This window comes from Microbacterium sp., from assembly GCF_031180975.1.
GTDB lineage: Bacteria > Actinomycetota > Actinomycetes > Actinomycetales > Microbacteriaceae > Microbacterium.
This window is the reverse complement of sequence record NZ_JAPSLI010000004.1, coordinates 277541-326149: the sequence shown is the minus strand read 5'-3', so window position 1 is coordinate 326149 and position 48609 is coordinate 277541. Positions and strand designations below refer to the sequence as shown.

The following is a 48609-nucleotide window of genomic DNA, read 5'->3' as shown; positions in this document are numbered from 1 at the left end:
CCAAACAACGTGCCGAGTTCGTCGGAGGCTTCACGACTATGGATCGTGAACCATACCGATCCCCGTTCTACCGCGAAATCACGCGGCTAATACGAGAACCCGTCCACACTTTCTTGCCGATAACCCGCACCCCGCATGTCCGAGCCGGGATGATGTCAGGAGGAGAGCGTGGCAGCAGGCCCGGCCCCGTCGCCACCCATCAACGGCGTGAGTGAGGAGATTGCGGCCTGGCTGCGGCCACGCCAAACTCGATCCTCGAAGCATGGCAGAGCTTCTACAGAGCCGGCCGCGAGAAGGTTCACACGCCGTTGTCCCATCTGTACGGGCACAGCTGGAAAGGCGCCGCCGGCGCCCGCGACGTGCTCGCGGAAGTCCTGCCGCTGACGCCCGGAGGCGAGTACGTCCTGCTGCTCGACCTGGAGAGCTGGACCCACCTGGAAGGCTGGTTCGGCGATGCCGGCCACCTCGAGGTGTGGATCCGCCGGTCCGACCTGGCGGCGCGTGACTTCGGCAGAGCCTGGTGCCTGATGCGCCTGGGATGAAACTGCTCCGTGCGGAAGGCGGATGCCGATCGACCGACAGCGTGGTCGTATGCGGCGCCGATGTCGCTACCGTGGAGAGCGACCGACCCACCCCTGACGAAAGCCGGTAGACATGTCCGCAGATCGCGCAGGCGCTCTCCTTGCGCTGCACTCCGGCCCCGGGTTCGTGATCCCGAACGCGTGGGACGCCGGTTCCGCATGCATCCTCGAGGGGATCGGCTTCCCCGCCATCGCCACCACCAGCGCCGGCATCGCGTGGTCGTACGGCGTTCCGGACGGCGGCGCTGTCGACCCCGAGAGGATGATCGAGCGCGTCGCGGAGATCGTCACGGCCGTCGGCGTGCCGGTGAGCGCCGACCTGGAAACCGGCTACGGCGACACCCCGGACGCCGTGGCGCGCACCGTCGCGCGCGTCGCCGAGCGCGGCGCAGCCGGCGCGAACCTCGAGGACGCCGAGGACGGCGAGCTCTTCGACGTCGAGAAGGCCGTCGAGAGGCTGCAGGCGGCACGGGAGGCCGCGCCGCGCGGTTCGTTCGTGCTGAACGCGCGCACGGACGCCTTCTTCATCGGCGGCGCCGCGGATCCGTTCGCCGAGACCGTCGCCCGAGCCCACCGCTACATCGACGCGGGCGCCGATTGCATCTTTGTCCCCGGCGTGAACGACGAGGACGACATCCGCCGGCTCGCGGCGGAGATCCCCGCGCCGCTCAACGTCGTGGCCGGCCTGGCGGCCAAGGTCATCCCCGCGCCGACCCTGTTCTCCCTCGGCGTGCGCCGGGTCAGCGTCGGCGGCGGGCTCGCCCGCGCCGCGTTGTCGTTCGTCGAGCGCGCGGGGCGGGAGCTGCGGGGTGCCGGCACGCTCGGCTTCCTCGACGGCGCGATGACCTACGCCGAGACCCAGCGGCGTTTCACGCACTGACCGGACGGCGCCTGCGCCGGCGGACCGGACAGCGCCGGCGCACCGGAGAAGAAGAAAGCGGCGGCCGCACACCCGGGAAGGGTGCGGCCGCCGCCGTCTGCTGGCGAGGGGTCAGCGCTCGCCGAGCTCCGCGGTCGGGATGCGGGATGTCTCCCGAAGACCGAACGCGCACAGCGCGAGCAGCAGGCAGGCGCCGGTCGAGTACAGCGCGACTCCGAGCGAGTCCTTGCCGAACGCGATGAACAGCGCGGTCGCGAACGGGGCCGCGGTGCCGCCACCGAGCGCCGCGCCGATCTGGTAGGTGGTCGAGATCGACGAGTAGCGGCTCTCCTTGGAGAACTGCTCGCCGAGGAACGACGGGATCACGCCCTGCGGCATCGCCATGAAGACGCTCATCAGGATGTTCGCGAAGATCGCGAGCACCAGAATCCCGGTGTCCACGATGCCCAGGAAGGCGAAGAAGAACAGGGCGTAGATCACGGCGCCGCCGATGACGACCTTCTTGCGGCCGATCCGGTCGGACAGCAGCGCCATGAGCGGTGCGGCTGCCACGAAGGCGACTGATCCCGCGAACTGGAAGATCAGGGTGTCCGTGTCGGTGAAGCCGCGCTGCAGCGAGTACGTGATCGTGAAGATCGTGCCGATGTAGGCCAGGGTGTTGTAACTGAAGGCGACACCGATCGCGAGCAGCACCTGCTTCGGGTGGCGGCGGATCGCGTTCGCGAGCGGCACACGAGGCGCGCGCTCCTTATCGATCTTCTCGTCCGGCATCCGGGTGCGAGCGACCAGGCCGACGATGACCAGCAGACCGCCGAGCCAGAAGGCCACGCGCCACGCGCCGTCGACGAGCTCCACGCCAGGGATCGCGTCAAGGCCGAGGAAAACGGCGCTGCCGAACACGCTGCCCAGACCGATGCCCATGCTGGTGAAGCTGCCCCACAGGCCGCGCCGGCCGTTGGGGGCGTTCTCGATACCGAACAGCGACGCGCCGCCCCACTCACCGCCGGCGGCGAAGCCCTGGGTGAGTCGCAGCACGACGAGCAGGACCGGAGCGAGCAGACCCACGGTCTCGTACGTCGGCAGGCATCCGATCAGGAAGGTGCTGACACCCATGATCAGCAGCGTGAGCACGAGCATCGACTTGCGGCCGATCCGGTCGCCGAAGTGCCCGACGACGATGCCGCCGAGCGGGCGGGCGACGAAGCCGGCACCGAAGGCCGCGAACGCCACCAGCGTGCCGGTCAGCGGGTCCACGTTGGGAAAGAACAGCTGCGGGAACACCAGCGAGGCGGCGAAACCGTAGATGATGAAGTCGTAGAACTCGAGCGCGGTGCCGAGCCCGGAGATGAAGAAGGTGCGCTGGCTGGTGACCGGGGGAGCGGTCCGGCCCGCTTCGGGCGTGGTCTGGGTTTGCGACATGGCATTCGTCCTTGAACGTCGTCCTCGGAAGAGGAGAGTGAGGGGGGCGGGTCGGCAGCGGGCGGAGGGGGCCGTCTGCTGCTGCGAAGTCACGCTAGTGACGCAAAACGTTTTATGCAACACTCGATCCTGAGGAGGATCCGATGAGAAGGAACGGCGTCACGATCCGCGACGTTGCGGCCAGGGCCGGCGTGTCGATCACGGCGGTCTCGCACGCGCTCAACGGCAAGGGCACGGTCAGCGCCAGCACCAGGGCGAAGGTGCGTCGCGTGGCCGACGAGCTCGGCTACCAGGCGGATGCCTTCGCGCGCGGCATGCGGCAGGCACGGATCGACGCCATCGGCCTGACGATGCGGTCGCTCGACATCCTCGGCGACTACACACCCGAGGGCGTGAACGTGTTCGACCGCTTCGCCGGCATCTTCGCGGCGAAAGCCCTCGCCCGCGGCCTGAGTCTCACACTGGTCCCCGACATCAGCGGGCCGTCCGTGCCGCCGCTCGCGTTCGCCCTCGACGGCTACGCGGTGATGAGCCCGCAGGCCGACGACCCCGTCACCGCCATGCTCGAGCGGCGCGGCATCCCGTACGTCACCTACGGGCGCGAGCCGGGCCGGCCAGACCATCACCGCTGGGCGTCCGAGGACGACCGCGAGGCCGCACGCCGCGCCCTGCACCACCTGGAGCACGCCGGTGCCACCGAGATCGTGCTGCTGAACGGCACCGACCGCAATGCGTGGAACGAGGACTACCGCATCGAGTACCTGCAGTGGTGCGAGCGCACCGGCTGCACCCCGCGGGTCTACCAGCAGCCCGAGCGCACCGGCGTTGCCGGAGGCGCGGACGCCGCCCGACGGATCGCCGACGACGGGCTGCCCGACGCGGTGCTGTGCATGACCGGGCGGCACGCGGCCGGGCTCCAGGCCGAACTGCAGAGCCGGGGCGTGGTCGTCCCGCGGGACGTGCTCGTGTTCGCGGCATCCGATTCGGAGCAGGCGAGATCGGCCAAGCCGGCGATCTCGGCGTTCTCCTTCGGGCTCGCCGACACCGCCGACGCGCTGCTCGACATGCTGGTGCAGCTGCTCGACACCGGGGAATGCGAAGGTCCGCGCCTCACAGGTGTGCAGTTGAAGCAACGGGCGTCGACGCGGACCTCGCCGGAGGGCGTGCAGCGCTCAGAGGCGTGACATGCCCTGCTCCGCCGCCTCGGCGGGCGTGCCGGGGAAGTAGTCCAGGGCGAACCCGGCGACGTCCACGCCGATGGTGAGCAGAGTCTTCCACTGGTCCAGACGCGACAGCGCCTCATCAGGCCGGATGCAGATCACCGCGTCCTCACCCGCGCCGCCACAGGCGGCCGCGGCGCGCGCCGACGGGGTGAGCCCGCCCAGCGACTCGCGCACCGCGTCGAGGTGGTCGTAGCGCTCCCGGGTCTCCGACGCCTCGGGCATGGTGTCGCCGGCCGCGAGTCGCGGGTCGAGGAAGTGGTTGGTGTGGAACAGCCAGCCGTCCTCGCCGGGCTCGACCAGCGCCATGCCGGCGGGGGAGAGCTCGATGCTCGCCGCGCGCGATCCCTGCTCGGTGGATTCGAAGACGGTGAGCACGGTCGACGCGCTCACCGTGGCGGACTCGGCGATGCGGATCGCGTCGTCCAGGCTGCGCGCCTCGTCGAGGATGCGCCGCGCGACCGCGTGCACCGGCACGCCACCGGCATCCGAGTCGGATTCGTGCATGAGGATGTTGAAGTGCAGGCCGACGCCGGCGTCGTTCACGCCGATCTTCGCGGCGGTGCCGAACTCGGTGAACAGCTTCACCTGCAGTCCGGCGTCGGAGGTGAAGGTGCGCATCAGGCCGTCGGGCACGAGGAAATCGTGCCAATCCCAGGTCTGGATGCTCTCCGGCGACATGCCGGGTCCCGTGCGCACCGCGGTCGAGCACTCCGCGGCGTTCCGCTTCGGGGCGACGCCGAGCACCTCGGTGCGCGCGCCGACCGCGGCGAGCTGCCACAGCTCGATGCCGGACGCGGACGCGATCGCCTCGGTCTCGGCGGCGATACCCGGCGCCCACGCGGCCAGTGCGGCGTGCGAACGCTCGGTGATGGCGCGGACCGTCTCTGCCGGGATGCCGAGCTCGCCGAAGTGCTCGAGGTAAAGGTCGACGCTCTCGCGGAACTGCGGGGCGAACCGCTCGCCCAGCTCCCGACCGCGGGCATCGGCGTCGGCGGCGGAGGAGTCGATGAAATGAAGCTGCATGGCGCCATGCTAGGCAGCTAAAACGTTTTGTACAAGCGGTGCGGATGCCGTCGCACGCGCCAGGATGCGCGTCGGCCGGGCCAGGTGCGCGATCGCCTCTCGACGCCCCCGCCGCCCGGGCGTACTCTGACCGCAGGCGGGTGTTCCTGCCCGCTCCCAGACGGTGACGACCGAGAGGAAGGCGGTGCGCGATGGACTCGATGATGATGGACGCCATGTCGAAGGACATGGCCTCGATGCCCGGCATGGAGATGATGGACATGTCGGCCTTGCAGGCGTGTATGGACGCGTGTGCGGCATGCGAGCAGGCGTGTGTGGTGTGCTCCACCCAGATGATGGACTGCAGCCCGGCGTGCATGAACTGTGCCGACATGTGCAACACGATGATGCGGGCCATGATGCGGATGCAGGGGATGACGCCCTCCGCGATGACGGCGATGCTCGGCGCGTGCGTCGCGATGTGCCGGATGTGCATGGACGAGTGCGCCAAGCACGCCGAGCACAGCGACGTGTGCCGGATGTGCGCTCAGGCGTGCAAGGACTGCATGGACGCCTGCATGGCGATGCGGGAGTCGATGTCGAAGATGGCTTCCTGAGGCGTCAGCGCACCGCGACGTTGTACTGCACTCGGCCGACCGACAGCACGCCGTAGCCCCGGTGCAGCGACACCGGCGTTCCCGACGGCGCCTCCAGCGCGGCACCGCCGGCATTCCACAGCGCGTACTCGACGCCGTCGAGCGTGCGCACCGACAGGATGCCGGATGCGGCGTCCGCCGTCTCAACGATGGCATCCGTCCAGGCGAGCGGGGTGGCGGATGCCATCCGCGCCTGGATCAGGTGCAGCGCGTGCCCCGGGGCGAAGGACGAGCAGGAGTACCCGTGGCCGCACATGCACGCCGCACGCTCACGCACCTCGAAGGGCGGACGGCGGGTCAGTGGCGTGGTCACGGTGCACTCCTCACGATGGGGTGCTCCGAGATTACGTCGGCCTCCGCGACGGCCAAAGCGGCGGTGAAACGTGAGGCAACATTGGGCCCCGTCAGGCGAATCCGCCGAGCAGCACGATGCACGGCCCGATGATCAGCAACCACATCGATGCCGAGATGATCAGCACGCCGGTGGCGTACGCCCGCGTCGCGGGGAAGAACATCAGCACCCCCGCCGCGGCCGCGACGATGATGTACGGCAGCAGCAGGCCGAGCACCGCGAAGTCGCGCAGCAGGTTCGAGGTGAAGAACATCAGCACGAATGCCACGACGTGCGCAGCGAAGCCGATGGCCAGACCGATGCCGACCTTGGCCCCGAAGCTCAGCCCCGTGCGCGGCGGCTGCGGGCCGTAGGGGCCGGGCCCGCCATAGGTCCCCGGTTGGCCGTAGGCTCCCGGTGCCTGTCCGTAGGGTGCCTGTCCGAACGGTGCCGGTGGCTGCGCGTACGGCGGTTGCCCGAACGGCCGGGCCGGTTGCCCGAACGGCGGGGCCGGTTGCCCGTACGGCGGGGCCGGCGGTTGCACGAACGGTGGCTGCGGCGACGGCGGCGGGGGCGACGGTAGCGCCGGCGACTGCGGTTGCCCCGGCGTCTCCCACTGCTCGGGCGGTGCGGGCGGAACGGGCGGCTCCCACGGCGGCTGATCGCCCGACGGCGGCTCACCATTCGACGTCTCGTCGGAGGGGCGGTCTGGCTCGTCAGGCGTGCTGCTCATGGGGCACGTTCCTCTCCGGTCGGGCTGGCGCCGCGGCGACGAGGCGGCCGGTGCGCAGCATCCATACGATTCTGGCGGCTAACAGGGGAATCGTCACCAGCAGAAAGAGCTGCGGACGGGTCAGCCCCAGCCATGCCACCTCGTTGCCGCGTACGAACTCGACGGCGAACCGGAACACCGCGTACGCCGCCACGTACAGGGTGAGCGTCTCGCCCGGCGCGATCGGGCGGTGACGCAGCCAGAACCAGAGCGCGGCGAACGCGATCAGGTGGAAGGCGATCTCGTACAGGAAGCTGGGGTGCAGCGGCACGCCGGCATCCGCTCCGACCCGCGCGGCCGCCGACCGGTCGAGCACGATCCCCCAGTCGGAGCCGGTCGGCGTGCCGGGTTCCTCGGTGAGCAGGCATCCGATCCGGCCGATCCCCATCGCCAGCGCAACCGCCGGCGCGAACAGGTCTCCCGACCTGCCCGGGTATCCGCACAGCCGCTTCGCGAGGTGCACACCGAGCCACGCGCCCACCAACGCCGACAGCATCGACGCGTTGCCGTAGGCGAGCTGGTCGGCGAGGCTGAGGTTCTTCGCCGGGTCGAGATGCTGCGCCCACGTGCCGAGCCGCGCGAGGACGGCGGCGCCGGCGAGCGCTCCCAGCACCAGGTAGGCGATGCGATGATCGGTCACGCCGCGGCGGCGCTTCTCGATCAGGAAGACGATCCCGGCCACGATCAGCCCGAACCCGACGAACACCGAATGGGTGTCCAGCGCGGGCAGCCAGGGCATGAGGTCGGTCAGGGTCGGGAACACGTCACACCGCCAGCATCCGCACCCACAGCATCACCCAGAACGGGATGGCGACCGCGGATGCCACAGCGATCGCGCCCAGATAGGCGAGGACCAGCCGGGTGTCGCCCAGTTTGCAGCGCGAGCGCATCAGCCCGGCCCGGCGTGCGCGCGCGTATCCCGCGATCGCGACCAGCGCGAAGACGAGCACCGCGAGCGGCCCGAGGATGCACGAGATCGCCGCGATCGTAGTGAACACGCACAGGCGCAGCGGGTCGAACGCGCCGGGCGGGTCGCCGACGGAGGCGTCGTACTGGTTCAGGGGTGGCGTGGTCACGGGGTCACCATCGGAAGCGAAGCGCGGCTCCCCGTCGCCGTCGACAGGCGCGTGCGCGAGAGGGGTGCCCACGCCTGCAGGGCGCAGAACGGCGCGCACTGGTGGGCGTTCGTGGTCTCGTTCACCGTCGCGACGTGCACGCAGCATTGCGTGAGCCGCTCCTCGATCATCGTGTTGATGTCCATGAACGGCTTCACCGTCACCCGCAGCACCCGGTCGGCGAGCATCGCCCGCATCCGGCCGTGCTGACCAGGCAGCCGCGACGCCGCCAGCGTGGCGAGCGTGCCGATGCCGAGGTCGCAGTTCACGCAGATGTCGCGCCAGATGTCGCTCATCGACGGGTGCGACAGCGACGACTGCTCGCTGAGCAGATCGAGCAGCGAGTTCTTCACCACGTCGCGGATCGCCTTGTTGATGTTCGAGTCCGCGATGCGGTTCGCGATCAGGTCGGGGTTCAGCTCGAGGAACTCCTTCAACCGATCGTGACCGATCAGCGCGACCAGCGACTTCCACTCACCCGCGTCGTCCTTGAGGAAGTAGCCCACCGAGCAGCAGTGCGGATGGCTGCACGGCAGCGCGGTGAGATCCCGCCAGGTGATCTCGCCGTCGGTCTGCGGGCCGAGCCGCGCCAGCACGCCGGTGTGGGTGAGTCGGTCGTTGGGGTCGATGCCGACCGATCGACCAGAGCCGAACACGGGCTGGATCGTCACGCCACCCACGTACGGCGTCTGCTGCGCTCGCCGGATCACCGCCCCGATCTCGTGGTCGTTCACGCCCAGCGCCGCCGTCATGGTCAGGGTGGTGAAGATCCCGGCATCCGACAGCCGCTCCAGCGCGCGCTGCTTGAAGCGGCGGATGTCGGCGCCGCGGTGATACGCCGAGGCTTCGGCCGACTCGCCGTCGTACTGCAGGTACACCTCCACCCGCTCGCGATGCCGCTTCAGGAACGCCACGAACTCGTCGTCCCTGGAGATGCGCAGCCCGTTCGAGTTCAGCAGGATGCGCACGACCGGCCGCGCGACCAGGTGCTCGATCAGCTGCTCCAGCCACGGGTACAGAGTCGGCTCGCCGCCCGACAGCATCAGCACGTCGATGCGGTCGTTCTCCCGCGCCAGCCGCGCGTCGACCGACGCGAGCACGTCGGCCAGCGGAGCGATGGCGGATGCCGCCGGGCTGGACTCGGCGAAGCACGTGGGGCAGCGCAGGTTGCAGTGGTCGGTGATGTCCTCCAGCAGGATGCAGGTGTGCTGCGTCTGCATCTGCGGCAACCCGTCCTCGTACGCCTGCGGCACCGGCTTGAAGTTCCCCACCGTGTCGGGAGTGTGCACCTTCGTCGGCGCCGTCCACTGCTCCAGGTAGGTCAGGATCTCGGCGGATTCGTCGTACATGGTGGAGATCAGCCCGTGCTCGGGGCAGCCGCGCTCCAGCCAGACCGTGCCATCACGGTTCGCCAGCCATCCCGACAGGCGCCGCACCTCGCTGAGCGGTTGGTCGGGTTTCTCGGTGTGGCACGCCGGGCAGAACGCGTTCACATATCGGTGGATGCGATGGTCACGCAGCGGCATCCCCGGCCCGGTCTTGTGCACCATGGCATGACACTAGCGCCGGCAGCATCCGCACGGTGGGTGACTCGCGATCGTCGCCGCCCCGCGTAAGATCGACGGGTGCTGTTCGCAGAGTGCGCCCGCGGGGCGCGGAGGAGGACCGTCGGCGCACACCGCGCCGGCTTCAGAGTCTGAGTGCGATCCGGTGGCGGAACCCCCGTCCCCGGTGGTCCGCCGCACCCGGCATCCGATCCGGTGATGCCGTCCTCTCCTCCGGCCGCAGTCGCGGCCGTTCGTCGCGCCGTCCCGGCGCAACCGACAGAAAGCACACGCTCATGCGACCCGTCGACGAACGCGCCATCCGCGCCTCGTTCCTCAACGCCTCCCGCAAGGAGGTCTCCTCGCTCACCCTGCCTCCGGGCTTCGACGACATCGACTTCGACCGACTCGACTACCTCGGCTGGTTCGACCCCAAGCTGCCGAAGCGGGCGTACGTCATCGCCGAGGACGGCGACCGTACCGTCGGCATCCTGCTGCAGCGCACCGAGCAGCGCACCCGGGTGCGCGCGCAGTGCGCCTGGTGCGAGGACGTCACCCTCCGCAACGACGCGCAGTTCTTCTCGGCGCGCAAGGCCGGCGCGTCCGGCCGCAACGGCAACACGATCGGCACCCTGATCTGCGAGAACTTCGGCTGCTCCGACAACGTGCGCCGGCTGCCCGCGCTCGCCTACGAGGGGTACGACCGCGAGCTCGCCCGGGACATGCGGATGCTGCGGCTGCGCGAGCACGTCGCGGCCTTCGTCCGCGAGCTCGGCTGACTCTGGATCCTCGGCCTGCGGCTCAGCCGGCGGCGGCTCAGCCGGCGTGGGAGCGGACGTGCTCCCACGCCGGCTCCGCCAGGCGGGACGACAGTCGCCGGTACACGTCGACGCTGCGCCGCCCCGGCCAGTCGGCGGGCAGCAGCTCGACAGGCAGGCCGGGGTCGACGTACGGCAGCACCCGCCAGCTGTCGATCAGCCGCACGTACCCCGCGAACGGCTCCGCGCCGTCGAGCGCCGCGGCCGACGCGAGGAAGCGCTCATGCTCGGCCCGCAGCGCGTCCAGATCCCACCACCCGGCGGCCGCCTCGGCCAGCGCCACGGGCGGCCGCGGATCGTGCGCGGTGAACAGGGTCGCGCATTCCCTGGCATCTAGGTCGGCGAGCAGCAGCTCCACCTCGTCCTCGAGATGCCCAGGCAGGATCCACAGGCCGGCGGCGACCGCCCCGGCCCCGAGGAACTGCAGTCGGCGCCGCACCTGGTGGCGCAGGTCGCGTCTGCTTTCCGGCACGGTGACGGTCACCAGGCACCACGGGTCGCCGATCGCCATGGTGCGCACGTGGAAGATGCGGCGGTCGCCGCGCTCCAGCATCCGCACCGCGGCCGGGTTCAGGGCGTAGGCGGCGTCGGGGGCGGCCAACAGGACACCCTTCTGCTTGAGGCGGGCGATCGCGGTGCGCGCACGACCGTCGGTGATGCCGAGGTCCCTGGCCAGCGCGACCAGCGCCGCTGCCGAAACCGTGCCGCCCAGGCGTCGCAGATACAGGCCGACGACCGTGCGCAGCAGCGAGGTGGCGCTGCCCGGGCGGGCGTCGACGTCGTCGAGGACGGCGCCGGGAGGGGCGACGCTCATGCCAGGGCGTCGCGCACCGCGAGCATGCCGCGCAGCGTCTCCTGGTGCGAGGTGCTCAGCGGCGACAGGCCGAGCCGGATACCATCAGGGAACCGGAAGTCGGGGATCACGCCCTCCGCCCAGAGTCGTTTCGTGGCCTCCCGGGCCGACGGATGTCCGATCGTGATGTGCCCGCCGCGCTGCGACGCCGCCCGAGGGCTGAGCAGCCGGGCGCCGAGCGGGGCGAGCAGCGCATCGTGGGCGCGCACCGCGAAGTCGGTGAGCGAGACGGACTTGGCACGGACCGCCCCGATCCCGGCATCCGCGATGAGGTCGAGCATGCCCTGCATCCCGAGCATCGACAGCACCGCCGGGGTGCCGCTGAGCAGCTGTCGGATGCCGGCGACCGGCGCGTACTCCGGACCCATGGCGAAGATGTCGGCGGCGCTCCACCAGCCGTGGATCGGCTGTCGCAGCACGCCCTGATGCTCCGCGCGCAGGTAGGCGAACGCGGGGGAGCCGGGCCCGCCGTTGAGGTACTTGTAGGTGCAGCCGACGGCGAGGTCGACGCCCCAGGTGTCCAGCTGCATGGGGACCGCGCCGACCGAGTGGCACAGGTCCCACAGCATGAGCGCGCCGGCGTCCTTGACGACCCGGGTGATCGAGGGCATGTCGGCGAGCGATCCGGAGCGGTAGTCGACGTGGCTGAGCACGACCAGCGCGGTGCGCTCGGAGACGGCGGCGGCCACGTCATCGGCGGTCACGCCGGTGACGGCATCCGGCTCCAGCCAGCGCACCGTCGCACCGGTCTCCTCCGCGATGCCAGCCACGATGAACCGGTCGGTGGGGAAGTTGCCGGACTCGATGACGATCTCGTCGCGGCCCGCCGCGCCCGGCCGGTGCGCGCGAGTGTCGAGGACCGCCCGGACCAGCTTGTACAGCAGCACGCTCGTGGAGTCGGCCACGATCGTCTGCCCTGCCGCCGCGCCCAGGCACACCTCCGCGATGCGGTCGCCGAGCTGCATGGGCAGGTCCATCCACTGCTCGTCCCACGAGCGGATGAGCCGGGTGCCCCAGTCCTCACGGATGAAGTGGGCGGCGCGCTCGGGGAGATCGCGCAGCGGCCGGCCGAGAGAGTTGCCGTCGAGGTATGCGGTGACGCCGGGGGCGTCGGCGAACGCGTCGAGGTGCCGGGCGACCGGGTCGGCGGCGTCGAGGGTGCGTGCTTCGTCGAGCAGCGAGGCGGCCGGGTCGGCGGCGGCCGGGTCGCCGGTGAGGGTGGTGTCGGTCATATCAGGGCTCCGTCGGGGTCTTCGGGGTCTTCGGGGTCGTCGGGGTGCGGTCGTCGAAGGTGAGGTCCTCCGGAGTGAGCGGGCGGGAGCGGCTGGGGTCGCCGTCGGGCAGCAGGAGGAGGGCGGACGCCGCGTCGCGCGGGTCCTCCGGCGCCATCGTGCACAGCAGGTCGGCGCCGTCGATGCCCGCGGCGCGCAGGGCGGCGATCTCGCTGTTGCGGACGTCGACCGGGGTGGGGCCGTTTCCCATGTCGGTGCCGTAGAGCACCCGGCCCCCTGCGGCGTGGAACCGCCGGACGTTGTCGACGACGTTCTGGTACGCGTCGCCGTCGTGAACGGCCATCGTCGAGATCCACTCCGCGGTGGCCGCCTGCTCGCCGATCTCGTCGTCGGTGAGCCGTTCCGTGAACGGGGCGTGGGCGAGACGCGCGGCGCCAAGGCGGATCGCGCGCATCGCCTGGCCCGCGCCCTCGGCGTGCGCGACGAGCGGGAGGCCGCGCGCGGCGGCGTGCTGCGCGATCGCGCGGAACAGGTCGTCGCCGAGCACCGGGCCGGCGTCGCTGTTGGCGACCACTTTCACGCACGCGGCACCGGCGGACGCGAGCGCGGCGACGACGGTCGCCGCGTCGTCGGCATCCGCGATCTCACGCACGGAACCGGCCGGTGCCCACTCCCGGTCGGACGGGTAGCCGCCCACCGCAGTGAGGAACGGGCCGGCGTACTCGACCTGTGGTGTTCGTTTCTCAGGAACATCGGGCCGGTTTCTGCCGTCAGCGGGTGTTTCCGGGCGCTTCGCGCCGAATTCTCCTGAGTTATGAACACCGGGCCGCTGTGCCACCGCCCGGATCCAGTCCAGGTCGGCGCCGAGATCGGTCACCCTGCCCAGCCGGGACGCCGCGAGCCGGGTGTGATCGACCAGCTGCAGGTGCACGTGATGGTCGGTGAACCGGCCGGTGATGACGCCGTCCAGCCGGGGAGTGCCGGCGGGAGCGGGGGCGTCGACGACGACCGGGCCGCGGCCGGGCGCCCAGGAGAGCAGGCCCTCCCGCAGGGCCGTGCCGTCGAAGAACGTCACCGCCCTCATGTCAGCCGATCTCCGTGCGCACGCTGTACAGCTCGGGGAAGAACGTCAGATCCAGCGCGCGCCGCAGGAAGTCCACGCCGCTGGAGCCGCCCGTGCCGACCTTGCGGCCGATGGTGCGCGTGACCGTGCGCAGATGCCGGAAGCGCCAGAACTGGAAGTTGTCCTCGACGTCCACCAGCTCCTCGCACGCCTCGTACAGGTCCCAGTACTCGTGCGGGTTCTCGTACACCTCCTTGAGCACCGGGATCAGCTCGGGGTGCTCGCGGTACGGCTCCCGCACGTCGCGGTCGAGGACCACCCGCGGCACCGGCAGGCCGCGCCGGGCGACGTACCGCAGGAACTCGTCGTACAGGGTGGGGCGCTCCCACTCCGCGGTGAGCAGCGCCAGGTTCTCGGGGTGATCGCGGAACACGCCCAGCATCCGTTCGTGCTTGTTGCCCAGCGCGAACTCCACCGCGCGGTACTGCACCGACTGGAAGCCAGAAGAGTTGCCGAGGTCGCCGCGGAACTGCGCGTACTCGGTGGGCGTGAGGGTGGCGAGCACCGACCACTGCTGGGTCAGCACCTCCTGGATGTGCTTCACGCGGGCGATGTGTTTGAGCGCGGCGCGGAGGTCGTCGGCCGCCAGCCGGTCGCGCGCGGTGCCCAGCTCGTGCAGCACGAGCTTCAGCCATAGCTCGGTGGTCTGGTGCTGGATGATGAACAGCATCTCGTCGTGGTGCTCTGGACGGCTGACCGGATGTTGCGCACCGAGGAGTCGGTCGAGGTCGAGGTACGAGCCGTACGTCATCCGATCCTTGAGATCGGTGACGATGCCGTCCTCGAGCGCGCGCTGGTTGTCTCCGTCGACCATGCCCGCCACCATATCATGATCGTGTCGGTCGTCATAGATGTGAAATGAAGAGGTGAGGTCGACGGCGCCCCCGCCGAACGGGTAGCGTCGCCGCATGGGAGACAGCGTCGACGTTCGAAGCTTCACCAGGCAGGACCGCACCCGCTTCCGCCTCCAGGTCGGCAGGTGCCTGGACGCCCTCGCGACGATGCTCGCGGAAGGGCAGTTCGACGTCTCAGAGCCGCAGCTCGGGCTGGAGATCGAGCTCAACCTGGTGGACGACGCCGGCGACCCGGCGATGTCGAACGAGGCGGTGCTCGAGGCGATCGCGAACCCCGCGTTCCAGACCGAGCTCGGCCAGTTCAACATCGAGATCAACGTCGCGCCACGTCCGCTCGACGGCCAGGGCATCGGGCAGCTGGAGACGACCCTGCGGATGGCGCTGAACGCGGCCGACGAGCGGGCGCGCAGCGCCGGCAGCGGGCTGGCCATGATCGGCATGCTGCCCACCCTCGACGAGCACCACTTCACCGAGCAGTGGATCTCGGCCGACCCGCGCTACGGGATGCTGGGCCAGCAGGTCCTCGCGGCTCGCGGGGAGGACATCGAACTGCAGCTCGACGGGCGTTCCCTGCGCGAGGGCGGCAGGCGGGAGACCCTGGACATCGTGTGCGACACGATCCTGCCCGAGGCGGCGTGCACATCGGTGCAGCTGCACCTGCAGATCCCGCCCGAGGAGTTCGCGTCGTACTGGAACTCGGCGCAGGCGATCGCGGGTGTGCAGGTGGCGCTCGCCGCCAACTCGCCGTTCTTCGCCGGCAGGGCGCTCTGGCACGAGACGCGCATCCCGATGTTCGAGCAGGCCACCGACACCCGGCCGCAGGAGCTGAAGAACCAGGGCGTGCGCCCGCGGGTGTGGTTCGGCGAGCGGTGGATCACGTCGATCTTCGACCTGTTCGAGGAGAACTCCCGCTACTTCCCTGCGCTGCTGCCGGTGTGGACCCAGGAGGATCCGTTCCAGGTGCTCGCGCGCGGCGAGAGCCCGGCACTGTCGGAGCTGCGCATGCACAACGGCACCATCTACCGCTGGAATCGGCCGATCTACGACGTCGGCGAGGGCGGGCACCACCTGCGCCTGGAGAATCGGGTGCTGCCCGGCGGGCCGAGCGTCGCGGACGTCCTGGCGGACGCGGCCTTCTACTACGGGCTGGTGCGCAGCCTCGCCGACGCCGACCGGCCGCTGTGGTCGCAGATGACGTTCGACGCGGCCGAGGAGAACCTGCACTCGGCTGCCCGCGACGGCATCGAATCCCGCCTGTACTGGCCGGAGATGGGCTGGGTGGGCCCGCGCGAGCTGGTGTTGCGCCGGCTGCTGCCGGCCGCCGCGGAGGGCCTGGACGCCTACGGAGTGGACGCCGACGTGCGCGACCGCTACCTCGGGATCATCGAGCAGCGCTGCCTCACAGGTCGCAACGGCGCGGTCTGGCAGCGTGAGCAGGTGGCCGCCCGCGAGGCGGCGGGAGAGAGTCGCAGCGCGGCGCTGCACGGCATGCTCGCGGAGTACCTCCAGCGGATGCACGAGGGCGAGCCGGTGCACACCTGGTGGGACAGGTAGCCGCCACTACGCCAGGATCTCCGCGGTCGTCGCGAGGGTGATCTGCGGCGGGTAGAGGCCCATCACGTGCAGCGCCGCCGCGTGGTTCTCCGCGGTCGAACCCGCGCAGGCGTCGGTGGCGACGGTGACGTGCGCTCCGGCATCCGCCGCGGCGAGAGCCGTCGAGAGCACACAGCAGTCGGTCGACACCCCGGCCAGCACGACGCGCGCGCCTCGCCCGACGATCGCCTCCAGCTCCGGCCGCCACTTGCCGAACGTGGGCAGGTCGAGCGTCGGCAGCTCGGACAGGTGGCGCGCGTCCGGCACGAGGTCGTACAGCGGGTCGGATGCCGGCCTGTCCGCGAACGGCCACGCGGCGAAGTAGTCGCCCCACGAGGTGGAGCGGTCGGCGGTCGGCATCCAGCGGGTGACCAGGACGCGCTCCTCGAAGGCGTGCGCGAGCCGGCGGATGCGCGGCATCGCGTCGGCGAAGAACGGCGAGACCCAGGCGGAGTCGGGCGACGCGAAGACCTGCTGCGGATCGACGACGACCAGCCAGCCGGCGGTCACGCGGTGCCCTCCTGCCGGCGGATCCGGCCGGCGCGGGCGAACCACGTCACGACGAACGACAGGACGAGCGCGAAGAACACGCCCAGGTTGGCGTATGCCCACGGTCCGTCAGGGCCGCCGACGAGGCCGAGGAAGTAGCCCTGCCAGTTGTTCCACGGGGCGGCGTCGGCGAACAGGTTGATGACGAACCCCCAGCCGATGATCGAAGCGACCACCATCGTGCCGATAGAGATCCAGTCCCACGATCCGTAGCGGCCGTTCGGGTCGAACAGCGCCTCCTCGTCGTAGTCGCGGCGGCGGCGCAGGATGTCGGCGATGAGGATGCCGGCCCACGACGCCAGCGGGACGCCGAGGGTGATGAGGAAGCTCTGGAACGGCCCGAGGAAGTCGTCGGCGAAGAACACCACCCAGACGGTGCCCAGGGTGAGGATGACGCCGTCGATGAACGCCGCCGCCGGGCGGGGGATGCGGATGCCGAGGCTGATGAGCGTGAGCCCGGAGGAGTAGATGCCCAGCACCGCGCCCGAGACGAGGGCGAGCACCGCGGTCAGCAGGAACGGCACGAGCACCCACAGCGGCAGCAGCTCGGCGAGGGCCCCGATGGGGTCGGCACTGATCTTGGCAGCGAGGTCGGGGTCGGACCCGGCCAGCAGCAGACCGAAGATCACCAGCAGCACCGGGGCGATCGCCCCGCCGAACGTGTTCCAGAACACGATCGCGCCGTCGGACGCGGTGCGCTTCTGGTAGCGCGACCAGTCCGCCGCGATGTTGATCCAGCCCAGCCCGAAGCCGGTCATGACCATCACCAGCGCGCCGACGACGGGACCGATCCCGCCGGACGGCGTCGACATCACCGCGCCGAGATCGATCGCGGGGATGGTGAGCAGGATGTAGACGATCGTGACGACGCCGGTCACCCAGGTCAGCACCGACTGCATCTTCATGATCGTGTGGTACCCGAGCACGGATGCCGTGACGATGAGCGCTGCGACGATGACGGTGGCGACGACCTGCAGCGCGATGCTGCCGCCGTCCCCGCCGAGTTGGGTGATGACGGTGGCGGTGGCGAGCACTGCCATGATCGCGAGGAACGTCTCCCACCCGATGGAGGTGAGCCACGATACGATGCCTGGCACCTTCTGGCCGTGCACGCCGAAGGCAGCGCGGGACAGCACCATCGTGGGAGCCGAGCCGCGCTTTCCGGCGATCGCGATCAGCCCGCACAGCAGGAACGACACGACGATGCCGACGATGGCGACGAGCGTGGCCTGCCAGAACGAGATGCCGAAGCCGAGCACGAACGCGCCGTAGCTGATGCCGAAGACCGAGACGTTGGCGGCGAACCACGGCCAGAACAGGTCACTCGGCTTGGCCGTGCGGTCGGATTCGGGGACGATCTCGATACCGGTGCGCTCGACGAGCGCCGGGGCTGCAGCGATCTTCTCGGACATGCCCTCATCCTGGCACTGCGGACGCCCGGCCCCCCAGCATCCTGCTGAAATCGTGGCGGGACGGAGCCTGCCGACGGGGTAGCGTTGATCGCCGGCCCCCTCGCGGCCCCGCGCTTTCACCGTCGAAAGGACCACTCATGGACCCCGTGCGCATGCACGCCGCCTCACCCGAATCGAACGCGATCGTCGACGCCGTGCTCGACTACTCCCGTCGCCGGATGCTGGCCGACGACGTGCCGCTCGACAAGCCGCAGACCCCCGCGGAGCTGCGCAGGCTGGTGGGCGCGACGATCACCGACGGCGGGCTCGGGGCGCAGCGTGCGCTCAGTGTGTTCGAGCACATCCTCGCCCCGGCGTGCCTGACGACCAGCCACCCGCTCTACCTGTCGTTCATCCCCACCGCGCCGACGATGGCTGCCGTCGCGTTCGACCTGGTCGTGTCGGCATCCGGTCTCTACGGCGGCAGCTGGCTGGAGGGCGCCGGCGCGGTGCACGCCGAGAACGAGGTGCTCGACTGGCTGGCGAGCGAGTTCGGCCTGCCGGCATCCGCCGGCGGTGTGTTCGTGCAGGGCGGCACGATCGGCAACCTGTCAGCTCTCGTCGCGGCGCGCGAGGCCGCCCGCGAGAAGCGTGCCGTTGCCGGGCAGCCGGCCCCGGCGCGCTGGAAGATCGTGTGCAGCCTCGAGGCGCACTCCTCGAACAAGTCCGCCGCGCGAGTGATGGACGCCGAGGTCATCGCCGTCCCCGCCGGCGAGGACGGGGTGCTGCGAGCGGATGCGGTGCGTGCCGCGCTGGAGGAGCACGGCGACGACGTGTGCGCGGTGGTCGCCACCGCGGGGTCGACGAACTTCGGCATCGTCGACGACATCGCGGGCATCGCCGCCCTCAAGGACGAGTTCGACTTCTGGCTGCACATCGACGGCGCCTACGGCCTGACCGCGATGCTGTCGCCCGAGGCGAAGCCGATCTTCGCCGGCGTCGAGCGCGCCGACTCGCTCATCGTCGATCCGCACAAGTGGCTGTTCGCGCCCTTCGACTGCTGTGCGCTGCTGTACCGCGACCCCGAGCACGGGCGTCGTGCGCACACCCAGCACGCCGAGTACCTCGACACGCTCACCGAGACAGACGACTTCAGCCCGTCGGACTACTCGATCCAGCTCACGCGCCGTCCGCGCGGGCTTCCGCTGTGGTTCTCGCTGGCCACGTACGGTGTGCAGGCGTACCGCGACGCCGTGTCGTCGACGATCGCGCTGACGCACCGGATCGCCGAGGAGATCGACCGCCGCCCGGGGTTCACGCTGGTGCGCGATCCGCAGCTCTCGGTCGTCGTGTTCGAGCGCGACGGATGGACCCGCGCCGACTACGACCGCTGGTCGGCGAAGCTGCTGGACGAGCAGCACGCGTTCGTCGTGCCCAGCTCGCACGCGGGGCGCCCGAACACCCGTTTCGCGATCCTCAACCCGCTGACCACCTTCGAGGACCTCGTCGCGATCCTCGACACGATGGTCTGAGCGCGCGGGCGCGTGGCGTCGCCTCGCCCCCGCGGTGCCGACACCCCGGTTTCCCGCCGGGACCCCGGGTTGCCGGCGTCCGCAGGCCGGGGTGTCGACGCAAACTCGGGGTGTGGGCGCGTGCGGGGCGGGCGCGGTGCGGGCGCCCCGGGTTCCCGTCGCCTCGGGCGTGCGGCGTGCAGGACGTCGAACCTCGCGTTTCGAACCCGGGGTGTCGACGTGTCCGACGCGCGAATCCCGCCGACACCCCGGTTTCCCGCCGGGACCCCGGGTTCCCGGCGCCCGCAGCCCGGGGTGTCGACGCGAACCCGGGGTGTTGAGAGCACGCAGACGCGAAGACGCGGCGCGATGCGCGGGGCCGGGCGGGTCAGCCTGCGAAAAACGTGCGGGCGACGCGGGAAAGGTCGTACAGGTCGCTCACCCCGGCCAGCTCGCGCGCGGAGTGCATCGACAGGATCGGGATGCCGACATCCACCGTGCGGATGCCGAGCCGCGTGGCCGTCAGCGGGCCGATGGTCGACCCGCACGGCACGGTGTTGTTGGACACGAACTCCTGCGAGGAGACGCCGGCGGCCTCGCACCATCCCGCCCAGGCGGCTGCGCCCACGGCATCCGTCGCGTAGCGCTGGTTCGCGTTGATCTTGAGGATCGGACCCGACCCGAGCACCGGCTGCACCACCGGGTCGTGACGGTGGACGTAGTTCGGGTGCACGGAGTGGCCGACGTCGCTCGACAGGCACCACGACGACGCGTACGCACGCCGGCGGTCCGACGCGTCGGCGCCCAGGCCGTCGTAGACGCGCTCGAGCACGTCCTCGAGGAACGGGCCCGCGGCGCCGGAGCGTGACTCCGAACCGAGCTCCTCGTGGTCGAACGCGGCGAGCATCGGAATCACCGCGCCCCCCGCCCCGCGGCGAGTGGTGGCCTCGATGAGTGCGCCGACGCCCGCGTGGACGGACGCGAGGTCGTCGAGCCGGCCCGACGCGAAGAACGCCCCGTCCTTGCCGAACACGGCGCCGCGAGCGGCATCCGCCACCACCACGTCGAAGCCGCGGATCTCGGCGGGGTCGACGGCCGCCTCGGCGGCGAGCTCGGCGAGCAGGTCGGCCGACTCGGGGTCGCCGAGGCCCCACACCGGCTGGGTGCCGGTCTGCTTGTCCAGCGCGAGCCCGTCGTTCACGCCGCGGTCGAGGTGGATGGCCAGCTGCGGCAGACGCAGCAGTGGCCCGGTCGCCGCCAGCACGACGCGTCCATCGGCGAGGGCGAGCCGCCCGGCGAGGCGCAGCTCCCGGTCGAGCCACGAGTTCAGCAGCGGCCCGCCGTACACCTCGACCGCCGCCTGCAGCCATCCCTTGGCACCGGTGGTCGGTCGCGGCTTGAGCTTGAAACCGGGGGAGTCGGTGTGCGCACCGAGCACGTGCACAGGCGTGGTCGGCACGGCATCCGTCGGCACGGCCCAGGCGATCGCCGCGCCGTCCCGCAGGACGACGAAGCGTCCGCCCGGCTGCTGCGGCCAGGCCGCAGTCTCGTCCAGGCGCGTGAACCCGGCATGCTCGAGGCGTCGGGCGACCTCCTCCGCGGCGTGGTAGCTCGACGGGGATGCCGCCACGAAGTCGGCGAGATCGGAGGCATGCGCGAGGGGTGCGGAGGAAGCGGGCATGTCTCCGATCGTATCCGCGAGGGCGCTGCCGACCGCCGCGAGGCGGCGGCGCGACCCGGCGAGAGGATGCCATTGCGGGCGGGAACAGCCGGCGCGCGATCACCGTGTTCCGTGTCGAAGCGGGGAAGCAGCCGCCTACGGCCGTCGTCCAAATCGTGGAGTCAGGCGCCGTCGCGAACCTGCCACCGGGATCTCCTTCTGAGCGCTTTCCCCAGTCGGTCGCCGACGCGCACGCGAAGGGCCGGCGCCCTGCGGACGCCGACCCTGTCGAGCGCTCAGCCGTCGCGGACCTCTTCACCCCGCGGCCGCTCCTCGCCGGAGCGGTCGGCGCGGTAGTCCGGCCGTTGCGGCTGCGGAGGCTGGTCGGACAGCTCGCCGCCCTGGCGTCCGCCATACGGGCGGCCGTGGTCGGCGAACTCCTGCCTGCCGAACACCAGCGTCCAGTCGCCGATGGTGAATCGAGCGCCGGTCCGCAGGATCTCCGTCCGTTCGCCCTCCGGGCCCTCGTCGGCGTTCGCGTTCATCTCGCCGGCGCCGTGCAGTGTGAGCACGTACTCGTCGCGGTCGTCGTGCACGATGGTGGCGTGCACCGGGTCGGCACCCTCGAGCAGCACACTGCTGCCGGCGGCGGAGCCGATGGTCACCTCGTCGGAGGTGAGGTCGTACACCATGCGTTCGTCGTCACCCCGGGAGATGAGCAGATGCGGCTTGCCCGCGCCCCACTCCGCGTGCGTCGTCGTCGGCTGGTATCCCTGCGTCTGCTCGTCCATGTCTCTCCTCCGTCTCGTCGCGCCTGCGATCAGCGCGAGATGCTCTCCACCGTCTCGCCGGTCGTCTCCGGTTCGAGATGCCGGGCGATGTCGGCCTGGCTGACGATCCCGACCAGCCGCTGGTCCTCGATCACCGGCACCCGGCGGATCTGGTTCTCCTGCATCTTCGCCAGCGCCACCTCGATGTCGTCATCGGCGCTGACGTAGACGAGCCTCCCGCTCGCCAGCCGGCCCGCGTTCGTCGTCTCCGGGTCCAGCCCGTCCGCGAGGGCCTTCACCACGATGTCCCGGTCGGTCAGCATCCCCTTCAGCCTGCCGTCCTCTCCGCAGATCGGGAGCGCTCCGACATCGAGTTCTCGCATCATCTCCGCGGCGATCGTCAGCGCGTCGTTCTCGCCGATGCATCTCGCATCCGACGTCATGATGTCGCGCGTGAGCGTCATGATCTCCCGTCCCTTCTCATTCATTGCATCCCGTGTTCCACCTGCCCCGACCGTACGCAGGCGCTTCTCGGCGCAGAAGGGGGGTTGACAGTGCCGCGGCGCGGCGTCAACCCCCTTGGGCCGGGGCCGGCGCGGCCGAGACCATCTGACAGGTGGTGGCCGTCGGGCCGCTGCAGAGGCGACCGATCCCGGTCGCCGTGTGAGTCGACCGACCCCGGTCGCGACGGAGGGAGAACCGATGCCGAAGCAGGAGCCGATCGGACCGCACGTGATCTTCTGGATGTGGATGGGCGCCGTGATCGCGGGGTTCGCCGCGATGTTCGTCGTCCTGGCGGTGGGGCGCTGACATGGGACGATTCGTGAAGGACAACGCGCTGGGACTGTTCTTCTTCGTGCTGTTCGTCGCCGCCCTGCTCGGGCAATCGGTGGCGGGCTTCCTGAAGACGAACGAGGAGCTCGCGCAGCACGGGCAACCGCTGGAGAGCTACCTCGGCTTCGTGTTCTCCAGCGACTTCGTCGTGGACGTCGCCGAGAACTGGCAGTCGGAGTTCCTGCAGTTCCTGCTGTTCATCGTCGCCACCATCTGGCTGGTGCAGCGCGGGTCGCCCGAGTCGAAGAAGCCGGGGGACGAGGGCGTCGGCACCGACGAGGAGCAGAAGGTCGGCCGTCACGCCCCCGAGAACGCGCCCGCGTGGGCGAAGGCGTCCGGCTGGCGGCGCGTGGTGTACGAGAACTCGCTCGTGCTCGTGATGGGCGGCATCTTCGTGCTGTCGTGGCTGGTGCAGTCCTTCGCCGGGACCGTCGTCATGAACGAGGAGAACGCCGAGCACGGGCAGCCGCCCGTGACCTGGCTGGAGTACCTCGGCTCACCCGACTTCTGGGACCGCACCCTGCAGAACTGGCAGAGCGAGTTCCTCGCGGTCGGCACCATGGTGGCGTTCTCGATCTTCCTGCGCCAGCGCGCGTCGGCCGAATCCAAGCCGGTCGGCGTCGCTCACGCCGTGTCGTCCGAGGAGTCCGATTGAGAGTCGGATACGGGCTCCGCCTCGACGTGCTCCGGCAGCAGCATGATGCCGCCGCTGGTGTTCGCGGAGTTCGCCATCGCGGTGATCCACTCCGCGCTCAGCGGCGGCGGTGTCGGCTCGGTGAAGACGAAGCGCAGCGGAATCGACGGGTGCAGCCAGATGGTGGAGCGACCGATCGGGCCCTCCGGCGGGTGCTGCCACGACAATGTGAAGCTCTCCTGCCGGCGCAGCTTCGTGGCGACCACGACCTTGAGGTGGGCGAGGGCGCGGTCCTCGATCTCGATCGGTTCCGCGTTCCCGCCGTAGTAGAGCCAACCCATCTGGATAAGCTAGCCGTGCACGGGGTGGATTCGCCAGGGGACACGTTGAGGACATAGAGGATGCAGGGAAGCCATGGGTAAATTCATCTACGACGGCACGGTGAAGACCGAGTTCGAGGACCGCGCGCTCACGCACCTCCAGTTGGTGATCACCGCGAAGCTGCGCCGCGGCGAGCCGTTCCCGTTCAGCTGGCGCGAGGACCCGAGCGTCGGCGGCGGCCGCACCACCGTGTGGGTGCAGCCCAGCAGCTCGCTCGTCTTCAAGTACTACGGCAGCCGTCAGCCGTCCGTGAACCGCGCCTGGGTGGAGGCCCTCGCCTTCACCGCCAACACACCGACCGGGCTGCACCTCGTTCCCGAACCGCCGGAGGAGCAGGCTCCCGGCGACGCGGAGGGCGTGCGCATCGCCTGACCCGGCCTTCGCGCGATCGCGGTCGCACGCGGTGGTTGTCAAGCCCCTGCGTGCTCCCGCCCGGCGGATGACACGCTCGGACCGTCCACACGAGGAGGCCGAGCATGTCATCATCGCCGTCGCCGGAGCAGCAGCCGGAGCATTCGCCGGAGCAGGACCCGCAGCCGTCGGGGGAGCCGCCGCAGGATCAAGTGGACGCCGTCGCCCGCGACTCGCGCGACGGGACCGCGGTGTGGCGTGACGTCGTCCCGGAGATCGAGGCAGGCGACCTCCTGCCGGATTCGGCGGGCACCGTGGTCGTCGGCGCCGGGCTCACCGGGGTGACGACGGCGCTGGAACTGCGCCGCCGTGGACACGAGGTGCTCCTGCTCGAAGCGACCACGGTCGGCGCGGGGACGACAGGACGCACCACGGGGAAGGCCAGCCTGCTGCAGGGCACCCGGTACGGCGACATCCGGCGGTTCAGCGGCGACGACGCCGTGCGCTCCTACGCCGAGGCGGGCGCGGCGGCGCGCGACTGGATCCAGGCCGAGCTCGCCGAGGTGCCGGACGCGCTGCGCCCCCAGCCGGCGTTCACGTACGCCACGAGCCAGCCCGGCATCCGCTCGCTGCAGGCCGAGGCCGACGCCATGCGCGTCGCGGGGGTGACCTTCGAGACGCGCTTCGGCGAGGTGGGGCTGCCGTTCCTGGTCTCCCGTGCGCTGGTGATGACCGAGCAGGGCCAGCTGCAGCCGCTCGTGGCGCTCGCGGTCCTCGCGGCGAAGGCGCGCGCTGCCGGCGTCCGGATCGTGGACCGCTGCCGTGTCACCGCCGCGGATGCCGGAGCGCACGGTGTCACGCTGAACACCACCCGCGGCGCGGTGCGCGCGCAGCGCGTGATCATCGCCACGGGCTTCCCTGCGATCGACCGCGGCGGGTTCTTCGCCACCCTCACCCCCACCCGCGAGATCGTGGCGGCGTACACCATCGAGGGCCCGGTGCCGCAGGGCATGTACCTGTCCGCCGACCCGGTGACCCGGTCGCTGCGTCCCGCGGTCGACGAGCACGGCCGCGAGCTGCTGGTCGTCGGCGGGCCGTCGTTCTTCCCCGGCCGGGTGCCCGACACCCGCCGGATCCTGCGCGCGCAGGACCGCTGGACCGCACAGGCGTTCCCCTCCGCCAAGCGGGTGCGGTGGTGGGCGGCGCAGGACTACCGGCTGACGAATCGGATGCCGTACGTCGGCGCCATGCCGATGTCGCACGACCGCATCTTCGTCGCCACCGGATTCGCGAAGTGGGGCATGACCACGGCCGTCGCGGCGGCGCTGGCCCTGTGCGGACAGCTCGAGGGGGACGCGCCGGCATGGGCGCAGAGCCTGGCGCGCCGGCACAAGAGTCTCCGCGGCGCGGCGCAGCTGGCGCGCACGGTCGGCGAGGTCGCCGCGCACACCGCCCGAGGATGGGCGGGACCCGGCGAGACGCACACCGAACGGGGCGTGCGCGCGGGCATCCGTCGCGACGGCGCCAAGCCGATCGCCCACAGCGAGATCGACGGGGTGACCTGCGAGGTGTCCGCGGTGTGCACGCACATGGGCGGAGTGGTGCGGTGGAACACGCTGGAGCGCACCTGGGACTGCCCGCTGCACGGCTCGCGGTTCGCCCCCGACGGGCGGGTCATCGAAGGACCGGCGCAGCGCGACCTGCCGTCGGCGGCCGGTCGTCAGGAGCGCCCGAGGGAACCCGTCGGAGGCGACTCGGTCTCGTCCTGAATGGGCGCTGCCGGCGGCACGCTAGGGGCCGTCGGTGCGTGCGTCAACCCCCGCGCTCGCCGCAGGCCAGGGCCGTAGCGTCGGGTCGGAACGAGAAGTCGGACGGAACGAGGAAGGAGCAGGACATGGAGAAGGTCACCGCAGAGATCGAGGTCGACGCGCCGGTCCGCCGGGTGTTCGATCAGTGGTCGCGACTGGAGGAGCTGCCGTCGTTCATGTCGATGGTCGAGGAGGTGCGCCGCACCGGAGACGACCTGACGCACTGGGTGGTGCGCGTCGCCGGCGTACGCCGCGAGTTCGACGCGCGCACCACCGAACTGGTCCCCGACGAGCGCATCTCGTGGGTCAGCGTCGCCGAGGAGATGCACTCCGGATCGGTGCGCTTCACACCGCTCGGCGCCGACCGCACCCGCGTCGCCGTCGAGATGGGGTGGGCCCCGGAGAACTTCATCGAGAAGGCGGGTGCCGCGCTGCACCTGGATCAGCGCGCGGTCGAGATGGACCTCAAGCGCTTCAAGGAGAACATCGAGGGCGAAGGCCGTGACGGGGGCGACCGCGACACCGTCGCGGGCACCGACCCCGACATCGCGCCCTGACCGGACCGGAGGCGATGATGACCGTCATCGGATACCACGCCTCGCACGAGCAGCACTCGCCCGGTCTCCTGCTCCGCGCCGTTCAGCGCGCCGAGCGGATCGGCTTCGACGCGGCGATGTGCTCCGACCACCTTGCGCCGTGGCTCACGGCGCAAGGTGAGTCGGGTTTCGCGTGGAGCTGGATCGGGGCTGCGCTGGCCACGACCTCCCTGCCGATGGGGCTGGTCACCGCGCCGGGGCAGCGCTACCACCCCGTCGTGGCCGCGCAGGCGCTCGCCACCGTCGAGGAGATGTTCCCCGGGCGGTTCTGGGCCGCCCTGGGCAGCGGCGAGGCGCTCAACGAGCACGTCACCGGTGACGAGTGGCCCGACAAGGAGACCCGCGACGCGCGCCTGATCCAGACCGCGGGCATCATCCGCCGTCTGCTGGACGGGGAGAGAGTGGATGCCGACGGGCTGGTGCGCGTGCACGAGGCGCGGATCTGGAGCCGACCCGCGTCACCCCCGCCGCTGCTGGCGGCCGGCATCAGCACGCACACCGCGGCGCTCGCGGCCTCGTGGGCGGACGGGCTGATCACCGTCGGCGCCGATCCGGAGGGCACCCGGGGCACCCGCGAGGCGTACCGCGCGGCGGGCGGGACGGGACCGACCGCGCTGCAGATCCACCTGTGCCTCGCTGAGACCGAGGAGCAGGCGCTCGCCGAAGCGCGCGATCAGTGGGCGCAGGCCACCGCGCCGCCCGAGCTGATGTGGGACCTCGAGCAACCAGAGGACTTCGAACGCCACGCCGACCCCACCGACCAGAAACTCCGCGGCGGCGTCATCATCGGCACCGATGCCGTGGAGATGGCCGACCGGATCGCCGCCGTCGCCGAGGGGTTCGACCGTGTCTACCTGCACCACGTGGGATCCGACCAGGCCGGCTTCCTCGACCGCTGCCGGAGTGAGCTGCTCCCCGCGCTGCGGAGACGACTGTGAACCCCGCCGACACCAGCGACCTGTGGTGGCGCACCGCGGTCTTCTACTGCCTGGACGTGGAGACGTTCCAGGATTCCGACGGGGACGGCTCCGGCGACTTCGCCGGCCTCGCCCGACGAATGGACGATCTGGCAGCACTCGGCATCACCTGCATCTGGCTGATGCCGTTCCAGCCCACCCCCGATCTCGACGACGGCTACGACATCACCGACTTCTACGGCGTGGCGTCTCGCCTCGGAGACCTCGGACGCGTGGTCGAGACCATCCGCGTGGCGCACGACCGCGGCATCCGCGTCGTGATGGACCTCGTCGTGAATCACACCTCCGACCGGCATCCGTGGTTCATCGCCGCCCGCCGCTCGAAGAACTCCCGCTATCGCGACTACTACGTATGGCGCGACCATCCGCCCCGCAAGCAGCAGCCCACCGTCTTCCCCGGCGAGGAGGCATCCACCTGGGAGCTGGACGAGCGCACCGGCCAGTACTACCTGCACAGCTTCTACCGGCACCAGCCCGACCTCAACCTCGGCAACCCCGAGGTGCGCGCCGAGATCGCCAGGATCATCGGCTTCTGGCTGAAGCTCGGCATCGACGGCTTCCGGGTCGACGCGGTCCCGTTCCTGATCACGGCGCCCGGCTCGCCGAACGAGAAGGACCCGCACGCCTTCCTGCGGGAGCTGCACAGGTTCGTCGGGCGCCGGGAGGGCTCGGCGATGCTGCTCGGCGAGGTCGGCCTGCCCCACGACCAGCAGCTCGACTACTTCGGGACTGCAGCTCCCGAGCTGGACCTGCAGTTCGACTTCGTCACCGCGCAGAGCGCTTTCCTGTGCTTCGCGCGTGGCGAGGCGGAACCGCTCGCCCGCGCGCTCGCCTCCCGGCCCGAGGTGGACGTCAGCCAGGGCTGGGCGATGTTCCTGCGCAACCACGACGAGCTGTCGCTGGAGCTGCTCGCGGATGACGAGAAGCAGGAGGTGTTCGACGCGTTCGCCCCCGAGGAGGACCAGCGGGTGTACGGCCGCGGCATCATCAGGCGGCTCGCCCCCATGCTCGACGGCGACCCGCGCCGGCTGCGTCTGGCGTACAGCCTGCTGTTCTCGTTGCCCGGCGCGCCGACGCTGTTCTACGGCGAGGAGATCGGTATGGGCGAGCTCGACACCAGCCTCCGCAGGGAGGCGGTGCGGGGGCCGATGCAGTGGGATGCCGGACGCAACGGAGGATTCTCGACCGCGCCGGCGTCACGCCTGAAGCGACCCGTCGCGACCGGAGGATACGCGCCGGAGCACATCAACGTGCACGACCAGAGCCGGGACCCGGACTCGCTGTGGACCTTCATCTCGGGGCTCACGTCGCGCTACCGGTCGACGCCGGAGATCGCGTGGGGGCGGCTGAGCGTGCTCGACGCGGGCGACCCGCGCGTCCTGGCGCACGAGAGCGCCACGGACGAGGTCGCGTTCCTGGCCGTGCACAACTTCTCGGCGGAGGCGGTCACGGTCGCGCTGCCAGGCTGGGGCGCCGGGCGGGACGTCACGGTGCTGCTGGACTCCTCGAGCAACACCGCACCCGATGCCGCCGCGCCCGACGAGGAGGGCCGACTGCGCCTGGACGGTTACGGGTTCCGCTGGCTGAAGTCCGTCCCGCCGTCCTCCGTGCCCGGCTGAGCGCCGTCCTCGCCGCTGATGTCCGACCGGTCACCACCGGCCGGTTGAGCGCCGTCCTGGTCGCCGCGCCCGCCCTGCTTCTCGGCCCGCTTCTCGCGCACCGTGTTGTCGACCGCCTCCGGCTCCATGGTGTCGTCGTCGGGGGTGGCGGGCTGCACGTGCTCGGGCATCATGCCCTGGTCGCCGATGCCGCTCATGGGTGCGTCGTCCCCTGCCTGGTCTCGTTCGGGGTGGCCGGGGTCTCCTGCGTCACCGGCGACTCCTGCGGCGGCTCGGTGCGCAGGTCGTCGGGCGCGTCACCGGAGTGCTGCCGCCCGTCGCCCTCGCCGAGATCGCCCTGGCCCTCGTCGCCGAGCTCGGCGTCGAGCGGTTCGTCACCCTGGGTCTCGGGCTGGAGGCCGTCCTTGCCGACCACGGTGGCGTCGACCTCGGGGACCTCGCCGTCGGACAGCGGCTGCGAATCGGACATCTCTGCATCGGACATGCCGGTACTCCTCTCGTGCGGTCCTCCCATCCTGCGCGGCGACCCCCGAGAGCCAAGACGGTTGACACGGCCGAACGGCAGGGGCTACCGGCCGGAGAGCGACGGCGCGCGCGTATGCGGGAAGCCGCGCCCGGTGTCAACCCCCTGGGATCCCCGATGCTCGCCAGGCATGGTTGACTGACCGGCCTGCGACATCCGGCCGGCACCCCGCAGATGCAGCAGAACACTGGAGGCGCCCACGATGAGTGACAGCACGTCCGACCCTCGGCACGCACATCGCGAGGAGCCGTTCCCGCCCCAGCAGCAGGACCAGCCGGGCCTCACCGAGGAGACGACCCCGACGCCGGACCACGGCGAGGACACCTACACCGGCCACGGCCGGCTTCGCGGACGCAAAGCGCTCATCACCGGCGGCGACTCCGGCATCGGCCGGGCCGTCGCGATCGCGTATGCGCGAGAGGGCGCAGACGTCGCCATCGTGCACATGCCGGAGGAGCAGGAGGACGCGGACGACACAGTCTCGCTCATCCACGAAGCGGGTGTGCAGGGCCTCGGTATCGCCGGCGACCTGCGCGACGAGGCCTTCGCGACCGAGGCGGTCCGTCAGGCCCGGGACGCGCTCGGCGGACTGGACGTCCTCGTCCTCAACGCCGCGTACCAGCATGATGTCGGCGGCTTCGAGAACCTCGAGACCGAGGAGATGCGCCGCGTCTTCGAGACCAACCTGATGGGCACGCTGTTCACCGCACGCGCCGCCTACCCCGACCTTCCCGCTGGGGCGAGCATCATCGTGACGGCATCCATCCAGGCCTTCCAACCTTCGCCGGGTCTGATCGACTACGCGATGACCAAGGCCGCGCAGGTCGCCTTCGTGAAGGCACTCGCCTCCGAGGCGGGAGAGCGCGGCATCCGGGTCAACGCCGTCGCGCCCGGCCCGATCTGGACCCCTCTCATCCCCGCCACCGGGTGGGGGGACGAGAAGGTCGCGAACTTCGGCTCGGACACCCCGCTCGGCAGAGCGGGGCAGCCGGCCGAACTGGCCGGGGCGTACGTGTACCTGGCCGCCGAGGAATCGTCGTACACATCGGGCAGCGTCATCGCTGTGACAGGAGGTAAGGCACTGTGAGTACTGTTCTTCCCGACGTTCCGAGATCGCCCGCTCCGCATGGGGACTGGGAGTTGACGTCGCTCGGCCGCGACAGCTGGCGCATCTGCGATCCGGCGCGACGGCACGGCGACGCGGACTGCCTGATCGCCTATGTGGAGCGCAACAGCACCGGATCCCTCGACGTGCTGTGGCTGCGGACGCCGTGCCCCAGACGCTCGCGGTTCCACGATTTCGCCGAGCTGTTCGACGCCCTCGACGACGCTGTCGCTGCGGCATCCGACCGCTCCCAGCCGCGGGTGCGCATCCGCCACCTGCCCCCGCTCTGACCGCTCCGGTCAGTCTGGACGAAGCGCCCGGGTTCCTCCCCCCTTACCCGGGCGCTTCGTCGTGTCCGGCGACATGCGCGCCGGAGCCCGACCGCCGCGGGCGTAGCCTCGAAGGATGACCGATCTGCGCGAACTCCTCGGCATCCGGCATCCGATCGTCCTGGCACCCTTCGGCGGACTCTCGTCCGTCGTCCTCACCGCGGCGGTGAGCGAGGCGGGAGGCCTCGGTTCGTACGGCCTGTACGGCTACGACGGTGAACGGATCCGGCGGACGGCGGCCGAGCTGCGGCGGGCGACGAGCGCCCCCTTCGCCCTGAACATCTGGCTGCCCACCGGCGACGAGGTCGCACCGGACGAGCGGCACGACGGATATGCGCAGGCGCTCACCCCGTACTTCGCCGAGGTGGGGCTGACGCCGCCGCCGCGTCCCGAGCGCTACCTGCCTCCGCTGGACGAGCAACTGGCGGCGGTGTGGGATGCCGCACCCGCTGCGCTCAGCGTCGTGTTCGGCGTGCCGGCGCCCGAAGTCGTGGCGGAGGCGCACCGCCGCGGCATCCGGGTGATCGGCACGGCCACGACGGTCGCCGAGGCGGTCGCCCTGGAGCGGGGTGGCGTGGATGCGGTCGTCGCCACCGGCACGGAGGCCGCGGGGCATCGCGTGTCGTTCCTGCGCCCGGCATCCGAATCGCTGGTCGGGCTGTTCTCGCTGCTGCCCCAGGTCGTGGATGCCGTGTCGGTGCCCGTCATCGCCGCCGGCGGCATCGCCGACCGGCGCGGGGTGGCTGCCGCCTTCGCGCTGGGCGCGTCAGGGGTGCAGGTGGGCACGCCCTTCCTGGTGACGAGGGAGTCGGCCGCCAACGACGCGCACCGCGCCGCGATCCGCTCCACCGCTGCCGACGAGACCGTGCTCACCCGCGCGATGAGCGGGCGTCTCGCCCGCGGTGCCCGCAACCGCGCGGTCGCCGGCATCGAAAAGGACGGCGCGATCGCGCCGTTCCCGGCGCAGAACTGGCTCACCGGGCGCTTCCGCGCCGTCGCCGGGGAGCGCGGGATGGGCGATCTGCAGTCGCTGTGGCTGGGCCAGTCCGCCCCGCTCGCGCGCGGCGAGTCGGCCGCCGACGTCTTCTCCGAGCTCCAGGCCGGCCTTCCCACCTGAGCGGGACGCGGCGCCCGACTGCGCGCGCTAGAGGATGACGGTGGAGCGGCCGTGCACGATCACGCGGTCCTCCGCGTGCCACTGCACGGCACGGGCGAGCACCAGGCGCTCCACGTCGGCGCCGCGGCGCTGCAGCTCGGCGGCGGACTCCGCATGCGTGACGCGGGTGACGTCCTGCTCGATGATCGGACCCTCGTCCAGATCCGCGGTGGCGTAGTGCGCGGTCGCGCCGATCAGCTTCACGCCACGCTCCTTCGCCCGCGCGTACGGGTTGGCGCCGACGAACGCGGGCAGGAACGAGTGGTGGATGTTGATCACCGGTGCGCCCACGCGCTCGATGAAGTCGTCGGTGAGGATCTGCATGTAGCGCGCCAGCACGACGAGGTCGACGTTGCCCTGCAGCAGCTCCAGCTGGCGGCGCTCCATCTCGGCCTTGTCGGTCGAGGGAATGTGCACGAACGGCACCCCGAACGACCGCACCGACTCCGCGAGGTCGGGATGGTTGGAGAGCACCATGGTGATGTCGATGTCCAGCTGGCCGCGCTGGGTGCGCCACAGCAGCTCCATCAGGCAGTGGTCGTACTTCGACACGAAGATCGCGACGCGCTTGCGGCGCGACGCGTCATGCAGCGACCAGTCCATGTCGAACCGACCCGCCACCTTCGCGATCGCGGCCTCCAGCTCGGGGCGCCGCGCGGCGAGCCCCTCGAGGTGGATCACCGTGCGCTGGAAGAACCGGCCGCCCTCGGAGTCGGTGGAGTGCTGGTCGAGCGAGATGATGTTGGCGCCGTGCTCCGCGAGCGCTCCGGCGACGGCGGCGACGATACCCGGCTGGTCGTCGCAGGCGATCAGAAGGCGTGCGGTATCGGGTTGGGACATGGTGCTCCTCGCGAGGGGGTGTGCAACGATTCTGCCCTTCCGGGCGATGCGGGGCGAATCGTTACTCTGAGGGGATGACCACCACCGCCGCCCTGCTCGACGACGCACGTGGCCGCCTGGCCGGCGCTCCGCGCGAAGGGCTGGGCGTGGAGCGCTCGTCGCGGTGGCGGGGGACGCGGATCGTCCGCGCCGGCACGGCCTGGCATCTCGGCGTGCTGCTGCTCACCGACGACGGCGTGCTGGCGACCGGCGAGGTGCTCCGCGCCGCCGAGCCGGTGCGGCGCGGCTACCCGGCCGAGTCCGCCCGGCAGCGGGCCGAGCGGCGCGCGCAGGCGCGGCGCGGCGGGTTCGCCGAGGGTGAGGTGGTGCATGTCGGCTGGACACCATTGGACGCCGCCGTGGTGGACGCCGGGAAAGAATCAGGGCCGCTCGCGCTGATCGAAGGCGTGCCGCACGTGCGATGGTCGCCCGGGGGCGCGCACGTGCCCCTCGCCGACTATCTCGACGAACGGATCGCGTTGCTCGGCGGGTAGCCGCTCACCTCGCGAGGTCGTCAGCTCGCGAGCCGCTCGGCGAAACGCCGCAGCAGGTCGGTGCCGGAGACGGATGCCGCGAGCACGCGCTGCGCGGTGAGATCGTACTGTCGCGGGTCGAAGTACCCGGTCGTCCGGTAGTACGCCATCCGGTCGACGAAGTCCTGCGGGGTGACCTCGGGATGGAACTGCGTGGCGTACAGCCGGGTGCCCACGCGGTACGCCTGCACCGGGCAGTCGTCGTTGGTGGCCAGCAGCACGCCGCCGGGCGGCGGTTCGGTCGAGCCCTCCTTGTGCGCGGTCAGCACCGTCATCGACGGTGCGCTCGGGCCGAAGACGGGGTCGCCGGCGGCGGCATCCGTGATCCGCACCGTGGTGGGACGCGTGGACTCCGGTGTCGCCGTGCCGACGACGCCTCCCAGCATCCGGGTCACCACGCCGATGCCGTAGCAGGTGAAGAACGCCGCCAGGCCGCCGTCGATCGCCTCGCGGGCGATGGCCTCCAAGTCGTCCTCCACGCGGTGCTGCACCGCGTCGCGTTCCTCGGCGACGACGTTGAACGGGGATCCGCCGACGACGACGCCCTCGTAGCGCCCGGCCAGCGGGCCGTCGAGCGGATGCCGGATGAGGTCTATCCGATCGACCGAGGGGACGCCGAGTGCGCGGCGGAACGAGCGGTGCTCGGCGTCGGCGGCACCGGCCTCCGGCCGCACGCACACGTACAGGAGCGAGACCACCCGGCGAGTCTATCGACGCGGGAATACCTGGGACTCGTTCGCGTTAAACTTGAGCGAAGCACGCTCAACTTTCCAGGAGGACACAGTGCCCAACGACTTCAGCCACCCCGGCGCGAGCTCGTTCGATGAGTTCCTCGCCCGGTATCTCGCGGGCGAGCAGGCCCGTCAGGCGCGCTCCATCGACCTCAGCCGGTTCCTCACCGCGCGCACCCAGCAGATTCTGCAGCGCGCCGGCCGGTTCGCGCTCGAGCGCGGCCAGACCGAACTGGACGCCCTGCACGTGCTGCGCATGATCGTCGAGGACGAGGCCGTCGCGCAGGCGATCGAGCACATCGGCGTCGCGCCGAGTGCGATCATCGACGCCGTCGAGTCGCGCCTGCCGATGCCCGGCGAACCCGCAGCTGTGGGGGCCGCGACGATCACGCCCAGCGCCAGCCGGGCGCTGTTCCACGCCTACCAGGTGGCACGGTCGTCGGGTGCGACGTACATCGAGCCGGAGCACCTGTTCTTCGCCCTGGTGCTCGGCCAGGACGTTCCGGCCGGCCAGATCCTGGCACGCGCCGGCGTCACCGCCGAGGCGCTGACCCAGGGCATCCGCGAGCAGGTGCCGGCCGGGGCGCCGGCACGCGACGACGACGAGCAACCGGCATCCGAGACGCCGATGCTCGACAAGTACGGTCTGGACCTCACCGCCCGTGCCCGGGCCGGTGAGCTCGACCCCGTCATCGGGAGGGCCGGCGAAATCGAACAGACCGTCGAGATCCTCAGCCGCCGCACCAAGAACAACCCGGTGCTGATCGGCGAGGCGGGCGTCGGCAAGACGGCGATCGTCGAGGGCCTTGCCCAGGCGATCGTCGCCGGCGACGTGCCGGAGTCGCTGCGCGGCCACCGCGTCGTCGCGCTCGACCTCGCCGCCATGCTCGCGGGTGCGCGCTACCGCGGCGACTTCGAGGAGCGGCTCACCAAGACCATGGACGAGATCGCCGCGCACAAGGGCGAGCTGATCGTGTTCCTCGACGAGGTGCACACCGTGGTGGGCGCAGGTGGCGCCGGCGACGGCGGCATGGACGCGGGCAACATCCTCAAGCCGCGCCTCGCACGCGGTGAACTGCACATGGTGGGCGCCACCACGCTGAACGAGTACCGCCGGATCGAGAAGGACCCGGCGCTGGAGCGCCGCTTCCAACCCGTGAAGGTCGCCGAGCCGTCCGTCGAGGACGCGGTGCTCATCCTCGAGGGGCTGAAGCCCGCCTACGAGGCGCACCACGGCGTGCGCTACACGGATGCCGCGCTGCAGGCCGCCGTGCGCCTGAGCGCGCGCTACCTGCCCGACCGTGTGCTGCCCGACAAGGCGATCGACCTCATCGACCAGGCCGGCGCCCGACTGCGGCTGCGCCTCGGCTCCGCTCAGGACACCGAGGCCCTCATGGCGCGTCTCGCCGAACTGGAGGCCGAGAAGAACGCCGCCGTGCGCGCCGAGCACTACGAGGAGGCCTCGCGTCTGCGCGACGAGATCGGTGCCGTGCAGGCCCGCCTCGACGGCGCCCAGCCGCCGGCATCCGTTCAGGAGGCCGTGGTGGACGAAGCGGAGATCGCCGAGGTGATCTCGCGTGCGACGGGAATCCCGGCCAGCCGCCTCACCGAGGGGGAGCGCGAGCGTCTCGCCGACCTCGAGCAGGAGCTGCACCGCCGCGTGATCGGCCAGGACGACGCCGTGACGGCCGTCGCCCGCGCCGTTCGCCGCAGCCGGACCGGCATGGGCGACGCCCGCCGCCCGGTCGGGTCGTTCCTGTTCCTCGGCCCCACCGGTGTCGGCAAGACCGAGCTGGCCAAGGCGCTCGCCGACCGCCTCTTCGATGACGAGACCGCGGTGATCCGCTTCGACATGAGCGAGTTCGGCGAGCGGCACACCGTGTCGCGTCTGGTCGGCGCCCCTCCGGGATACGTCGGCTACGACGAGGCGGGCCAGCTCACCGAGCGCGTGCGGCGCAACCCGTACTCGATCGTGCTGTTCGACGAGATCGAGAAGGCGCACCCCGACGTGTTCAACCTGCTGCTGCAGGTGCTCGATGACGGGCGCCTCACCGACGGTCAGGGCCGCACGGTCGACTTCCGCAACACGGTCATCGTGATGACCTCGAACATCGGCTCGGAGTTCCTCGCCTCGCGGTCGGGGGCGCTCGGGTTCGTGGCGTCGCGCGACGCCTCGGGCTTCTCCTCCCCGGAGGACCTGCGCGCCCGCGTGATGGGTAAGCTGCGCGAGGCCATGCGTCCGGAGTTCCTGAACCGCATCGACGAGATCGTGCTGTTCCAGAAGCTGGGCCGCGACGAGTTGGCACGCATCGTCCGGCTGATGCTGGACGCCACGGCGCGCCGCCTCGCCGAGCGCTCGGTCGCCCTCGAGGTGACGGATGCCGCGGTGGCATGGCTCGCCGAGCACGGCTACGAGCCGGAGTACGGCGCCCGGCCGCTGCGCCGGCTCATCCAGCGCCACGTCGACGACCGCATCGCGGACCTGTTCGTCTCGGGCGAGCTCACCGACGGCGGTGCCGTGCGGGTGGATGCCGGAGAGGCCGGCCTCCGCGTGGAGGCGGCGATGCTCGCCGGTCGTTGAGCGGGGAACGCAGCGACGAGACGAAACGCGGCGCCGCCAGGATCAGCGCGAAGAGTTGGCGGTGCGACCCCGGACGATGCCCACGAACGTGTCGACGTCGGGCGTCGTCCGGTCGCGCCGCCACGCCAGCGCCACGGGCGAGAGCGGTCCGTCCACGAGCGGCCGGTGATCGGCATCCTTGCGGTGGTGTGCGCGGGCGAGCGACATCGGCACGACCAGGATGCCGACGCCCGACGCGACCGTCGCGACGGCGTCCGCGGTCGTCGCGAGCGGCGCGAAGTTCGGGGGAGTGGTGGACGGTCCCAGCGGCCCCAGCACGTCGTCGAGCGGGGTGATGAGCACCTCGCCGTCGAGGTCGGCTGCGGTCAGCTCGTCGGCGGCCATGAGGTGGGAGTCGGCGGATGTCACCACCACCGGCGTCTCGTCGTAGAGCCGGATCACGTGGAACTCGTCCGTCAGCGGCTCGGGCCCCACCGGAGCCTCGCTGCTCGAAGGGCCACTTCGCTCCACCGGAAGCCGCACGATCGCGGCATCCAGTTCGCGCAGCGCGTGCACCTGCTCCTGCGCAGAGATCGGGACCAGCTCGATCTCGACGTGCGGCATCCGCTGTTTCCACGCGTCGATCCAGCGGCCGGGAGTCGCGCCAGGGATGATGCCGAGACGGAAGGTGCGCGGCGTGAGGTCCTCCGGCGCGACGGCATCCGGCATCCGCTTCGCCGGCTTCGCGGCGCGGGATCCCTTGCCCGCGCCCGGCTTGCTCCCGCCGACCTTGCCCGCACCGCCCTTGGCAGTCGTGGGACGGCCGCCGCGGTGCGGCTTGCCGCCCTGCGGGGTGCGGCGCTGACTGCTCATCCGATCAGGGTACCGGCCGTTCGCCGCCGGCGCCCTCGCCGCCGGCATCCGTCCCGCCGGCGCCTGCCGCGCGGGCGGCCTCCCGCACCGCGACGCAGCACAGCCCGTCCGCGGGTTCGAGGCGAGCCCGCAGGTGAGCGCAGCCGAGTCCGTCGAGGACGCCGTCCACGTACGAGTGGTTCGCAGAGCAGACCAGCGCGGTGTGGTCGCGGGCAAGGCTGTCGAACGGACAGTTCGCGAGGATCAGCGCGTCGTCGGCGCTGCGCGGCTCGTACCCCTGCATCCGCAGCGCCCGGGCGGCTCGCTCGAGCTCGTCCTCGTCGTCGCGGGGCAGGGCGGCGCCCGCGCGCCGACCCTCGTCGCGCGCCACCTCGTCGAGCGCCGCATCGAGGGGCAGCCCGTCGCCCGACCGCTCGATCGCGGCGGCCAGGAGGTGCCCCACCAGGTCGTAGCGTCGTTCCGGAAGCGAGACCGTGATCGTCTGCGCGGCCCGCCGGTACAGCTTCGACGGACGGCCCGCGCCGGGGCCCGACCTGCCGCTCAGTCGGCGGAACTCGGTTTCGAGCAGGCCTGCGTCGACGAGCTTGTCCAGGTGGAACCGGGCCATGTGAACGGGAATGTCCAGTGCCGAGGCGACCGCCTCCCGCCCCACGGGCTCAGCCTGCGCACACACGTGCTCGTAGAGCGCTCGGCGCGTGTCATCTGCCAGCGTTCCGATGCTCGCGGCATCCGAGGAGACGTCCATGGCGACCTCTATCAGGAGATGATCTTGTTTTTAGAAGCATCCCGCTTCTAACGTAGATCTTATCTTCATTTAGAAAGGGGGCTCAACGATGAGCACTCAGACACGCACGCGTGCGGGGAACAGCGACGTCCGCACGTCGCACGACGGCAACCGGCAGGCGTTCGTCATGCTGCGTACGCTGTTCACGGTCGCGCCGATTCTGTTCGGTCTGGACAAGTTCGTCCGTATCCTCACCTCGGACTGGGAGCGGTACCTCGCGTCGTGGATGGACGGGATCATCGCCGGCGATGCGCGCACCGCGATGTACATCGTCGGCGCTGTGGAGATCGTCGCCGGCATCCTGGTCGCCTTCCTTCCGCGGCTCGGCGGCTACGTCGTCGCCGCGTGGCTGGCTGGGATCATCGTCAGCCTGGTGAGCGTGGGCGGCTACCTCGACATCGCGCTGCGCGACTTCGGGCTGCTCGTCGCCGCCCTCGCGCTGGCAAGCCTCGCCGCCGGTCAGGGGTACGGACTGCTCCGCCGACGGTGACGCGCGTCCCTCCCGGGGAAGCCGACACGAGAAGGGCCGCACAGGAGCTGTGCGGCCCTTCGCTCTGCAGCCGTCGCGAGCGGATGCCGGATCTCAGGCGGCCAGCCAGAGACCCTTCTGGTCGGTCGCGATCCGCATGCCGGGGCGGACGGTCTCGTCGTCGCCGATGCGGGCGCCGCGCGCGATGCGTGCGCCGGCGCCGACTTCGGTGCGGACCCCGATGTGCGCGCCGTCACCGACGGCGGCCCCGGGGCCGATGTGTGCGTGCGCGTCGATCTGCGCGTTCTCGCCGATCACGGCATCCGGTTCCACCCAGGCGCCGCGGGCGACTCGCGCGCCGGCGCCTACGCGTGCTCCGGGCTCGATATAGGCGCCGGCCTCGATGAGTGCCTTCGGGTGCACCTTCGCGCCATGCGCGACGAGGCCACGGCCGTTCACGTGCTTGCGGTAGCGCAACGTGGAGCCCTGGTCGTCCTCGATATCGATGTAGTTCTTTCCCACGATTCCTCCCGTATCCGGGGTCGTCCGGATATATCAACAACCACGGGACCGCGGATTTCATTCCGCGTCGGGGATGGTGTCAGCGCTGGCAGTTCGGGCACCAGAAGGTGACGCGCTCATGGGTGGGATCGGCGCCGAGGGCACCCCGCTGGATCAGGGTGCTGCACCGCCGGCAGGGACGGCCCGCCCGCCCGTACACCCAGGTGCTGCGACCCCGGCGGCTGTCGCCGGTGAAGGTGCGCACCACGCGGTTGCGGTTGGCAACGATGGTGCGGGCGCCGAGGTCGAGCAGCGCGTCCACGTCGACATCGGCGGCCGGTGTCTCCGGCAGGACGCCGCGGAGGAACAGCAGCTCGGCGGCGTATTCGTTGCCGAAGCCTGCGACGTTGCGCTGGTCGAGGAGGGCGACGTGGATGCTGCGGCCGTCGGCGCGGATCCGGGCGGCGGCGTCGGCCGCGTCCCAGGTCTCGGACAGCGGGTCCGGGCCGAGATGGCCGACGAGTTGCTGCTCGTCGCGGGTCGCGACGACCTTCACCTCGGCCAGGTCGATGCCGACCGCGTCCTGCTGGGCGGTGCCGACGATGGCGCGCACTTTGAACGCCGGATGCCGCCACTTCTCGCCGGCGCGGTACAGCAGCCACGCGCCTTCCATGCGCAGATGGGAATGCAGCGTGAACTCGCCGATGCGCATCAGCAGATGCTTGCCGCGCGGCACGACGTGCTGCACGGTCTGGCCGGTGAGATCGACGGTCGCGGCGCGGGGGACGCGGATGTCGAAGCGGGTGACGGTGCGCCCGTGCAACGCGTCGTCGAGACGGTGCGCGGTGCGGTAGACGGTGTCGCCCTCGGGCATCAGCGGGCTCCGGCCGGCGGCCGGGCGCGCAGGGCGGCGCGATCCGTCAGCTCGCGGGCGAGCAGCGTCGCCCCGGCGACCGCGGCCGGCATCGTCACGATGGCCCCCAGCGGCACGAGGAAGCACAGCTGCGTGGCGACGCCGAAACCGATGACGCGCGCCCGGCCGGAGGCGAGCAGCGCCGAGCGCGCCGCGGAGTCCAGCCCCCGCGCGTCGAAGGCGCGACCGGTGAGCTCACGGGCGAGGAGTCGGCCCGACAGCACCACGCCGGTGACGGCCGCGAGCACCCCGCCGACGAGTGGGATGAAACCGAGCAGCAGCGTGAGCAGTGCGACGAGCACGCCCAGCATCACCAGGCGCAGTCCCTCGCCGAGGGTCGACCAGAACCCGCTCTCGACGTCGGTGTCTGTGCCGCCGAGTGAGCGGTCGATGCCCTGGAAGATGCGCTGGTAGAACGGGTCGCCGATGGTGAGCGTGAGCGCGGTGAAGACGGCGGCGGCGAGGGCGAGGGCGGCGATGACGATGACGATGCCCAGACCCGCGCGCAGCAGCTCGCGCCACGGCGACCCCCACGAATCGGCGAACGGCGTGATCCAGTCCGTGATGGTGCCCAGGGAGAGGGCGAGGGGGATCAGCGCACCGACCAGCAGCACCACGGCGATCAGGGCGGGCACGAGACCGAGGGCGAGCAGCCGCGGGTGCGTGCGCCACATCCCGAAACCGCGCAGCAGTGTCCCGAACCCGGCGGCGAACTCACGGATCATGCTCATCAGCGTAGGCGACCGGCTCACATCGCCCTGCGGAGGGTGTAGCCGCGCGGCGTGGCCACGAAACCGGCATCCTGCAGGGCGAGTGCGAAGGGGGTGCCGTACACGCCCTCGCCGTTGATCTTCTCGACGGTGAGGGTGTCGAGCCGGCGCGCCCTGGCCGTCGTGACGAGATCGGATGCCGCTGCGCGCAGCGTCTCGGGATCGTCGTCGAAGGCCAGCACCGTGCGGCCGCCCCGCTCGAGATACAGGACCAGCGCGCCGTCGACGAGGACCACGAGTCCGCCGGCTTTCCGGCCGGGGCGGTGCGACACCGCGTCCAGACGCGGCCAGGGCAGTGCGGCGCCGTACGGGTTGGCGGGGTCGGTCGCCGCGAGGGTGATGGCGTTGCGGGGCGGCGGATCCGCGAGGCCGGCGAACGTGCGCAGACGGTCGACGGTGGTGGACGCGGCGAACTGCGCGGCGCCCAGCTTCTCGATCACGTAGCCGCGCCGGCAGTGCCCGGCCTCCTCGAACCCGGCCAGCACGCGGTATGCCTGAGCGAAGCCGCCCGGGACACCCTCGGCCTGCACGGAGCCACGGGTGACGACGCCGTAGCGGTCGAGCAGCAGGCCGGCGGTGACGGTGGCCCGACGTGCGACGTCCGGATCGGTGTCCGGCAGCGCGGACCAGCGCCCGCCCACACCGCTCGGGCGAGCCTGCGGCCGGGCCAGGGACACGCCGCGGTAGGTGCGGGTGCGCGGCGCCCGGCGGGTGGTCTTGTGCGCCTGCGACCCTCCACCGGTCAGCGCGCGGACGGGCGCGAACGTGTCGTTGGTGACGTGCCCCTGCCAGACGAGGTTCCACAGCGCATCGAGCACCGACTGCTCGTTCTCCGCGTCGATCATGGCGCGCAGCGCGGTGGTGAACTGCGCGCCGCTGAGACGCAGCGCGTCGAGCACCCGCTCCTCCGGAGAGCCGGGGGCGGGCGGCTCGTCGGGGATCGGCAGGGTGAACGGGGCGAGGTCGACGGGGTGGAGCGACACCCAGCCGTCCCGCCCGGGAAGGGTGCCGTGCCCCGCCCAGACGACTTCGCCGGCAGCGGTGAGCTCGTCGAGCATGGCGGGGACATAGTCCCGCACCCGGCCGGGCAGGACCAGCGACTCCCACGCGCTGGCCGGAATCGGGACGCCGGCGAAATGCTCGATCACGCTGAGCACCCCGTCGATGCCTTCGACAGGGCGGGTGAGGTGTTGCCAGTCCGGCAGGAACCGTGCATACGCCTGGGGCGAGACCGGCTCAACACTGCCGCGGATCGCGGCGAGCGAGCGCATCCGCAGCCGGCGCAGCACCTCCGTGTCGCACCACTCCTTCTCGCCGCTGCCGTCCGTGGCATCCGCCGGCAGGAAGAAACCGCTGGTCAGGCGGCCGGCGGACTCCAGCCGCTGCAGGGTGTGCCGCGCGACCGCCGCGCCGATGCCGAACCGCGTCGCGACGGCATCCGTGGTGAACGGCCCGTGCGTGCGGGCGTACCGCGAGACCAGGTCGCCCAGCGGGTCGGCGACCGGGTCGAGGAAGGCGACGGGCACGCCGGTGGGCAGCGCCACCCCCAGGGCGTCGCGGAGGCGTCCGGCATCCTCGATCGCGGCGAAGCGGGCGTGCCCGGCGATCGTGACCGGAATCGCACGACGGGCGTCGACAAGGGCGGCGAGGAGCGCTGACGCCTCGCCGGCGGCGGACTCGGGGGCGGACGCGGGGTCGGGCTCGGGGCCGGCGCGGTCGGCGGTCTCGGCAGCATCGGCGGGTTCGAGGCGCGCGTGCACCTCGTCCGCGTCCAGTGGGCCGAGCAGGCGCAGCAGGTCGGCGACCCCCTCGATGCCGCGCGCGCGGCGCTGCGGGTCGAGGCGCTGCGCCTCGCGTTCGAACTGCGCGATGACGTCGGGGTCGAGCAGCTCGCGCATCTCGACGGTGCCGAGCAGCTCGCCCAGCAGCGCCGGGTCGACCGCGAGGGCGGCGGCCCTGCGTTCGGCGAGAGGGGAGTCGCCCTCGTACATGAACGCGCCGACGTATCCGAACAGCAGATCGCGGGCGTACGGGGACGGCTGCGCCGGTTCGGTCTCCACCAGCCGGATACGACGCTCGGCGACATCCGTCACCAGCCGCCGCAGCGACGGCAGGTCGTACACGTCCTGCAGCACCTCCCGGAGGGTCTCCAGGATCACCGGGAAGGTCGGGTGCCGCCGCGCGACCTCCAGCAGCTGCGCGGAACGCTGACGCTGCTGCCAGAGCGGGGTGCGGCGGTTCGGGTTGGTGCGCGGCATGAGCAGCGCGCGGGCGGCGCACTCGCGGAACCGCGACGCGAACAGGGCCGAGCCACCCACCTCGGCGGTGACGATCTGTTCCAACTCGTCGGGGTCGAACACGAACAGCTCGGCACCGGGCGGTTCGGCGTCGGCGTCCGGAATGCGCACGATGATGCCGTCGTCGCTGGCGACAGCGGACCCCTCGACTCCCAGGCGCTCGCGCACGCGCGCATTGATCGCCAACGCCCACGGGGCGTGCACTTTCATGCCGTAAGGGGAATGCAGGATGACCCGCCAGTCGCCGACCTCGTCTCGGCCGCGTTCCACGGTGAGCGTGCGGTCGGTGGGGAGGGTGCCGGTCGCCTCCCGCTGCTCGGCGAGGTAGCCCAGCAGGTTGTCGCGGGCGCGCTCGTCGAGGCCGGCGTCGATGAGACGCTGCTGCGCCTTCTCCGGGGCGGCGGTCGACACTTCGCGGGAGAAGCGTCCCAGCGCCTCACCGAGCTCGAACGGCCGGCCGATGCCGTCGCCGTGCCAGAACGGCACCTTGCCCGGTTGGCCGTACGCCGGGATGACATTGACGCGGTCGTGGGTGATCTCCGCGATCCGCCAGCTGGTCGTGCCGAGGGTGAACACGTCGCCGACGCGGGATTCGTAGACCATCTCCTCGTCCAGCTCGCCGACCCTGGCACCGGAGGACTCGCCGGCGACGAACACCCCGAACAGGCCGCGGTCGGGGATCGTCCCCCCGCTGGTCACGGCGATGCGCTGCGCTCCGGGGCGGCCGGTCAGCGTGCCGGCATCCCGATCCCACACCACCCGCGGCCGCAGCTCGGCGAACTCGTCGGAGGGGTACTTGCCGGCGAGCAGGTCGAGGGTCGCTTCGTAGGCGGAGCGCGGCAGCGACTGGAACGGTGCGCTGCGTCGCACGGTCTCGTACCAGTCCTCGACCGAGAGGGGTTCGAGGGCGCACGCGGCGACGGTCTGCTGGGCGAGGATGTCGAGCGGGTTGCGAGGGACCGCGATCGCCTCGATCTGCCCCGCCAGCATCCGCTCGGTGACGATCGCGGTGTGCAGCACGTCGCCGCGGTGCTTGGGGAACAGCGCGGCCCGGCTGATCTCGCCCACCTGGTGGCCCGCGCGCCCCACCCGCTGCAGGCCGGATGCCGCCGACGGGGGCGCCTCCACCTGGATGACCAGGTCGACCGCTCCCATGTCGATGCCGAGCTCGAGGCTGCTCGTGGCGACGACGCACTTCAGCACGCCGGCCTTCAGCTCCTCCTCGACGATCGCACGTTGCTCTTTCGACACCGAGCCGTGGTGGGCTTTCGCGAGCACGGGTTCGGCGCCCGCCGTGGCCCCGGCCTGCGCCATCATCGCCGCGGGCATCTGGTTCGTCGCTCCCTGCGGCGGGGCCGCGGCGGGAACGGCGGCGCCGATGCGCTCGGAGTAGATCTCGTTCAGACGCCCGGTGAGCCGTTCGGCCAGTCGCCGGGAGTTCGCGAACACGATCGTCGAGCGGTTCTCGAGTACCTTGTCGACGATCGCCTCTTCGACGTGGGGCCAGACGGATCCGGTCACCTCTGTGTACTCCGCGTCGCTCTCGCCGGACGCGGTGGGGGCACCCGGCGGCGGGGGAGGATTGCGCATGTCCTCGATCGGCACGACCACGCCGAGCTCGAACGTCTTCACCGCACGAGGGGCCACGATGTCGACGGGCGCCGAGCCGCCCAGGAAGCGCGCGACCTCGTCGATCGGTCGGACGGTGGCGGACAGGCCGATGCGCTGGGCCGGCGAGGGGGCGCCGCGCGCGGTGCGGAGCGCGTCGAGGCGCTCCAGGCTGACCGCGAGATGTGCGCCTCGCTTGGTCGCCGCGACCGCGTGCACCTCGTCGATGATCACCGTGTGCACCCCGCGGAGCGTCTCCCCCGCGCGGCTGGTGAGCATCAGGTAGAGCGATTCCGGGGTGGTGATGAGGATGTCGGGCGGGTCGGCGACCAGCTTGCGCCGATCGCTCGAGGTGGTGTCGCCCGAGCGCACCCCGACGGTCACCTCTGGGACGGGGAGCCCCAGCCGGCGGGCGGACTGTCCGATACCGACGAGGGGGGAGCGGAGATTCCGCTCGACGTCGACGCCGAGCGCCTTGAGCGGAGAGATGTACAGGATGCGGGTCCGTGGCAGGTCGTCGGGTGTTGAGGCGGCTCCGGACTGCCGCGCGGTGCGCTCGCGGAACACGCTGTCGATCGCCCACAGGAAGGCCGACAGCGTCTTGCCAGATCCGGTGGGGGCGACGACCAGCGCGTTGCGCCCGGCGGAGATGGCATCCCACGCCCCCGCTTGCGCAGGGGTGGGCGCGTCGAACGCCCCGCGGAACCAGTCCTGGGTCGCGGGGGTGAACCGTTCGAGCACATCGCTCATCCCCCCATCATGCGGCCTGCCTCCGACATCGGCTCTCGGGATTGCGTGTCGGGATGGACGACGCCGAGTTCCTCGGCGTCCAGCTCGAGGTCGGATCGAGATCGCCGCGACAGGAAGACGTCGTCGCCAGCCGGGCACGAAGACTCCGCTGGGCGGCGGCGGATGCGGCGGGTGTGTGTCAGCGCAGAAGGAGGAGAGCCGAAGCGACTGCTGCAGCAGCCAGGAGGCCGAAGACCACGGCGGCCACGCGCGACCTGTCGCGTGCGCAGTCGACGCTGGAGATGCCACAGGCGAGCGCGAGGATCCCGAGACATACGACGCTGAGTACGCGCGCCCAGAAATGAGCTCCGTCACCGTTCAGGAGTGCTGCGACGAAGGTCCAGACGAGGGCTGCCAGCACCGCGAGCGTGAAGATGCTCCAGATGACAGGGGCGACCGCGTCGATGAAATCGTCCCGCGCCGGCACCAGGACGTCGTCCAATGACTTCCGAGCCTGCATCAGGCTGTCGGCATCGTCGGGCAGGCGGCTCAGAACCGCCATTCTGCGATCGTCTGCACGAAGTCCCCGCAGCAGCGCGCCATACGCGCGGAGCTCCGGCTCGGTGGCGAACCCATCGACGGCGATCGCATAGCGCCCAGCCTGATCGAGATGCTGTGTACGCCGGTACCAGGCCACGAGTTCACGCCGGGCGCCTTCGTCACGCGCGTCGGCGGCAAGCCGTGCCTTGAGCGCTCCCACCTCCTGCGGACTCAGCGGGAACTCCATCGGACTGCTTGCCATGGCTTCATTATCTGCCCAGCGTGACGAGACCCTGCTGCGGAACGTTGACCACAGCAGGGTCTCGATGCCTCGTCCGCTCAGTCGACCTCGCTCAGCCCTCCGTCGGCGTCGAGCTCGAGCGTGAGGTCAAGCCCGAGCCGTGACAGGAACACGTCGTCGTGACTGACGACGAGCACCGCACCGCGGTAGGCGCGCAGCGCCTCGACCAGCCGGTCCACGGTGTCGATGTCGAGGTTGTTCGTCGGCTCGTCGAGCACGACCAGATGCGGTGCCGGGTCGGCGAGCAGAAGCTTCGCTAGCGCGACCCGGAACCGCTCCCCGCCCGACAGCGTCCCCACCGGACGGTCCATGGCCGCGCCGCGGATCAGGAACCGGGCCAGCCGGTTGCGCAGCTCCTTCTCCGGCACCTGCGGTGCGGCCGCCGCGATGTTCTCGATGACCGAAGCCGCCTCGTCCAGGCCGTCCATGCGCTGCGGCAGGTAGCCGATCCGGTCGGTGTGCCGTTCACAACTCAGGAGAATCGGCGGCAGATGCGCTGGAAGCGCCTCATCCGGCCCGGAATCGGCAGAATCTCCTGAGTTGTGAACACCGTCGCCCACGAGCCGCCGCAGCAACGTGGTCTTGCCGACCCCGTTCCGGCCGATCAGCGCGACCCGCTCCGGACCCTGCACCGTCCACGACCGAGAGCCGTCGCCGATCGTGGCGATGCGCCGCGCGCGTGAGATCCCCGGGTCCGGCAGCTCGATCTTCATCGAGTCGTCGTCTCGGATCCGCCGGCCTGCGGCATCCAACGCAGCGCGCGCGGATTCCTCCTTCGCGCCGACCTCGACGCGCAATCGCCCGGCGGAGACCTCGGCGGCCATCTTCCGGCCGTGCGCGACGATCTTCGGCACACGCTTCTCGACCTCCGCCTTCCGTGCAGTACGGGCGCGGTGAGCGAGCTTCGTCTCGGCCTCGATCCGCTGCCGCTTCTCCTTCTTGAACACCTGCGCGGCGTCGCGTTCGGCCTGCCGGGCGGCCTCCTGCTCCGCGTCCAGCCACGCGCGCCACTCCGAGTACGGCCCGCCGAACACGCTCAACTCGCTGCCGTACAGCTCGGCGGTGTCGTCCATCAGCTCGAGCAGCGTCAAGTCGTGGCTGACGACGACGAGCGTTCCCCGCCAGTCACGCACCATGTCGTACAGCCGCGCGCGGGCGGCGCGGTCGAGGTTGTTCGTCGGCTCGTCGAGCAGCGTGATCGGAGCGCGCCGCAGACGGATGCCGGCGATCGCGACCAGCACGGCCTCACCGCCCGACAGCTCGCCGACGGTGCGGTCGAGGAACGACGGCTCCAGCCCGGCTTCGCCGAGCGCGGCCTCAGCGCGCGCCTCGATGTCCCAGTCGTCGCCCACCGCATCGAAATGCGACGGGTCGACGTCGCCGGACGCGATGGCGCGCACCGCGTCGAGCGCGCCCGCGACGCCGAGCAGGTCGGCGACCCGGCGATCCGTCTCGAGCGTCAGTCGCTGCGGCAGGTGGGCGACGTCGCCGTTCGTCGTGACGTGACCGGCGGTCGGTTCGAGTTCACCGGCGATCAACCGCAGCAGGGTGGATTTCCCGGCGCCGTTGCGTCCGACGAGGTCGGTGCGGCCCGCGCCGAATGCGCCGGAGACGGAATCGAGGGCGACGGTGCCGTCGGCCCAGGCGAAGGTGACACGGTCGAGCACGACCGATGACGTGGTGGTGAGTGATGACATGAGCGACTCCCGATGTGCGGGTGCGCGGATGCCGACGGGTCACGTCACGCGACGGAGCGTGGAAAGACCGGATGCCGGTGGCAGGAAGGATCGTCGGATCAGCGCGTGGACAGGACGCGGAGGCGACGATTCAGATCAATGGACTTCCAGACACGGCGGACAGGACCCGAAGACTCTACCCTGGTCGCCGAGGCTCCCACAAGAGCCGGACGCAGACTTCGGCGCACCGTCCCT

General features: G+C 71.1%; 48 protein-coding genes. 19 read left to right on the top strand and 29 right to left on the bottom strand.

The features are described 5' to 3' along the window. Positions 1-308 precede the first annotated feature (308 nt). Positions 309-542, top strand: coding sequence for a DUF1963 domain-containing protein (locus tag RIF65_RS08160; protein WP_309066693.1), 234 nt, complete (start codon positions 309-311; stop codon positions 540-542). Between the two features lie 112 nt (positions 543-654). After that, entirely contained in the window at positions 655-1461 is an 807-nt protein-coding gene (locus RIF65_RS08155; protein ID WP_309066694.1) for an isocitrate lyase/PEP mutase family protein, read from the top strand. 111 nt (positions 1462-1572) lie between these two features. Here the strand turns inward: RIF65_RS08155 and RIF65_RS08150 are convergent, their stop codons facing one another. Next, entirely contained in the window at positions 1573-2880 is a 1308-nt protein-coding gene (locus tag RIF65_RS08150) for an MFS transporter (RefSeq protein WP_309066695.1), read from the bottom strand. Positions 2881-3023: 143 nt separating this feature from the next. Between RIF65_RS08150 and RIF65_RS08145 the strand changes: the two genes are divergently transcribed. Further along, positions 3024-4064 (top strand): LacI family DNA-binding transcriptional regulator, encoded by a 1041-nt coding sequence (locus RIF65_RS08145; protein ID WP_309066696.1) that lies wholly within the window; start codon positions 3024-3026, stop codon positions 4062-4064. Here the strand turns inward: RIF65_RS08145 and RIF65_RS08140 are convergent. Continuing rightward, positions 4053-5126, bottom strand: coding sequence for a C45 family peptidase (locus RIF65_RS08140; RefSeq protein WP_309066697.1), 1074 nt, complete (start codon positions 5124-5126; stop codon positions 4053-4055). The two genes, RIF65_RS08145 and RIF65_RS08140, sit on opposite strands and share 12 nt — an antisense overlap. 191 nt (positions 5127-5317) lie before the next feature. Between RIF65_RS08140 and RIF65_RS08135 the strand changes: the two genes are divergently transcribed. Continuing rightward, a complete protein-coding gene (locus tag RIF65_RS08135; RefSeq protein ID WP_309066698.1) occupies positions 5318-5722 on the top strand; it encodes a hypothetical protein in 405 nt (134 codons plus the stop codon). 4 nt (positions 5723-5726) lie between these two features. On the opposite strand, the gene RIF65_RS08130 is transcribed toward RIF65_RS08135, so the two are convergent. The 5 genes from RIF65_RS08130 to RIF65_RS08110 all read right to left on the bottom strand — a co-directional run bounded on the left by RIF65_RS08130 (position 5727) and on the right by RIF65_RS08110 (position 9529). Beyond that, positions 5727-6074, bottom strand: coding sequence for a hypothetical protein (locus RIF65_RS08130; protein WP_309066699.1), 348 nt, complete (start codon positions 6072-6074; stop codon positions 5727-5729). Between the two features lie 91 nt (positions 6075-6165). After that, complete coding sequence (locus RIF65_RS08125) at positions 6166-6825, bottom strand: hypothetical protein (RefSeq protein WP_309066700.1); 660 nt, start codon at positions 6823-6825, stop codon at positions 6166-6168. Continuing rightward, positions 6809-7627, bottom strand: coding sequence for a prolipoprotein diacylglyceryl transferase (locus RIF65_RS08120; protein ID WP_309066701.1), 819 nt, complete (start codon positions 7625-7627; stop codon positions 6809-6811). Before RIF65_RS08120 ends, RIF65_RS08125 begins: the two co-directional genes overlap by 17 nt. A 1-nt stretch (position 7628) precedes the next feature. Then, positions 7629-7940 (bottom strand): hypothetical protein, encoded by a 312-nt coding sequence (locus RIF65_RS08115; protein ID WP_309066702.1) that lies wholly within the window; start codon positions 7938-7940, stop codon positions 7629-7631. Next, entirely contained in the window at positions 7937-9529 is a 1593-nt protein-coding gene (locus tag RIF65_RS08110) for a radical SAM protein (RefSeq protein ID WP_309066703.1), read from the bottom strand. The genes RIF65_RS08115 and RIF65_RS08110 overlap by 4 nt, the downstream gene beginning before the upstream one ends. Before the next feature lie 290 nt (positions 9530-9819). Between RIF65_RS08110 and RIF65_RS08105 the strand changes: the two genes are divergently transcribed. Then, a complete protein-coding gene (locus RIF65_RS08105) occupies positions 9820-10302 on the top strand; it encodes an FBP domain-containing protein (RefSeq protein ID WP_309066704.1) in 483 nt (160 codons plus the stop codon). A 37-nt stretch (positions 10303-10339) separates the two neighbouring features. Here RIF65_RS08105 and RIF65_RS08100 read toward each other — a convergent pair whose 3' ends face one another. The 4 genes from RIF65_RS08100 to RIF65_RS08085 are packed head-to-tail and all read right to left on the bottom strand — an operon-like array spanning position 10340 to position 14363. Next, a complete protein-coding gene (locus tag RIF65_RS08100) occupies positions 10340-11155 on the bottom strand; it encodes a PaaX family transcriptional regulator (protein ID WP_309066705.1) in 816 nt (271 codons plus the stop codon). Beyond that, positions 11152-12426 (bottom strand): kynureninase, encoded by a 1275-nt coding sequence (locus RIF65_RS08095; RefSeq protein ID WP_309066706.1) that lies wholly within the window; start codon positions 12424-12426, stop codon positions 11152-11154. Before RIF65_RS08095 ends, RIF65_RS08100 begins: the two co-directional genes overlap by 4 nt. 1 nt (position 12427) lies before the next feature. Next, positions 12428-13510 (bottom strand): hydrolase, encoded by a 1083-nt coding sequence (locus RIF65_RS08090; protein ID WP_309066707.1) that lies wholly within the window; start codon positions 13508-13510, stop codon positions 12428-12430. Position 13511: 1 nt separating this feature from the next. After that, positions 13512-14363, bottom strand: a complete 852-nt coding sequence (locus RIF65_RS08085; protein ID WP_309066708.1) for a tryptophan 2,3-dioxygenase — start codon at positions 14361-14363, stop codon at positions 13512-13514. A 94-nt stretch (positions 14364-14457) separates the two neighbouring features. Between RIF65_RS08085 and RIF65_RS08080 the strand changes: the two genes are divergently transcribed. Further along, complete coding sequence (locus tag RIF65_RS08080) at positions 14458-15957, top strand: glutamate-cysteine ligase family protein (RefSeq protein WP_309066709.1); 1500 nt, start codon at positions 14458-14460, stop codon at positions 15955-15957. 6 nt (positions 15958-15963) lie between these two features. Here the strand turns inward: RIF65_RS08080 and RIF65_RS08075 are convergent, their stop codons facing one another. Both RIF65_RS08075 and RIF65_RS08070 read right to left on the bottom strand, forming a co-directional pair. Beyond that, a complete protein-coding gene (locus RIF65_RS08075) occupies positions 15964-16506 on the bottom strand; it encodes a cysteine hydrolase family protein (RefSeq protein ID WP_309066710.1) in 543 nt (180 codons plus the stop codon). Beyond that, positions 16503-17957, bottom strand: coding sequence for a purine-cytosine permease family protein (locus RIF65_RS08070; protein ID WP_309066711.1), 1455 nt, complete (start codon positions 17955-17957; stop codon positions 16503-16505). The genes RIF65_RS08075 and RIF65_RS08070 overlap by 4 nt, the downstream gene beginning before the upstream one ends. A gap of 137 nt (positions 17958-18094) precedes the next feature. On the opposite strand from RIF65_RS08070, the gene RIF65_RS08065 reads away from it, so the two are divergent. Further along, positions 18095-19468, top strand: a complete 1374-nt coding sequence (locus tag RIF65_RS08065; RefSeq protein WP_309066712.1) for a pyridoxal phosphate-dependent decarboxylase family protein — start codon at positions 18095-18097, stop codon at positions 19466-19468. A gap of 367 nt (positions 19469-19835) precedes the next feature. Here RIF65_RS08065 and RIF65_RS08060 read toward each other — a convergent pair whose 3' ends face one another. From RIF65_RS08060 to RIF65_RS08050, 3 genes are all read right to left on the bottom strand, one after another. Further along, complete coding sequence (locus RIF65_RS08060) at positions 19836-21128, bottom strand: M18 family aminopeptidase (protein WP_309066713.1); 1293 nt, start codon at positions 21126-21128, stop codon at positions 19836-19838. A 275-nt stretch (positions 21129-21403) separates the two neighbouring features. Beyond that, the gene (locus RIF65_RS08055) at positions 21404-21898 is read right to left on the bottom strand and encodes an FHA domain-containing protein (RefSeq protein WP_309066714.1); all 495 of its coding nucleotides are present in this window, start codon (positions 21896-21898) and stop codon (positions 21404-21406) included. Between the two features lie 29 nt (positions 21899-21927). Then, positions 21928-22365, bottom strand: coding sequence for a CBS domain-containing protein (locus tag RIF65_RS08050; protein ID WP_309066715.1), 438 nt, complete (start codon positions 22363-22365; stop codon positions 21928-21930). Positions 22366-22688: 323 nt separating this feature from the next. On the opposite strand from RIF65_RS08050, the gene RIF65_RS08045 reads away from it, so the two are divergent. Continuing rightward, positions 22689-23366, top strand: a complete 678-nt coding sequence (locus tag RIF65_RS08045; RefSeq protein ID WP_309066716.1) for a DUF6766 family protein — start codon at positions 22689-22691, stop codon at positions 23364-23366. On the opposite strand, the gene RIF65_RS08040 is transcribed toward RIF65_RS08045, so the two are convergent. Further along, complete coding sequence (locus RIF65_RS08040) at positions 23336-23686, bottom strand: DUF7882 family protein (protein ID WP_309066717.1); 351 nt, start codon at positions 23684-23686, stop codon at positions 23336-23338. The two genes, RIF65_RS08045 and RIF65_RS08040, sit on opposite strands and share 31 nt — an antisense overlap. A 73-nt stretch (positions 23687-23759) precedes the next feature. On the opposite strand from RIF65_RS08040, the gene RIF65_RS08035 reads away from it, so the two are divergent. The 5 genes from RIF65_RS08035 to RIF65_RS08015 all read left to right on the top strand — a co-directional run bounded on the left by RIF65_RS08035 (position 23760) and on the right by RIF65_RS08015 (position 29077). Then, a complete protein-coding gene (locus RIF65_RS08035; protein ID WP_309066718.1) occupies positions 23760-24098 on the top strand; it encodes a DUF7882 family protein in 339 nt (112 codons plus the stop codon). Between the two features lie 104 nt (positions 24099-24202). Further along, positions 24203-25846: an FAD-dependent oxidoreductase gene (locus tag RIF65_RS08030; RefSeq protein WP_309066719.1), complete on the top strand. Its 1644-nt coding sequence runs from the start codon at positions 24203-24205 to the stop codon at positions 25844-25846. Between the two features lie 125 nt (positions 25847-25971). Further along, on the top strand, positions 25972-26442 hold the full coding sequence (locus RIF65_RS08025) for an SRPBCC family protein (RefSeq protein WP_309066720.1): 471 nt from the start codon (positions 25972-25974) through the stop codon (positions 26440-26442). A gap of 17 nt (positions 26443-26459) precedes the next feature. Further along, positions 26460-27419 carry a TIGR03885 family FMN-dependent LLM class oxidoreductase gene (locus RIF65_RS08020; RefSeq protein WP_309066721.1) on the top strand — a complete coding sequence of 320 codons (960 nt, stop codon included), beginning with the start codon at positions 26460-26462 and terminating at the stop codon, positions 27417-27419. Then, entirely contained in the window at positions 27416-29077 is a 1662-nt protein-coding gene (locus RIF65_RS08015) for an alpha-amylase family protein (RefSeq protein WP_309066722.1), read from the top strand. Before RIF65_RS08020 ends, RIF65_RS08015 begins: the two co-directional genes overlap by 4 nt. On the opposite strand, the gene RIF65_RS08010 is transcribed toward RIF65_RS08015, so the two are convergent. Together RIF65_RS08010 and RIF65_RS08005 are read right to left on the bottom strand one after the other, a co-directional pair. Beyond that, positions 29026-29274, bottom strand: a complete 249-nt coding sequence (locus RIF65_RS08010; protein WP_309066723.1) for a hypothetical protein — start codon at positions 29272-29274, stop codon at positions 29026-29028. The two genes, RIF65_RS08015 and RIF65_RS08010, sit on opposite strands and share 52 nt — an antisense overlap. Next, a complete protein-coding gene (locus tag RIF65_RS08005; protein ID WP_309066724.1) occupies positions 29271-29561 on the bottom strand; it encodes a hypothetical protein in 291 nt (96 codons plus the stop codon). Before RIF65_RS08005 ends, RIF65_RS08010 begins: the two co-directional genes overlap by 4 nt. Before the next feature lie 241 nt (positions 29562-29802). Here RIF65_RS08005 and RIF65_RS08000 point away from each other — a divergent pair, with 241 nt between their 5' ends. From RIF65_RS08000 to RIF65_RS07990, 3 genes are all read left to right on the top strand, one after another. Further along, the gene (locus tag RIF65_RS08000; RefSeq protein ID WP_309066725.1) at positions 29803-30687 is read left to right on the top strand and encodes an SDR family oxidoreductase; all 885 of its coding nucleotides are present in this window, start codon (positions 29803-29805) and stop codon (positions 30685-30687) included. Beyond that, entirely contained in the window at positions 30684-30995 is a 312-nt protein-coding gene (locus RIF65_RS07995) for a hypothetical protein (RefSeq protein ID WP_309066726.1), read from the top strand. Before RIF65_RS08000 ends, RIF65_RS07995 begins: the two co-directional genes overlap by 4 nt. Before the next feature lie 115 nt (positions 30996-31110). Further along, entirely contained in the window at positions 31111-32151 is a 1041-nt protein-coding gene (locus RIF65_RS07990; RefSeq protein ID WP_309066727.1) for an NAD(P)H-dependent flavin oxidoreductase, read from the top strand. Between the two features lie 27 nt (positions 32152-32178). Here RIF65_RS07990 and purU read toward each other — a convergent pair whose 3' ends face one another. After that, complete coding sequence (gene purU / locus RIF65_RS07985; RefSeq protein ID WP_309066728.1) at positions 32179-33030, bottom strand: formyltetrahydrofolate deformylase; 852 nt, start codon at positions 33028-33030, stop codon at positions 32179-32181. Positions 33031-33104: 74 nt separating this feature from the next. Here purU and RIF65_RS07980 point away from each other — a divergent pair, with 74 nt between their 5' ends. Then, complete coding sequence (locus RIF65_RS07980) at positions 33105-33563, top strand: glutaminase (protein ID WP_309066729.1); 459 nt, start codon at positions 33105-33107, stop codon at positions 33561-33563. Between the two features lie 20 nt (positions 33564-33583). Here RIF65_RS07980 and RIF65_RS07975 read toward each other — a convergent pair whose 3' ends face one another. After that, entirely contained in the window at positions 33584-34300 is a 717-nt protein-coding gene (locus RIF65_RS07975; protein WP_309066730.1) for a glutamine amidotransferase-related protein, read from the bottom strand. An 85-nt stretch (positions 34301-34385) separates the two neighbouring features. Here RIF65_RS07975 and RIF65_RS07970 point away from each other — a divergent pair, with 85 nt between their 5' ends. Continuing rightward, positions 34386-36914: an ATP-dependent Clp protease ATP-binding subunit gene (locus tag RIF65_RS07970; RefSeq protein ID WP_309066731.1), complete on the top strand. Its 2529-nt coding sequence runs from the start codon at positions 34386-34388 to the stop codon at positions 36912-36914. Between the two features lie 42 nt (positions 36915-36956). On the opposite strand, the gene RIF65_RS07965 is transcribed toward RIF65_RS07970, so the two are convergent. Together RIF65_RS07965 and RIF65_RS07960 are read right to left on the bottom strand one after the other, a co-directional pair. Continuing rightward, on the bottom strand, positions 36957-37766 hold the full coding sequence (locus RIF65_RS07965) for a LysR family substrate-binding domain-containing protein (RefSeq protein WP_309066732.1): 810 nt from the start codon (positions 37764-37766) through the stop codon (positions 36957-36959). A gap of 4 nt (positions 37767-37770) precedes the next feature. Beyond that, on the bottom strand, positions 37771-38511 hold the full coding sequence (locus RIF65_RS07960) for a helix-turn-helix transcriptional regulator (protein WP_309066733.1): 741 nt from the start codon (positions 38509-38511) through the stop codon (positions 37771-37773). Positions 38512-38599: 88 nt separating this feature from the next. On the opposite strand from RIF65_RS07960, the gene RIF65_RS07955 reads away from it, so the two are divergent. Continuing rightward, positions 38600-39040: a hypothetical protein gene (locus RIF65_RS07955; protein WP_309066734.1), complete on the top strand. Its 441-nt coding sequence runs from the start codon at positions 38600-38602 to the stop codon at positions 39038-39040. Between the two features lie 93 nt (positions 39041-39133). Here RIF65_RS07955 and RIF65_RS07950 read toward each other — a convergent pair whose 3' ends face one another. The 6 genes from RIF65_RS07950 to RIF65_RS07925 form a co-directional block, all read right to left on the bottom strand. Continuing rightward, complete coding sequence (locus RIF65_RS07950) at positions 39134-39541, bottom strand: transferase (RefSeq protein WP_309066735.1); 408 nt, start codon at positions 39539-39541, stop codon at positions 39134-39136. Positions 39542-39620: 79 nt separating this feature from the next. After that, entirely contained in the window at positions 39621-40394 is a 774-nt protein-coding gene (locus tag RIF65_RS07945) for a DNA-formamidopyrimidine glycosylase family protein (RefSeq protein WP_309066736.1), read from the bottom strand. Next, positions 40394-41164, bottom strand: a complete 771-nt coding sequence (locus RIF65_RS07940) for an EI24 domain-containing protein (RefSeq protein WP_309066737.1) — start codon at positions 41162-41164, stop codon at positions 40394-40396. Before RIF65_RS07940 ends, RIF65_RS07945 begins: the two co-directional genes overlap by 1 nt. A 17-nt stretch (positions 41165-41181) precedes the next feature. Continuing rightward, positions 41182-45858 (bottom strand): ATP-dependent helicase, encoded by a 4677-nt coding sequence (locus RIF65_RS07935; RefSeq protein ID WP_309066738.1) that lies wholly within the window; start codon positions 45856-45858, stop codon positions 41182-41184. Between the two features lie 178 nt (positions 45859-46036). Continuing rightward, positions 46037-46639 carry a hypothetical protein gene (locus RIF65_RS07930; RefSeq protein ID WP_309066739.1) on the bottom strand — a complete coding sequence of 201 codons (603 nt, stop codon included), beginning with the start codon at positions 46637-46639 and terminating at the stop codon, positions 46037-46039. 77 nt (positions 46640-46716) lie between these two features. Beyond that, entirely contained in the window at positions 46717-48375 is a 1659-nt protein-coding gene (locus RIF65_RS07925; RefSeq protein ID WP_309066740.1) for an ABC-F family ATP-binding cassette domain-containing protein, read from the bottom strand. Positions 48376-48609 lie beyond the last annotated feature (234 nt).

Excerpts from the sequence above, each read along its gene's own strand:
- RIF65_RS08155 (WP_309066694.1), top strand. The coding sequence starts at position 655 with ATGTCCGCAGATCGCGCAGGCGCTCTCCTTGCGCTGCACTCCGGCCCC.
- RIF65_RS08150 (WP_309066695.1), bottom strand. The coding sequence starts at position 2,880 with ATGTCGCAAACCCAGACCACGCCCGAAGCGGGCCGGACCGCTCCCCCG.
- RIF65_RS08145 (WP_309066696.1), top strand. The coding sequence starts at position 3,024 with ATGAGAAGGAACGGCGTCACGATCCGCGACGTTGCGGCCAGGGCCGGC.
- RIF65_RS08140 (WP_309066697.1), bottom strand. The coding sequence starts at position 5,126 with ATGCAGCTTCATTTCATCGACTCCTCCGCCGCCGACGCCGATGCCCGC.
- RIF65_RS08135 (WP_309066698.1), top strand. The coding sequence starts at position 5,318 with ATGGACTCGATGATGATGGACGCCATGTCGAAGGACATGGCCTCGATG.
- RIF65_RS08125 (WP_309066700.1), bottom strand. The coding sequence starts at position 6,825 with ATGAGCAGCACGCCTGACGAGCCAGACCGCCCCTCCGACGAGACGTCG.
- RIF65_RS08110 (WP_309066703.1), bottom strand. The coding sequence starts at position 9,529 with ATGGTGCACAAGACCGGGCCGGGGATGCCGCTGCGTGACCATCGCATC.
- RIF65_RS08105 (WP_309066704.1), top strand. The coding sequence starts at position 9,820 with ATGCGACCCGTCGACGAACGCGCCATCCGCGCCTCGTTCCTCAACGCC.
- RIF65_RS08100 (WP_309066705.1), bottom strand. The coding sequence starts at position 11,155 with ATGAGCGTCGCCCCTCCCGGCGCCGTCCTCGACGACGTCGACGCCCGC.
- RIF65_RS08095 (WP_309066706.1), bottom strand. The coding sequence starts at position 12,426 with ATGACCGACACCACCCTCACCGGCGACCCGGCCGCCGCCGACCCGGCC.
- RIF65_RS08090 (WP_309066707.1), bottom strand. The coding sequence starts at position 13,510 with ATGAGGGCGGTGACGTTCTTCGACGGCACGGCCCTGCGGGAGGGCCTG.
- RIF65_RS08085 (WP_309066708.1), bottom strand. The coding sequence starts at position 14,363 with ATGGTCGACGGAGACAACCAGCGCGCGCTCGAGGACGGCATCGTCACC.
- RIF65_RS08080 (WP_309066709.1), top strand. The coding sequence starts at position 14,458 with ATGGGAGACAGCGTCGACGTTCGAAGCTTCACCAGGCAGGACCGCACC.
- RIF65_RS08070 (WP_309066711.1), bottom strand. The coding sequence starts at position 17,957 with ATGTCCGAGAAGATCGCTGCAGCCCCGGCGCTCGTCGAGCGCACCGGT.
- RIF65_RS08065 (WP_309066712.1), top strand. The coding sequence starts at position 18,095 with ATGGACCCCGTGCGCATGCACGCCGCCTCACCCGAATCGAACGCGATC.
- RIF65_RS08060 (WP_309066713.1), bottom strand. The coding sequence starts at position 21,128 with ATGCCCGCTTCCTCCGCACCCCTCGCGCATGCCTCCGATCTCGCCGAC.
- RIF65_RS08055 (WP_309066714.1), bottom strand. The coding sequence starts at position 21,898 with ATGGACGAGCAGACGCAGGGATACCAGCCGACGACGACGCACGCGGAG.
- RIF65_RS08050 (WP_309066715.1), bottom strand. The coding sequence starts at position 22,365 with ATGAATGAGAAGGGACGGGAGATCATGACGCTCACGCGCGACATCATG.
- RIF65_RS08045 (WP_309066716.1), top strand. The coding sequence starts at position 22,689 with ATGGGACGATTCGTGAAGGACAACGCGCTGGGACTGTTCTTCTTCGTG.
- RIF65_RS08040 (WP_309066717.1), bottom strand. The coding sequence starts at position 23,686 with ATGGGTTGGCTCTACTACGGCGGGAACGCGGAACCGATCGAGATCGAG.
- RIF65_RS08035 (WP_309066718.1), top strand. The coding sequence starts at position 23,760 with ATGGGTAAATTCATCTACGACGGCACGGTGAAGACCGAGTTCGAGGAC.
- RIF65_RS08030 (WP_309066719.1), top strand. The coding sequence starts at position 24,203 with ATGTCATCATCGCCGTCGCCGGAGCAGCAGCCGGAGCATTCGCCGGAG.
- RIF65_RS08025 (WP_309066720.1), top strand. The coding sequence starts at position 25,972 with ATGGAGAAGGTCACCGCAGAGATCGAGGTCGACGCGCCGGTCCGCCGG.
- RIF65_RS08020 (WP_309066721.1), top strand. The coding sequence starts at position 26,460 with ATGACCGTCATCGGATACCACGCCTCGCACGAGCAGCACTCGCCCGGT.
- RIF65_RS08010 (WP_309066723.1), bottom strand. The coding sequence starts at position 29,274 with ATGAGCGGCATCGGCGACCAGGGCATGATGCCCGAGCACGTGCAGCCC.
- RIF65_RS08005 (WP_309066724.1), bottom strand. The coding sequence starts at position 29,561 with ATGTCCGATGCAGAGATGTCCGATTCGCAGCCGCTGTCCGACGGCGAG.
- RIF65_RS08000 (WP_309066725.1), top strand. The coding sequence starts at position 29,803 with ATGAGTGACAGCACGTCCGACCCTCGGCACGCACATCGCGAGGAGCCG.
- RIF65_RS07990 (WP_309066727.1), top strand. The coding sequence starts at position 31,111 with ATGACCGATCTGCGCGAACTCCTCGGCATCCGGCATCCGATCGTCCTG.
- purU (WP_309066728.1), bottom strand. The coding sequence starts at position 33,030 with ATGTCCCAACCCGATACCGCACGCCTTCTGATCGCCTGCGACGACCAG.
- RIF65_RS07980 (WP_309066729.1), top strand. The coding sequence starts at position 33,105 with ATGACCACCACCGCCGCCCTGCTCGACGACGCACGTGGCCGCCTGGCC.
- RIF65_RS07965 (WP_309066732.1), bottom strand. The coding sequence starts at position 37,766 with ATGAGCAGTCAGCGCCGCACCCCGCAGGGCGGCAAGCCGCACCGCGGC.
- RIF65_RS07960 (WP_309066733.1), bottom strand. The coding sequence starts at position 38,511 with ATGGACGTCTCCTCGGATGCCGCGAGCATCGGAACGCTGGCAGATGAC.
- RIF65_RS07955 (WP_309066734.1), top strand. The coding sequence starts at position 38,600 with ATGAGCACTCAGACACGCACGCGTGCGGGGAACAGCGACGTCCGCACG.
- RIF65_RS07945 (WP_309066736.1), bottom strand. The coding sequence starts at position 40,394 with ATGCCCGAGGGCGACACCGTCTACCGCACCGCGCACCGTCTCGACGAC.
- RIF65_RS07940 (WP_309066737.1), bottom strand. The coding sequence starts at position 41,164 with ATGAGCATGATCCGTGAGTTCGCCGCCGGGTTCGGGACACTGCTGCGC.
- RIF65_RS07935 (WP_309066738.1), bottom strand. The coding sequence starts at position 45,858 with ATGAGCGATGTGCTCGAACGGTTCACCCCCGCGACCCAGGACTGGTTC.
- RIF65_RS07930 (WP_309066739.1), bottom strand. The coding sequence starts at position 46,639 with ATGGCAAGCAGTCCGATGGAGTTCCCGCTGAGTCCGCAGGAGGTGGGA.
- RIF65_RS07925 (WP_309066740.1), bottom strand. The coding sequence starts at position 48,375 with ATGTCATCACTCACCACCACGTCATCGGTCGTGCTCGACCGTGTCACC.